Origin of the sequence: Streptococcus parasanguinis, assembly GCF_901875555.1 — a bacterium.
GTDB lineage: Bacteria > Bacillota > Bacilli > Lactobacillales > Streptococcaceae > Streptococcus > Streptococcus parasanguinis_H.
The window spans coordinates 1-57,671 of record NZ_CABFMD010000022.1; the positions used below are offsets into that span (position 1 = coordinate 1).

Below are 57,671 nucleotides of genomic sequence, written 5' to 3' on the forward strand. Positions count from 1 at the left end.
GACCATCTAAAATGGGACGTAAGCCAAAGAAGAAACCTGAAGAGATGACAGAGCTAGAGCGACTTCAGGAAGAATTAGAATATTTGAGAGCGGAGAATGCTGTTCTAAAAAAGTTGAGAGAACTCCGATTGAGGGACGAGAAAGAGCTAAAAGAAAAACAGAAATTGTCCGAGGATTGGTAACAGAGTTTCCTTTAGAGACTCTTCTAAAGATTATTAAGCTAGCTCGTTCAACCTATTATTACCAGCTAAAGCAACTAGATAGAAGCGATAAAAATCATGATATTAAAGCTGAAATTCAAGCTATTTTTACTGAGCATAAAGGAAATTATGGTTACCGCCGAATGACTCTAGAATTGAGGAATCGTGGTTTTGTAGTGAATCATAAGAAGGTCCAACGTCTGATGAAGATCCTTGGTTTCAGTGCCCAAATTCGTCGTAAACGCAAGTATTCTTCATACCAAGGAGAAGTTGGCAAGAAAGCAGATAACCTTATTCAACGCCAGTTTGAAGCATCAAGGCCAATGGAAAAGTGCTATACGGATGTGACAGAGTTTGCCATTCCAAATAGCACACAGAAATTGTATTTATCGCCTGTTTTAGATGGCTTTAACAGTGAAATTATTGCTTATCGTCTTTCTACTTCACCCAACTTAGAACAAGTAAAAACGATGTTAGAGCAGGCCTTCACAGAGAAACACTATGAGAATACGATTCTCCATAGTGACCAAGGCTGGCAATACCAACACGATTCTTATCATCGGTTCCTAGAGAGTAAGGGAATTCAAGCATCCATGTCACGCAAGGGCAACAGCCCAGACAATGGTATGATGGAGTCCTTCTTTGGTATTTTGAAATCCGAAATGTTTTATGGCTATGAGAAAACATTTAAGTCACTTAAGCAATTGGAACAAGCCATTGTAGACTATATTGATTACTACAACAACAAACGAATTAAGGTAAAATTAAAAGGACTTAGTCCTGTGCAATATAGAACTAAATCCTTTGGATAAATTAAATGTCTAACTTTTTGGGGTCAGTACAAACCTTAGTGTTTTTTCATTGTAGCTGTGAATCTGCTTGAATGCCGAATTTTTCAAAGAAAGCAGTTCGTTCTTCTATGATAGCATTAGTCGGATGTTTGATATTCAGTAAGAGCTCAACAAGGTCTGGGGTGACTTCACGTAGCAGTTGCCCTAAGGACCAGATAGCCGTTGCAATATGGATCTGATTTTGTGAAGTTTCGATGATGTTCAGGAGCTTAGGGATGGCCGAGCGGTCATTTGCATTGGCTAACGCAATGATGGCATTGCGCTGGAGGATATTCTTGCCTCGCCAGCTTCCGGCAACATGCCCGAATTTTTCCTTAAATTGACCGTTGGACAGTTCTATAAAGGGAATCAACTCTGGATGAGCCAAATCCGGATCGATTTCTGTTGCCAGGGGATTATCTAGCCCTTTGTTATAAGGACAGCAAATCTGACAAATGTCACATCCGTAGATGACCGTTTTAATTTTCTTGCGAAATTCTAGGTCCATCATGCCCTTGTCTTGAGTTTGGAAGGACAAGCAGCGTTTGGCATTCATAGAGCCGTCTCCGATTAAGCAGGAGGTTGGACATGCATCTAAACAACGTCGACAGTCTCCACAACCATAGTCGACTGGCTGATCCGGTTCGATATCGAGGTTGGTAATCAATTCCCCCAGAAACATGTAAGAACCGTATTCTTTTGAAATGACCAAGCCATTTTTTCCGATAAAGCCAATCCCAGCTCGTTGGGCGACAGCCGTATCAACCAGGGCTCCAGTATCGACCATGCCCTTGTATTCAAAATCTTGTGTCATTTCCTCAATCCCAGCAGCTAAGCGGTTGAGCTTGTCTTGAAGGACATAATGGTAATCTAATCCCCAGCTGTTGGGGGTGAATTTTCCTCTTTTATAGGTTGTTTTTTGAGGTTGTTGCTTGAGTTTGTGGGGGTAGGCGACAGCAATTGAGATGATCGTCTTTGCTGAGGAGAGACTTAATTTAGGTTGGATGCGCTCTTCGATATTTTTATGCTCGAATCCAGAATTCCGTCCCTCCTCAACGGCCAAACGGAGCGATTTTTCCAAATAAGCGAAGTCATCAGCGGTTGTAAATCCAATTTTTGAAATCCCAATAGAATGTGCCAGTTGGATAATGTTTTCTTTTAGTGTCATCTTTTCCATTATACACAAAAATGAAGATTCTGGCGAGAAAGGAAACGATCCGAAAGGGCTTTCAAAAGCTTTCTTTTTTTTGTATAATAGAAACATGAAATGTGAGGAGGATATTATGGTACAACCATTATTTTTACATTCAGTCATGCAGGAAAAAATTTGGGGAGGAACACGTCTAAAAGAGGAATTTGGTTACGACATTCCGAGTGACCATGTCGGTGAATTTTGGGCGATTTCGGCCCATCCGCATGGCGTTTCTAAAGTGGCCAATGGTCCATACGAAGGAATTGGATTGGATCAGCTCTATCAAGAGCACCGAGAATTATTCGGCAATCGTAAAGAGCCTGTCTTTCCTTTATTAACAAAGATTTTGGATGCCAACGACTGGCTTAGTGTACAGGTGCACCCGGATGATACCTATGCCATGGAGCATGAGGGAGAACTTGGAAAAACCGAGTGTTGGTATGTGATTGCGGCTGACGAAGGATCAGAGATTATCTATGGACACAATGCCAAGTCAAAAGAAGAACTCCGTCAGCAAATTGAAGATAAAAACTGGGATGCCTTGCTGACAAAGGTTCCTGTCAAGGCTGGAGATTTCTTCTATGTGCCAAGTGGCACCATGCACGCGATTGGTTCTGGAATCTTGATTCTTGAAACCCAACAGTCGAGTGACACCACCTATCGGGTTTATGATTTTGACCGTAAGGATGATCAAGGAAACTTGCGGGAACTTCACTTGGAAAAATCGATTGATGTGTTAAACATCGGTGAGCCAGCAAATAGCCATCCAGATACAGTTGTTGTTGATAATCTTCGAATGACCACCTTGGTTGCAAGTGATTTCTTCACCGTTTATAAGTGGAAACTTACCGGAAAAGCTGATTTTAAAAAGACAGCTGATTACAGCTTATTGAGCGTCTTAGCCGGAGAAGGAAAATTGACTGTAGATGAAAAGGATTATCCTATTCAAAAAGGAAGTCACTTTATCTTACCGAGCGATGTTGAATCTTGGACTTTGGAAGGGAAAGGTTTAGAATTGATCGTGAGTCATCCGTAAAAAAGAAAGGGTTTGAGTGAATGCTGTGGAGCGACTCAAGCCTTTTTTCATCTGGTATAAAAATTTTTTAAAAAATTCTTGACTCTGACCTAAGGGGAGGGATTATACTATTCTTGTAATACTCTTCGAAAATCTCTTCAAACCACGTCAGCGTCGCCTTACCGTATATATGTTACTGACTTCGTCAGTTCTATCTACAACCTCAAAGCAGTGCTTTGAGCAACCTGCGGCTAGCTTACTAGTTTGCTCTTTGATTTTCATTGAGTACAAGGAGGAAATCATGTACCATATCAAAGAAGCTGCAGAGCTGTCAGGTGTCTCTGTCAAGACCCTGCACCACTATGATAAAATAGGACTTCTAGTCCCTGTGAAATCTGAAAATGGCTATCGGACATACAGTCAAGAAGATTTAGAACGATTACAGGTGATTCTCTACTACAAGTATCTAGGATTTTCTTTAGACCAAATAGCAGAACTCTTAGCCGAAGAAACATCTAACTTGTTGCCCCATTTAACCAAGCAGTTAGCCTATTTAACTCAGGAGAGAGAACGTCTAGATACCTTGATTTCCACCTTGCAAAAAACCATTCAAGAACAAAAAGGAGAAAGAAATATGACGATTGAGGAAAAATTTACGGGATTTAGCTATCAGGACACTCAAAAATACCACCAAGAAGCAATAGAAAAATATGGTCAAGAAGTCATGGACCAGGCTCTCGAACGCCAAAAGGGCCATGAAGATGAGGCTACGGAAGCCTTCAACCAAGTTTTTCAAACTTTGGCTCAAAATCTCAAAGATGGTCTACCTATAACAGCAATAGAAAACCAAGAACAAGCATCCATACTTTTAGACGCGATTCGAACGTACGGATTTGACTGCTCTATAGAGGTTTTTGGTCATATCGGCAAGGGATATGTCTATAATCCGGAATTCAAAGAAAACATCGACAAGTTTGGGACTGGCACAGCCCAGTATACTTCGAACGTCATTGCCTTTTATGTCGAAAATCAAGGAAAATAAAAAAAGTGAGAGTGGGACATAAATCGGTCATTTGTTAGAATTCGATTTGGTTGTCCCACCTCCGCACAGTTGAGTAGGGCTGTAAAAGCTGATGAAATCAGCCTAGTAGAGCCCACTCAACCACTGCGTCTTGCTTGACAATCCAAAAACAAGAAGAGGCTAGGATTTCTGTCCCAGCCTCGTTTTTTGCTTGGAAAACTTTGAAAAGAAGTTGACAGAGCTATGGTAGGCTCAAGAAATGAACAAGATGAAATCTTTATGAAATTTCACAACAATTTCATGCTATAAGTTGACAGCTATAAAAAAAAGGAGTAGAATAACCCCAGTTTTATGAAAAAGAGGCAGGGAATTCCCGGCCTCATGATCTTTTTTTCAAGGAGTTTTTTTATGTTTTCAACATTGAAAAAATGGTTTATTGGCCGTCCGTTGAAATCTGGTGCAGAAGGTGAAGGAGGGCTGTTAGGGAAAATGCAGGCCTTGGCTATGCTCTCTAGTGACGCGCTTTCTTCTATCGCCTATGGTCCAGAGCAAGTTATCCTGGTCTTGATGACGGTATCCGCAGGAGCCATTTGGTGGTCCATTCCAATTGGGATTGTGGTTCTAGTTCTCCTAGCCAGTTTAACAATTTCTTATCGCCAGGTCATTCATGCCTATCCTCAAGGGGGAGGAGCCTACATGGTGACTACGGAGAACTTGTCTCCAAAAGCGGGATTGATCGCTGGTGGCAGTCTCTTAATCGACTACATGCTGACAGTAGCGGTATCTGTTTCTTCCGGTGCAGATGCCATCACGTCAGCGATTCCATCTCTTCATCCTTATAATCTTCACATTTCCATTTTGTTGGTCTTGATCTTGATGCTGATGAACCTTCGGGGGCTACGAGAATCAGCTACATCGTTGATGATTCCGGTCTACCTTTTCATTGTCAGTACCATTGCCTTGATCGGTTATGGTGTGATCCAAATTTTGACGGGGCATTTGGCCTATAATGCAACTGCTCATGTGGGTCAAACTATTTCAGGGGTTAGTGTCATTCTCTTGTTGCGGGCCTTTACGAGTGGATCAGCTTCACTAACAGGGGTTGAAGCCATCTCCAATTCGGTTCCTTTCTTTAAGAAACCCAAGGCAAAGAATGCAGCCTCTACCTTGACCATTATGGCTTTGATTTTGGGGATCATGTTTGCAGGGATTACCTTCCTCAATTACTGGGTGGGTGTCGTTCCAGCAAAAGGGGTAACGACTCTAGCCCAAATGGCCCAAGCGATCTTAGGGAATTCCCCAGTCGGACAAGCCTTCTTTTACGTCTTCCAATTATCAACAGCCTTGATCCTGGCAGTTGCAGCTAATACTGGGTTCTCAGCCTTTCCAATGTTGGCCTTTAACATGGCTAAAAACAAATACATGCCACACATGTATATGGAAAAAGGGGATCGTCTGGGCTATTCCAATGGGATTTTGACCTTAGCGATTGGTGCCATCGTCTTGCTCTTGATCTTTGATGGGCAAACAGAAAGCTTGATTCCGCTTTATACCATTGGGGTATTCATTCCTTTTGCCCTTTCTCAAACAGGAATGGTGATCCACTGGAAACGCCAATATCAAAAAGGATTTCTTAAGTATTCACTTGCCAATATCCTTGGGGCAGCTATTTGTTATGGGATTGTCTTGATCCTCTTGTTGTTCCGTCTGCGCGAGATCTGGCCCTTCTTCCCTATTATTGGTCTCTTACTTTGGATGTTCTTGAGTATCCGTAATCACTATGATAAAGTTGCGGCTCAATTGCGCTTGGGAGGTAAGATCGAAAAGACAAATTATGCGGGAAATACTGTAATTGTTCTTGTCGGGAATGTCACTCAGGTAAGTGTGGGAGCTATGAGTTATGCAAATAGCCTAGGAAACGATGTTGTAGCTATGCACGTTTCTACAGAAGAAACCAAGGCTAAGGATACGGAAGTAGCTGAAGAATTCAAGCAGTACTTCCCAGATATTCGTTTTGAAAATGTTATGACGAGCTATCGGGATATTATCCAGCCAACCGTTGAATTTGTTGCAAAAGTAGCCGAGGAAGCAAAAGCCAAAGGTAATACCGTTACCGTTTTGGTTCCCCAATTCATTCCTAAGAAACATTGGCAAAATATCTTGCATAACCAAATGAGTTTGAAATTGAAGTACGCTCTTCGGTGGCACGAAGAAGTCGTCGTCGCCAGCTATTCTTACCATTTGTCACAATGATCGAATGGTCTTTCAAAGATGTCTTTTTTAGCAGACATTTCTGATTGAAACCAAAGTTATTTTAAAAACTTTCCTTAGGTGAGTATGGACGTCAGCGAACTTCGAAGAAGTTCCATGAACTAGTTTTGGACCTAAGGTTCCAAAACTCCCGAGTGCTAGAAACAATCGTGTTTCTAGCACTTTTCTCACGGCGGAAAGTTTCAGTGTATGTTTGAATCGACTGAATATTGCCCTTCTCATTTTAATTTTTTCAGAACCACTTAGATGTCTGCTTGAGCAGGCATCTTTTTGGATTTTCTCACACGAAAAAAACAACTCGAAAGTCTTGTAAGATACAGCCTTAATCTTGAAAAAATGTTTAAAAAATGCTAGAATAAAAAGAACATTTTAGATTTTGAAAAATTCAAAGTAAGGAAAAAAATGGCAAATTTATTAAAAACAATTATTGAAAATGATCGAGGCGAAATCAAACGCCTTGAAAAAATGGCTGATAAGGTCTTTTCTTATGAGGCCCAAATGGCAGCTTTGACGGATGACGAATTAAAAGCGAAAACAGTTGAGTTTAAGCAACGCTACCAAGATGGCGAGTCTTTGGATGATCTCTTGTACGAGGCTTTTGCAGTTGTTCGTGAAGGAGCAAAACGCGTACTTGGTTTGTTCCCATACAAGGTTCAGGTCATGGGGGGGATCGTCCTTCACCACGGTGACGTTCCAGAGATGCGTACAGGGGAAGGAAAAACCCTGACAGCAACCATGCCTGTATACTTGAATGCCTTGTCTGGCAAAGGGGTGCACGTTGTTACCGTCAATGAATACTTGACAGAGCGGGATGCAACAGAGATGGGAGAACTGTACTCATGGCTTGGCCTTTCAGTAGGGATCAACCTTGCGGCAAAATCTCCAGCTGAGAAAAAAGAAGCTTACCTCTGTGATATCACGTACTCAACCAACTCAGAGATTGGTTTTGACTACCTGCGTGACAACATGGTTGTTCGTGCAGAAAACATGGTGCAACGTCCATTGAACTATGCCTTGGTCGATGAGGTAGACTCGATCTTGATTGACGAAGCGCGTACACCATTGATCGTTTCTGGTCAGACAGCTTCTGATACGAGCCAGCTCTACCACATGGCGGATGCTTATGTGAAGACCTTAAACGAGGATGATTACATTATCGATGTCCCATCTAAAACCATCGGTTTATCTGATTCAGGGATTGATAAGGCAGAAAGCTACTTTAAACTTGAAAACTTGTACGATATTGACAACGTAGCTTTGACTCACTTTATCGACAACGCCCTTCGTGCCAACTACATCATGATTTTGGATATCGACTATGTGGTCAGCGAAGATCAAGAAATCTTGATCGTCGACCAATTTACAGGTCGGACCATGGAAGGTCGTCGTTATTCAGATGGTCTCCACCAAGCGATCGAAGCTAAAGAAGGTGTTCCAGTTCAAGAGGAGACCAAAACCTCTGCATCCATTACTTACCAAAACCTCTTCCGTATGTACAAGAAATTGTCAGGGATGACAGGAACAGGGAAAACCGAAGAAGAAGAATTTCGTGAAATTTATAACATTCGCGTCGTTCCAATTCCAACCAACCGTCCGATTGCCCGTATTGACCATCCAGACCTTCTCTACCCAAGCTTGAAATCAAAATTCAAGGCTGTTGTGGAAGATGTCAAGTCTCGTCATGAAAAAGGTCAACCAGTCCTTGTAGGTACAGTTGCCGTTGAAACCAGTGATTATCTTTCTCAATTGTTGGTTCAAGCAGGTGTTCCTCATGAAGTTTTGAATGCGAAAAACCACTACAAAGAAGCGCAAATTATCATGAACGCTGGTCAACGTGGTGCTGTTACCATCGCGACCAACATGGCCGGACGTGGTACCGATATCAAGCTTGGTGAAGGAGTTCGCGAACTCGGTGGACTGTGTGTGATCGGGACAGAACGTCACGAAAGCCGTCGGATTGATAACCAGCTTCGTGGACGTTCAGGACGTCAAGGGGATCCAGGCGAATCCCAATTCTACTTGTCTCTTGAAGATGAGTTGATGCGTCGTTTCGGTTCTGAACGGATCAAAGCAGTGCTTGATCGCTTCAAGTTGAGCGAAGAAGAATCGGTGATCCGTTCAAACATGTTCACCCGTCAGGTAGAGGGTGCACAAAAACGGGTTGAAGGAAACAACTACGATACCCGTAAACAAGTCCTTCAATACGATGACGTCATGCGGGAACAACGGGAAATTATCTATGCCCAACGTTATGATGTCATTACAGCTAACCGTGACTTGGCTCCTGAGATCAAAGCAATGATCAAACGGACCATCAAACGGATTGTTGAAGGAGCCAGCCACTCAAGCAAGGAAGAACGCGTTGAAGCAATTCTGAACTTTGCCAAATACAATTTGGTTCCGGAAGATACGATTTCTGAAAGCGATATTGAAGGAAAATCTGACAAGGAAGTTATTGATTACTTGTATGCACGTGCAGAAGAAATCTATGCCAGCCAAGTAGCGAAATTGCGTGACGAAGAGTCTGTGCAAGAATTCCAAAAAGTTTTAATCCTTCGCGTGGTGGATAGCAAGTGGACGGACCATATCGATGCCTTGGATCAATTGCGAAATGCGGTTGGACTTCGTGGTTATGCGCAAAATAACCCAGTGGTGGAATACCAATCAGAAAGTTTCCGTATGTTTAACGATATGATCGGATCGATTGAATTTGATGTGACTCGTCTCATGATGAAAGCCCAAATTCACGAACAAGAACGTCCACGTACGGAACACAGTATTTCAACAACTGCGACTCGCAATATTGCAGCGCAACAACAAGATATTCCAGCAGATATTGACTTATCACAAGTGAAACGCAACGATTTGTGCCCTTGTGGTTCTGGTAAGAAATTTAAAAATTGTCACGGACGTAAATTTTAAGTGTCCCTCTTGAGTTGAGAGAGGAAGGGGCTAGGTAGCATAAGGAGGCCGTATGGTATTCGTTACGAAGAGCACTAAAATTGATGAAAAAGAAATTACGTCGCTTTACCGTTTGGAAGGCCCTGCCTTGGAGCGGAAAGAAGCGCGTGATCGTGAGTTAGAAGCGATTATCAAAGGGGAGGACCAACGGATTCTTTTAGTGATTGGTCCTTGCTCATCTGATAATGAAGAAGCGGTTTTGGATTATGCGCATCGCTTGGCAGACTTGCAAGAGCAAGTCAAAGATCAGATTTTTATCGTCATGCGGGTCTATACGGCTAAGCCTCGAACCAATGGGGATGGCTACAAAGGATTGATGCACCAACCAGATACACATGGTGCACCAAGCTTTGTGGATGGTCTGAAAGCTGTCCGTCATCTCCATTACCGTGTGGTGACAGAGACTGGTTTGACAACGGCAGATGAATTGCTTTACCCAAGCATTCTACCTTATGTGGAGGATCTGATTTCCTATCACGCCATTGGAGCGCGCTCGGTTGAAGACCAAGAGCACCGTTTTGTGGCGAGTGGGATTGCGGCTCCGACAGGGATGAAGAATCCAACTTCAGGAAATCTTTCGGTCATGTTCAATGCGATTTATGCAGCACAACATCCAAAAAATTTCTTGTTCAATGCCCAAGCCGTGGAAACATCTGGAAATCCTTTGGCCCATGCGATCCTTCGTGGAGGCTTGGATGCTAGTGGTAAGAATATTCCAAACTACCATTATGAAGATTTGCTAGCGGCAGCCAAACGCTATAGCGAAATGGGCTTGCAACATCCCTTCATCCTGGTGGACACCAACCATGACAATTCTGGCAAACAATTCGAAGAGCAAGTGCGCATTGTGAGAGAAACCATGATGAACCGTGCTTGGAACAAGGAGTTAGCTTCCTTGGTTCGTGGTTTCATGATTGAATCCTATCTTGAAGATGGTCGTCAAAATGAACCGGTAGTTTATGGTCAATCCATCACAGACCCTTGCCTAGGATGGGAAAAGACAGAGGCTTTGGTCAAAGAAATAGCAAGCATGAATAAGTAAAAGGCAGGGGCGGAAGGAGTGATTCTTTAGCCCCTTCTCTTTTATCAGTTAGACGATACTGAAACGATAAATAAGGATAAAACAAGATGATCAAAGGACATGGTATCGATATCGAATCGATCGCTGCGATTGAAAAAGCCTATCAAAAGAATACCCGATTCGCTGAAAAAGTCTTAACTGAGGCTGAGCGAGAGCGCTTTGAGGAATTGTCTGGTAAACGGAAAATGGAATATTTAACGGGCCGATGGTCCGCCAAAGAAGCCTTTTCAAAGGCAATGGGAACAGGGATTGGACCAGTTGGTTTTCAAGATTTAGAAATTTTAAATGATGCCCACGGAGCACCCTATTTTTCCAAGTCTCCTTTTTCTGGAAAGGTATGGATTTCGATCAGTCATAAGGGAGACCTAGTGTCGACCAGCGTCATTTTGGAGGAAGTAGATGAAAGCAAGTAAACATAGACCAACAGTTGCAACAGTCGATTTGAATGCCATTTCCTTTAATGTGCAGCAAGTCAGTCGGCATATTCCAAGCCAAACTTTAACATATGCAGTGGTGAAGGCCAATGCTTATGGCCATGGAGTGGCAGCTGTGACGAAGAAATTGGCGGCTCAAGTGGATGGCTTTTGCGTGTCCAATATGGATGAGGCCCTTGAAATCCGTGAAGAGGGCTTAGACCACCCCATTTTAATTTTAGGAGTGGTCCCAACTGAAACAGTTGATTTAGCTAAAAAGTATGACATCAGATTAACGGTGGCCAGCCTTGCTTGGTTGAAGCACTTATTGGCAGAAGAGCCAGATTTTTCAGGATTAAAAGTCCATATCAAGGTAGATTCAGGAATGGGGCGGATTGGATTCCGAAAAATCGAAGAGATCAAAGAGGCAGAAGGCATCCTCTTAGCAGCTGGAGCTGAAATCGAAGGGATCTTTACCCATTTTGCGACAGCAGATGAAGCAGATGATCGAAAATTTCAAGCGCAATACCATTTTTTCAAAGAAGTATTGGCTACTCTTGAAACCCTTCCTCCGATTGTCCATGCTAGTAATTCAGCCACCTCTTTGTGGCATGCGGATACGATTTTCACAGCTGTACGCCTAGGAGATGTCATGTACGGTTTGAATCCGAGTGGTTCTGTGCTTGCCTTGCCTTATGAAATCAAGCCAGCCTTGAGTTTAGTGAGTGAGTTGGTCCACGTGAAGCAGTTAGAAGCGGGTCAAGATATTGGCTACGGGGCTACCTATACGACGGATGATGCCCAATGGATTGGGACGATTCCCATTGGCTATGCGGATGGCTGGATCCGGGAAATGCAAAATTTCCACGTGCTGATCAAGGGTGAGTACTGTCCCATTGTTGGCCGAGTTTCGATGGACCAGGTGACGGTTCGCCTGCCACATGAATTTCCTTTGGGAACCAAAGTTACCTTGATTGGACGAGATGGCGAGAAGGAAATTACGGCAACTGAGGTTGCGGACTACCGTGGCACCATTAATTACGAAGTGGTTTGTCTCTTGAGTGACCGGATCCCTCGTGACTATACAGGTGAAGAATAAGAAAAAGCAGGTGGAACTTTCCCAGGAGGACCTGCTTTTTTATCAAAGAAAGGAGGAGCAATGAATTTACACCAACCCTTATCCGTACTGCCTGGTATTGGCCCAAAATCAGCGGAAAAATTTAAAAAATTAGGGATTGAAACCTTAGAAGACCTACTCTTGTATTTCCCTTTTCGCTATGAAGATTTCAAAACACGTAATGTTTTAGAGTTGGAAGATGGGGAAAAAGCAGTCATCTCTGGTGTGGTAGCCACACCAGCCAATGTTCAATATTATGGCTACAAGCGAAATCGCTTGCGCTTTTCGATCAAACAAGGGGACCAGGTCATAGCGGTTAATTTTTTCAACCAACCTTACCTAGCAGACAAAATCGAAGTCCAGCAGACCGTGGCGATTTTTGGGAAATGGGATAAGGCCAAAGGCAGTTTGACGGGAATGAAACTTCTGGCTCAGGTGGAAGATGATTTGCAACCGGTCTATCGAGTGATGCAAGGAGTCAGCCAAAATAGCCTGGTAAAGTTAATCAAAATAGCATTTGATCAGGGCTTGGACCAACTCTTAGAAGAAAATTTGCCCCAAGTTTTGCGGGATCGTTATCAGCTGTTGTCTCGCTCGAATGCAGTGCGAGCGATGCATTTTCCTAAGGACTTGGCAGATTATAAACAAGCCCTTCGGCGGGTGAAATTTGAAGAACTCCTCTTTTTCCAGTTGCAGCTCCAAGTGCTAAAAGAAGAAAATCATGATGCCAGTCAAGGAATTTCCTTGGCTTGGAATCCAGAAAAATTAGCAGAACGAAAAAAACAGCTTCCTTTTGAGCTGACACAAGCTCAAGAAAAAAGCTTACATGAAATCTTGACAGATATGGCTTCCCCATACTATATGAATCGTTTGCTACAAGGAGATGTAGGAAGTGGCAAGACAGTCGTGGCCGGTCTTGCCATGTATGCAGCTTTAAGCGCTGGGAAGCAAGCTGCCTTGATGGTTCCGACGGAGATTTTGGCAGAGCAGCACAAGGAAAGCTTGCAAAATCTTTTTCCGGATTTGCCAATTGCTCTTCTAACGGGAGGATTAAAGGCAGCTGAGAAACGAGAAGTCTTAGAAGAGATCGCTTCTGGCAAGGCCCAACTGATTGTGGGAACACATGCCTTGATCCAAGAAGGAGTTCACTACCAAGATCTTGGCTTGGTCATTATTGATGAGCAGCACCGTTTTGGAGTTGCCCAACGTCGCATCCTCCGAGAAAAAGGACAAAACCCAGATGTTCTGATGATGACGGCGACTCCTATCCCCCGGACTTTGGCCATTACAGCCTTCGGGGATATGGATGTGTCGATTATTGACCAGATGCCTGCTGGACGAAAGGAGATCATTACGCGTTGGGTCAAGCATGAACAGTTAGAAGTGGTCCTCGATTGGTTGGTCAAAGAGCTTGGCAAAGGTTCTCAAGCCTACTTTATCTCTCCCTTGATCGAGGAGTCAGAAGCGCTAGATCTAAAAAACGCCCTTGCACTTCAAGAGGAGTTGGAAGCCTTCTTTGGTCAGCGGGCGCGCGTTTCTCTTCTTCATGGGAAGATGAAAAGTGAGGAAAAAGAGACTATCATGCAGGCCTTTAAAGAGCACCAAGTTGATGTTCTAGTATCCACGACCGTCATTGAAGTAGGAGTCAATGTGCCTAATGCTACTGTCATGGTCATCATGGATGCAGATCGGTTTGGCCTTAGTCAACTCCATCAGCTTCGAGGCCGTGTTGGTCGCGGAAATAAGCAATCCTATGCTATTCTAGTGGCCAATCCTAAAACAGATAGTGGCAAACAGCGCATGAAAATCATGACCGAGACGACCAATGGGTTTGTGCTGGCAGAGGAAGATTTGAAAATGCGGGGTTCAGGTGAAATTTTTGGAACCCGTCAATCAGGAATTCCAGAATTTCAGGTAGCCGATTTAGTAGAAGATTATCCCATTCTTGAAGAAGCGCGGAAAGTCGCTAGCCAGATCGTAACGACGCCAAATTGGCGAGAACACCCAGACTGGCATTTGCTCTCGCTTTATCTGGAGAAACAAGAACATTTAGATTAGATCATAAAAAGTGAGTAGAGTGGAAATTCTTTGGTTTCCACTTTACTCACTTTTAAGATGGCATTTTACGCCCTTTGTATCTGATACTACCCTTCGATATATTCTTTGAGTTCTTGTCCTTTGAGGCCGGCATTGAGGGCGATGAGGAGTTTGATACGTGCTTTGGGGGCGTTCAATTCTTTGATAAAGAAGACGCCTGATTGGTGGAGTTGGACACCGCCTCCGTCGTAGGCATAAACGGGTTCAGCGATACCATTGAAACAGCGTGACACTAAAGCGATTGGGAGCCCTGCATCCATGAATTCTTGGAGTTTATGGGCTGTTTCTTTGGGAATATTTCCAGCTCCAAAGGCTTCGATAATAAGGCCGTCCAGTTTAGCTAGATCCAGCATATCCAATAAGTCTGTTTTCATTCCTGCATATGTCGAAATAATGGGAATAAAACCTTCGATCTTGTCGAGATCAAAGCGAACTCGAGGCTCTGCCGTCTTGAAAAATAGAATTTCTTTTTTCATAACTAAGCCGAGTGGCCCGTGTGTCGGTGTCTGAAAGGTGCTGACGTTGGTGGTGTGCGTTTTGGTCACATATTTAGCTGCATGAATTTCATCGTTCATCACCACTAAAACACCTTTGTCCTGTGCCTTGGGATCAGCTGCCACTCGAAGGGCGGTTAAGAAATTATAGATGCCATCGCTTCCAAGTTCATTGGAACTTCGCATAGCACCTGTAATGACCACAGCGATCTCTGGTAACTCCATGGTATCCAAGAAATAAGCCGTTTCTTCCAGCGTATCTGTCCCATGGGTGATGACGATGCCGTCGTAGTTGTGGGCTTCCTCTTTGATTTTTTGATATAGGGCTAACATGTGACGAGGAGTCATTTGAGGGCTAGGAAGGTTGAAAAAGTCCTCTGAGGTGACTGCAATCCCTTCAATTGGTGAAGTGACTTGGGTCATAGGATTGACTTCATTGGTAATCACTGCCCCAGAGTCATCCGCAGCCATCGAAATGGTTCCACCTGTATGGAGTGCTAAAATTTTCTTAAACATGTGAAGCTCCTTGGAATATGTGATATAATTTATTTTAACATAAAAAGAAAGAAACAGTAGAGAGATGGAAATAAAAGCAGTCTTTTTTGATATTGATGGGACCTTGGTTAATGACAGCCGAGCGGTCTTGAAATCAACAGAAAAAGCCATTCAATCCTTAAAAGAAGAAGGAATTTATGTTGGACTTGCGACTGGTCGAGGTCCAGCCTTTGTTCAACCGTTTATGGAGCGCTATGGCTTTGATTTTGCAGTGACTTTTAATGGTCAATATATCTTTACCCAGGACCGTGTGCTGTTTACGAGTCCAATTGATAAAAAAAGCCTGCATCAGTTAATCGACTATGCTCACGAACACCGTAAAGAAATTGCTCTCGGGACCAAGGACGGGGTGTTTGGCTCTCGGATTATGAGCTTTGGGATGAGTCCTATTTCGATTTGGTCTAGCCGCTTTGTTCCGCGAAAAATGGCCCGTACAGTGAGTCGAGGATTTAACAAAGTGGTGAGTAAAGTAGTTCCTCAAGATCAAAAGCATCTCTATACGATAGCTCAAGAACCAATCTATCAAGTATTGATTTTATCAAGTCCTGAAGAGACGGCAAAGATTGAAAAAGAATTTCCTCATCTAAAATTCACACGTTCCAGTCCGTTTGCTGCAGATGTCCTCAACCCAGGGATTTCTAAACTAGAAGGGATTCGCATCGTTGGTCAGGAATATGGCTTTGACATCGATGAGGTCATGGCTTTTGGTGATTCGGACAATGATTTAGAGATGCTTTCAGGTGTTGGCTTGTCCATTGCCATGGGGAATGGGACCACAAGCGTCAAAGCGATTGCCAAGCATACAACGACCAGTAATGACAAGGATGGTATTGAAAAGGCCTTGCAACATTTTGGAATTCTCTCTGGGAAAGAACTCTTTCTTTCTAAAGACGATCATTTCAATAAGGTCAAGACCTTCCATGGCGTGATGGATGGGGCAACTCAGGAAAAACCAGTTGTCTGGCAACCTCAGGATGCCCTCTATCGGACCATGTTTAAGCAAGAAGAGCTGGTGGAATTTATCCGAGCAGCTAGTAGCAGTGAGGAAGAGTTTGACCGCTCGGTGGTGGCCCTTCATGAAGCGATTGAAACGGCTGCTGCCAAGGTTCGTAGCAAGCATCCAGCTGAAATTTCTATGACAGGGCAAGTGGATGCCTTGATCGACACGCTGTACCTGACTTATGGTAGCTTTGTTCTAATGGGAGTTGACCCAGAAGAGGTCTTTGAGATTGTTCACCGTGCCAACATGGGTAAGATTTTCCCAGATGGCAAGGCCCACTTTGATCCGGTAACTCACAAGATTTTAAAACCAGATGATTGGGAAGAAAAATATGCCCCAGAACCTGCTATTGAAAAGGAACTGGAGCGCCAACTAAAGGCCTACGAAAAACACGCCAAACAAAAAGAAACACCAACAGACAATTAAAAAACTCTAACAGATACCATTAAAGTCTTATTCCTAAGAGTTTTTGCTATATGCTATACAATTTCTAAAAAGGAAATTTCTTATTGTCTACATAAAGCAAGCTAGGTGATGAAGAAAAAATTAAACGAAGATATTCTATTAGGCTCATTCAAAAGTATACTGAAACTTTCCGTCGTGAGAAAAGTGCCTGAAACAATAAAGATTCAGGCACTTAGAATTATTGAGACCTTAGGCTCAATAATTAGTCATGGAACTTCGAAGAAGTTCGCTGACGTCCGTACTCACCTAAGGAAAGTTTCTAAGAAAAGTTTATCTTTAAAAAAGAGGCTGGGACAAAAGTCCTAGCCTCTCAATTGTCTTTGGATTGTCGAGCAAGACGCAGTGGTTGAGTGGGCTCTACTACGCTGATTTCATCAGCTTTTACAGCCCTACTCAACTGTGCGGAGGTGGGACGACGAAATCGAATTCTAAAGAATGACCGATTTCTGTCCCACTCTCTTTTTAGTTACATGGTTTTGTCTTTGTCACGTACCACTAGTAAGTCGACCTTGGCGTGGCGAAGGATATATTCTGAGGAGGATCCGACCATAAGGCGTTCAAAGGCATTGAGTCCAGTAGCTCCAACCATAATCAGGTCAATTCCTTCTTTACTTGGGATATCATTTGCCAGGAGCACTTTTGGATTTCCCATCTCTACCACAGTGACTACATTTTTAACCCCAACATTTTGGGCGCGTTCTTTGTACCCTTGAAGGAGCTCTGTGGCTTCTTTTTGCAAGGCTTCGTAGACTTCGGCATCAAAGGTTGATACGCTTTGTAGTGCACGTGTGTCAATCACATGAGCAATGGTCAATTTGGAGCCATTGCGAAGAGAAACATTGACACCCTTTTCAAAGGCCAACTCGGCTTCATGCGAACCGTCAATTGCGACCATAATGTTTTCGTATGTTTGAGACATGTCTCTACCTCCTTATAGCTTGAAAACATGAATAGAATAGAAGGTAATCCTATTCCTAATACACTTATATTTTATCCCTTTTAGGACATAATGTAAAGGTAAAGTCGTGCTTTTCTAGTATATTTTTGCTGAATTTTTAAAGTCCTCGGTTTGTACTCTATTTGAACAAGTGGTATAATAGAGATAATTTCGTGAATCGAGGCAGAATATGAAGGAATATAATAAATCAAGCAAACTCGAACATGTCGCTTATGATATTCGTGGTCCAGTTTTAGAAGAAGCCATGCGTATGCGGGCGAATGGGGAAAAAATCCTCCGTTTGAATACAGGAAATCCTGCCGAATTTGGCTTTACAGCACCCGATGAAGTCATCCATGATTTGATCATGAATGCGCGTGATAGTGAAGGCTATTCGGATTCAAAAGGGATTTTTTCAGCCCGCAAGGCCATCATGCAGTACTGCCAGTTGAAAAAAATTCCAAATGTGGATATTGATGATATTTACCTCGGGAATGGAGTGAGTGAGCTGATCGTCATGTCCATGCAAGGATTGCTGGACAATGGCGATGAGGTCTTAGTTCCCATGCCGGATTACCCTCTTTGGACAGCAGCTGTCAGTCTAGCTGGTGGGAATGCGGTGCATTATCTTTGTGATGAAGAAGCAAACTGGTATCCAGATATTGAAGACATCAAATCCAAGATCACCTCAAATACCAAAGCCATCGTTGTCATCAACCCGAATAACCCAACGGGTGCCCTCTATCCAGATGAGATCTTGCTTGAGATTGTAGAGATTGCTCGCCAAAATAATTTGATCATCTTTGCGGATGAAATCTACGATCGCTTGGTTATGGATGGGGAAAAACACACAGCTATTGCAAGTCTGGCCCCTGATCTCTTTTGTGTCAGCATGAATGGCTTGTCAAAATCTCACCGGATTGCTGGTTTCCGTGTTGGGTGGATGGTTCTATCTGGTCCAAAGAAACACGTGAAGGGCTACATTGAAGGACTCAATATGTTGTCCAATATGCGTTTGTGCTCGAATGTTCTATCCCAACAGGTCGTGCAAACCTCTCTTGGTGGCTACCAATCGGTGGATGAACTCTTGCTTCCAGGTGGACGGATCTATGAGCAACGTAACTTTATCTACAAGGCCATCAATGATATTCCAGGTCTCTCAGCGGTTAAGCCAAAAGCTGGTCTCTATATCTTCCCTAAAATTGACCGGGACATGTACCGCGTTGATGATGATGAGCAATTTGTCTTGAATTTCTTGAAACAAGAGAAGATCCTCTTGGTTCATGGACGTGGATTTAACTGGAAAGATCCAGATCACTTCCGGATTGTTTACCTTCCACGGGTGGACGAATTGGCTCAAATTCAAGAAAAAATGACCCGTTTCTTGAAACAATACAAACGCTAAGAAGAAATAAAGGTGGAAAACCGAAGGAATTGTCTTCAAATTCCGTTTGGTTTCCCTCTTTTTTAGTAGTCTCTTTAAATTGTGCACAATTGTAGAAAAAATAAATAATTTTCAGATAATTTGATTGAAATTCCCTCACTTATATGATATACTTTAGTCGACTATATGCGAGGTTTATTATGGCTAAATTATTAGAAAAGACACGTAAAATCACATCTATCCTGAAACGGACAGATGAACAGTTACAGGCTGAGATGCCTTACAATGATATTGCCCAGCAATTGGCAGATATTATCCATTGTAATGCTTGTATCATTAATAGCAAAGGGACCCTTCTTGGTTATTTCATGCGTTACAAGACCAATAACGACCGGGTGGAAGCTTTCTTCCAAAACAAAAAACTACCAGAAGATTATGCCAAGGCGGCTAGTTTGGTCTACGATACAGAAGCTAATTTAGATGTGGACCATGATTTGAGTATCTTTCCGGTCGAAACCAAGTCTGAATTTCCTGATGGCTTGACCACCATTGCGCCGATTCATGTTTCTGGGATTCGGTTGGGTTCCTTGATCATTTGGCGCAATGATAAGCCGTTTGCGGATGATGATTTGATCCTGGTTGAGATTGCGAGCACTGTGGTGGGCATTCAAATGTTGAACTACCAACGCGAGGAAGATGAGAAGAATATTCGTCGTCGGACAGCTGTCAATATGGCTGTCAATACCTTGTCCTACTCAGAATTACGGGCGGTCTCTGCTATTTTGAATGAGTTGAATGGCAACGAAGGCCAATTGACTGCTTCTATCATCGCGGATCGGATTGGTATTACCCGCTCTGTAATTGTGAATGCACTTCGGAAATTGGAGTCAGCCGGTATTATTGAAAGCCGTTCTCTTGGAATGAAGGGAACCTATCTAAAGGTGTTGATTCCAGATATCTTTGAGGAAATTAAGAAAAGAGATTACTAATGACTAAAGCCTTGATTTCAATTGACTATACTGTCGATTTTGTGGCAGATGATGGTAAGCTTACGGCAGGTGCTCCTGCACAAGCCATTTCTGAGACCATTGCTCAGGTGACTCAGTTGGCCTTTGACCAAGGAGCCTATGTCTTTTTTGCCATTGATGCGCATGATGTAGACGATCCTTTCCATCCTGAAAGCAAGCTCTTCCCACCTCATAATATCATTGGGACGAGTGGTCGTGATTTGTACGGCCCTTTAGCAGATTTTTATCGGGAACACAAAGCGGATCCACGTGTCTTTTGGATGGATAAACGTCATTATTCTGCTTTTTCAGGAACAGATCTAGATATCCGCCTGCGGGAACGTCATGTGGATACCGTTATTTTGACGGGTGTCTTGACCGATATCTGTGTCCTCCATACAGCGGTTGATGCCTACAATCTGGGTTATCAGATCGAAGTTGTGGAACCTGCAGTGGCGTCGCTCACTCCTGAAAATCACCAGTTTGCCTTGAACCACTTCAAGCATGTCTTAGGGGCAAGCTTGGTAGACGGCACACTAGCTGTATTAGATACAAAATAAGAAAACAATCTAAGAGAGGTCATAGACGTTTGTCTGGACCTCTTTTTTAGGGCTTAGAGATTGTCTTCCTCTCTTGAAAATGGTATTCTAATGGTAGCAATAAGGGGGAGTTATGAATAAAAAAGCTGTCGTATTTTCAGCGGATCTATCTTATATGGAAAAGTTGGAAATCGCTATGAAGTCACTGTGTGCCCATCAGGACCAGTTGAAAATGTATGTCTTAAATGAAGATTTACCAACAGAGTGGTTTACTATCATGAATCAGCGCTTGCGCCAGTTGGATTCAGAGGTGATCAATTGTCGGATATCTCCTGAGCAATTCAAGTCCTTCTCACTTCCAAGTGACCATATTCACTATGCAACCTATTTCCGTTACGCTATTCCAGAGTTTGTGGAGGAAGAACGGATCCTCTATCTGGATTGTGACATGATCTTTACACAGGATTTATCGCCTTTATTTGAGGTCGATCTAAAAGGTTATGGTCTGGGTGCGGTGGTAGATAAGCCAACGACGACGGATGGATTTAATGCTGGACTTTTGGTAATTGATAAGGCTTGGTGGCAAGAACATCAAGTGACAGAGGCACTTTTTGACCTCACTCGCGAGCACCATCAGCATGTATACGGAGACCAAGGAATTTTGAATTTGTATTTCAAAGATGCGTGGTATCCATTGCCTTGGACTTATAATTTACAAGTAGGTTCTGATAAGGATCAATATATCTATGGAGATCTAGACTGGTACGATGCCTTTCAAGGGATTCCAGCAGTCATTCACTACACCTCTCATAATAAACCATGGACCTCCAAACGCTTCAATCGTTTTCGTGAACAATGGTGGTTTTACTATGCCCTCTCTTGGGAGGAAATCTTGCTTCGAAAACCGATTTTGAAGCAAACCTATCAAGATCTAGTGGGAGAATTTCCTTATCATGCTGCCATTTATACCCATACAGCAGATATCCACGAGTTGGAGACGTTGTTAAAAGAGTTGCCAGATGTAGCGATTCATGTCCTTGCCCATAGTCATTTTGGCTTTAACTTGGTGCAATTGGAACGCTACCCCAATCTCTTTCTTTATCCCTCTTTTGATCCCTTAACCAGTCGAAAAGTCCTAGAAAAATTGGATTTTTATCTGGATATCAATCCCTATGATGAGGTCGATCAGATCACGCAAACGATCAGTCAACAAGGCCTTCCCATTTTTTCTTTTGAAGGAACCGATCATGTGGAAAATAGTGATAATCAGGTGTTTAGGGATGATCAGGTACAGGATATGGTGGCAGCCATTCGCAATTATTTAAAGAGAAATGAGAAGAAGCATGGAAACAAATGAAGTAGTGAGTATCATCATTCCTATCTATAATGTAGAAGCTTATTTGAGACAATGTTTGGAAACAGTTATCCATCAGACTTACCCGAATTTAGAGATCATATTAGTGAATGATGGTTCTCCAGACCAGTCAGAAGAGATCTGTAAAGAATTTTTTAGGAAGGATGCGCGCATCCGCTATGTCCGCCAAGAAAATGGGGGCTTATCTGCTGCTCGAAATACAGGGATTGAGCTGGCGACTGGTGATTATATCACCTTTATTGATCCAGATGACTGGGTGACGGAGGACTATGTAGAAGTGCTCTATCGCCAACTTCAAAAGTATGATGCGGATGTTTCAGTAGCCAACTATAACCTCTATGATGATAGTAGTAGCAAATACTTAATCAAGGTAACGGACGAAGATTATTCAGAGACTCTTTACGAGGGGCGCGAGATCATGGATCAGGATGCCATCCAGGAGACCAGAGATATGGCCTGGGCTTGTGCAATGATGAAGCTTTATAAGCGTAGCTTATTTGAAGGACTCCGTTTTCCAGTCGGAAAAAATGTCGAAGACAACTTCCTGATGTACAAGTTATTCTTAAAAGCCCATCGGGTAGTTCATACAGAGAAATGTATTTATTGGTATCGCGTGGGTCGTGCAGATACTCTGTCCCAGGTTTGGACAGAAAAGCGAGTCGTCGATGAGATGGAAGCTAAGTATGAGAAATTGGCTCTTCTAGGCATGTTGGGTTATGATTTAACCTGGCATCGCTATATCTACAAAACGCGCTTGAAACGGGCCCTTGAAAAATTAGAGGAAGCAGGCCTGCAGGGGTCAGAAACCTATGAGCGCGTGGTGATGAACCTCAGTTTTATTGAAACTATGGACTAACCCCTTATTGATGAGAAAGGATCACCATGTTCATTATTGCATCAGAGCAGACTAGAGAACTGGATCGCTTGCAAAAATACTTGGGCAAACTTGGCCAGCCCTACAGAGTATTTATGACCAATCTGGAAACAGATTTAGCTGAACAGACAGAGAGTCTTGCAACCTTTTTTACCCAAAAAGAACCAGCATCAACAGTTGGGAAACCTTTATTTTTCAATGATCTAGAAGTTCCAGATTTATGGGAATGTTGGACCTTGGGGATCACGACCTATCTTTTTGATGGTGAGGAACGTCGTGCCAATGTGGTTTTGCGAGGAGATATCTTGTCGCGAACGGTTGACAGAGTAGAGTGGTTTGGTCAGGGAGAAGAGATCGTATCCATTGACGTGTACAACCGCTATGGTTGGAAAAGCAAACAGAGTCTCCTTACGGAAGCTGGTCAACCAAATTTAGACATTTATTTGAACCGTCAGCAAGAAGAAGTCCTGCTTCATTATATTTCGCAAGGGATCTTTTTGCTTCAAACTCCTAAGGGACGAGATCGCTTGTATGCCAATAAGGAAGAGCTGCAAAGGGCTGTCCTAGAACAACTCTTGCCGGAAGATGAAGCCATTCTTTTGCTGGACAAGTCATTACTAGATGCTGTGAAAAAGATACCAAAGGAAAGACTAGCCTACTGTGCACGTGATGCTCATGATCTCGATGAGGTCAAAGAGCGTGTTAGCCAGATTTTGTTGGTAGAAGATGGCTTTTTGGGTGAGAATAAAGACGGGATCACAGTCTTAACAGGGCTGGTAGATGTGGAGCAGGAAAGTTTTCAACCAGAAGCTCTGGTCATGACGGCCTCTCAAGAGGTCGAAGGCTTATCTAGCCTGGTCCATCAATTCCCACAAGTCACCTTTCATATTGCTGCTTTGACGGCTATGGGTCCAAAATTAACAGATTTAGCGGCTCGACCAAATGTACGCCTCTATCCAGGGATTTCGCTGGACAAATATGAGGACTTGTTATCCAGATGTTCTATTTATCTGGATTGCAACCAGGGAGAAGAAGTATGGAGCAGTAGTCTTCATGCTCTTGAAAATGGGCAAGTCTTATTTGGTTTGAAGAGTACGGTGCATCAGGAAGCCTATAAAGAATTGAGCACGATCTCAGATACAGTCGAAGAAATGAAACAGCAATTAGAAATAGTGCTCCATCATCCTGAGACCTTCACAGAGTTGGTAAAAGAGCAGGTACGAATCTTGAAATTGCCTGAAAAAGATGCTCTAAAAGAGATCTTTAAGCGATTAGAGGGAGGAACAGCATGACCATTTATACCTTTAATCTATTAGTGGGATTTGAACCCAATGGGGTCGATGTTGCACAAGCCTCTCGGGCAAGGATGCTTCGGAGTCTAGGAGTGGCAGCGAGGTTTGTCTTTACCACTTGGCCCACTCCAGAAAAATTGGCCTACTACCTCTCTTTGGGGCATCGGGACGAGGAGTTGCTTTTTGCTCATGTAGCTTTTACGGATCAACAGACTACGGTCCCTCAAAAGACCGTGGGGGCCTTGCAAATGGAGTTTCAACTGACTCGTCTAGATGTTGTTGAAAAAACAAAAGAAGCCATTCACTACCAATTTGCGGATAGAAACGCACTGATCTTTCATCTGGATCCCTATCATCCAAACTGTGTCCGCTATGTAGACTATCTTTTATCTGGAAATATGATCAAGCGAGAGTATTATGGGGCTTGTAAAATTGTGACAGAGTATTTTCAGTATGGTAGTGTTGTCAGACGGACCTATCACAATCAAGATGGGAGTATTGCTTTTGAAGAATTGAGGTTGGGTGGAAGCTGGCTCTATAAACTGGGGCCTGAGATTTTGACCAACCATACAGAAGTGATGAGACGTTTTCTGTTGCAGCTATCGCTAAAAGAAGAAGATCTGATGCTGATTGATCGGGCTTCGCGTATGGATTTCGCCCGCCCTTTGTTGGAGAAAGATCATCCTTTCAAGCTCGTCATGGTCTTTCATTCGGAGCACGAATTTGAAAATGGACAGCTCAACTATGAGTATTATTATGTGTTCAAGTATGCCAAACGCTTCGATTACTTCATCACAGCGACGGATCTTCAAAAAGAAGTCTTGGAGCAGACACTGGCCAAACAAGGATGTCAAGGAATTCCAATCTATAGCATTCCAGTAGGGCATCTAGAAAAATTGACGGAGTCACAAGGGGATAGACCTTCCTTTAGTGTGCTCACCGCTTCCCGTTTGGATCCAAGAAAACGCATCGATTTGGCTATTCAAGTAGTGGCTCAAGCTCATGAACAACTCCCAACCCTTCAGTTTGATATTTATGGGAAGGGAGGAGAAGCGGACAACTTGCACCACCTGATTCAGGAGCTTGCAGCACAAGATTATATTCACCTACGCGGTCATGCAGATCTTCAGCAGATCTACCCTCGCTACCAGGCTTATCTCACCACTTCTCAGTGGGAAACCTTTGGCTTGACCCTGATGGAGGCGGCTGGAGCAGGGTTAGCCTTGCTCGGCTTTGATGCCCGTTATGGCAATCCAACTTTTATAAAGGAGGGTGAAAATGGCTTTTTGGTACCTTATGGCGAGACAGTGCCAGAAGAACAATTGGTGAAAGAGTTGGCAGACAAGCTGGTCCAGCTCTTTGAAAGCAACCTCACTCCATATCATCAGGCTTCTTATGACTTGGCTTCTTGCTATCTTACATCTAAGGTTCAGGAAGTCTGGAAAGAGACTCTAATAGAGATGGGCCAATTGGACAGAAAAGAAATGTAAAACGAAGAATCTGTAGCGACAAAAAAGTCCTACAGATTTTTTCTATCTCAAGCAAATTAGGCTAAATTATGGTAAAATAGAAGGTATTGAAAAATCATCATTTCACGAAAGGAAGCAAGATGAAAATTACGCAAGAAGAGGTAACCCACGTTGCCAATCTTTCAAAATTAAAATTCTCTCCAGAAGAGACAGCTGAGTTTGCGACAACCTTGTCTAAGATTGTTGACATGGTGGAATTGTTGGAAGAAGTGGATACAACGGGTGTTGCTCCAACAACGACCATGGCTGACCGCAAGACTGTATTGCGTCCGGATGTAGCTGAAAAAGGCACTGACCGTGACCGTTTGTTTAAAAATGTACCTGAAAAAGATAATTACTACATCAAGGTACCAGCTATCCTAGAAGATGGAGGAGATGCCTAATGTCATTCAACCATAAAACCATTGAAGAGTTGCACGACCTCCTTGTCTCTAAGGAAATTTCAGCAACCGAATTGACCCAAGCAACGCTTGATGATATCAAGGCGCGTGAAGAAGCCGTCAATGCCTTTGTGACGGTGGCAGAAGAAGCTGCCCTTGCACAAGCCAAGGCCATTGATGAAAAAGGAATCGATGCCGATAACCTCATGTCAGGGATTCCACTCGCTGTCAAAGATAACATCTCAACAGATGGCATCCTGACAACTGCGGCATCAAAAATGCTCTATAACTATGAGCCTATCTTTGATGCGACAGCGGTTGCCAATGCCAAAGCCAAAGATATGATTGTCATCGGGAAGACCAACATGGATGAATTTGCTATGGGTGGATCTGGTGAAACGTCTTACTATGGACCAGCCAAAAATGCTTGGGACCACAGCAAGGTTCCTGGTGGATCATCCAGTGGTTCAGCAGTTTCTGTCGCTTCAGGGCAAGTCCGCTTGTCTCTTGGTTCAGATACAGGTGGTTCTATCCGCCAACCAGCAGCCTTTAACGGGATTGTTGGTCTTAAGCCAACCTATGGAACAGTTTCTCGTTTCGGTCTTATTGCTTTTGGTAGCTCACTCGACCAAATTGGACCGTTCGCACCAACCGTTAAGGAAAATGCCCTCTTACTTAATGTCATTGCCAGCGAAGATGCCAAAGATTCAACTTCTGCACCAGTGCGCGTAGCAGACTTTACTTCTAAGATTGGTCAAGACATTAAAGGCATGAAGATTGCCCTTCCGAAGGAATACCTCGGCGAAGGGATTGACCCAGAAGTTAAAGAAACCATTCTTAATGCGGCCAAACATTTTGAAAAATTGGGAGCAACTGTCGAAGAAGTCAGCCTCCCTCATTCTAAATACGGGGTTGCTGTATACTACATCATTGCTTCATCTGAAGCCTCTTCAAACTTGCAACGTTTCGACGGGATTCGCTATGGTTTCCGTGCGGAAGATGCCAAGAACTTGGATGACATCTATGTGAACACTCGTAGTCAAGGATTTGGTGATGAAGTCAAACGCCGGATCATGCTGGGAACCTTCAGTTTGTCTTCTGGTTATTACGATGCTTACTACAAGAAAGCCGGCCAAGTCCGTACCCTTATTATCCAAGACTTCGAAAAAGTCTTTGCAGATTACGACCTCATCCTTGGTCCAACAGCTCCAAGCGTGGCCTTTGATTTGGATTCACTCAACCACGATCCTGTTGCCATGTACTTGGCGGACTTGTTGACCATCCCAGTCAACTTGGCAGGTCTTCCGGGGATTTCGATTCCTGCAGGTTTTGCGCAAGGTCTTCCAGTTGGTTTGCAGTTGATTGGTCCTAAGTATTCCGAAGAAACGATCTATCAAGCTGCAGCTGCCTTTGAAGCAACGACAGATTACCATAAGCAACAACCCCTTATTTTCGGAGGTGACAATTAATGAACTTTGAAACAGTCATCGGACTTGAAGTCCACGTTGAATTGAATACAAATTCAAAAATTTTCTCACCAACCTCTGCTCACTTTGGGAACGAGCAAAATGCCAATACCAATGTGATTGACTGGTCCTTCCCAGGAGTCCTTCCTGTCTTGAACAAGGGTGTTGTGGATGCTGGTATTAAAGCTGCTTTGGCCTTGAATATGGATATCCATCAGCACATGCACTTTGACCGTAAGAACTACTTCTACCCTGATAATCCAAAGGCCTACCAAATTTCGCAATTTGATGAGCCTATCGGTTACAATGGGTGGATTGAAGTGCAACTAGAAGACGGCTCAACTAAGAAAATCGGGATTGAACGGGCCCACTTGGAAGAAGATGCTGGTAAGAACACCCACGGAACAGACGGTTTCTCTTATGTAGACCTCAACCGTCAAGGGGTGCCATTGATTGAGATCGTATCTGAAGCAGATATGCGCTCTCCTGAAGAAGCTTACGCCTATTTGACAGCTTTGAAAGAAGTCATCCAATACACAGGCATTTCTGATGTCAAGATGGAAGAAGGATCGATGCGGGTCGATGCCAACATTTCCCTTCGCCCATACGGTCAAGAGGAGTTTGGAACTAAGACGGAGTTGAAAAACTTGAACTCTTTCTCAAACGTGCGCAAAGGTCTTGAATACGAAGTGGAGCGCCAAGCGAAAATATTGCGCTCAGGTGGTGTCATTCGTCAAGAAACACGCCGTTACGATGAAGCCCACAAGAGCACGATCCTTATGCGGGTCAAAGAAGGAGCGGCAGATTACCGTTACTTCCCAGAACCAGACCTTCCCTTGTTTGAAATCTCAGATGAGTGGATCGAGGAAATGCGCACGGAGTTGCCAGAGTTTCCAAAAGACCGTCGTGCTCGCTACGTGGAAGAGATTGGGTTGTCTGACTATGATGCCAACCAATTGACAGCGACGAAAGTCACTTCTGACTTCTTTGAAGCAGCAGTAGCCCTTGGCGGAGATGCCAAACAAGTGTCTAACTGGCTCCAAGGGGAAGTCGCACAATTCTTGAACGCAGAAGGCAAAACGCTGGAAGAAATCCAGTTGACACCAGAAAACTTGGTCGAAATGATTGCCATCATCGAAGATGGCACCATCTCTTCTAAGATTGCCAAGAAAGTCTTCGTTCATTTGGCGAAAAACGGTGGCGGTGCGCGTGAATACGTCGAAAAAGCCGGATTGGTACAGATTTCAGACCCTGAAATCTTGATTCCAATCATCCACCAAGTCTTCGCAGATAATGAAGCAGCCGTAGCCGACTTCAAGTCAGGAAAACGGAATGCGGACAAGGCCTTCACAGGCTTCCTCATGAAAGCAACTAAAGGCCAAGCCAACCCACAAGTAGCCCTCAAGTTACTTGCCCAAGAATTGGCGAAGTTGAAAGAAGAGTAATAGAGAAAAAACCAGCCGAGAGGTTGGTTTTTACTATCCATAAAATTGTGTTAGAATAGGAAAGACGATTACATGTCAACAGGTATTAGGAGGAATTACATGAATAAATTTTTAAGAGTTTTATTTATCCTGGTCATTATCGCTATGTCTGGAGCGATTATCTTCCAACTATTCTTTCCATCCTATATGGGAAGTCATTCGGGATATGGTATTTCTGTCGGTTGGCAGCGGGAGATTGGGATTTGGAATATGGCAGTTCTTGTGATCCTGATTGCTGTCAATCTTAAATACGATTGGTTTTATCTTCGGACGGTGCTATTGGCCTTAATTATTGGTGGGCTCGGGATTGGGACCAATCATCTCTTCAATTATTTTCACTATCATCTGCCTGTCAATGGGATTGGTGCGCTTGAAAATTATCTCCTCGTCCTTGGTTGGATTGTGGGTTGGAGAATAGAGACTTCACGAATCAAGAAGAAATAAGACCAGCTGGAGGGCTGGCTTTTTAGTTCAATTTTTCCTTGACAAAGTTTGTGAAAAGGCTTACAATGGGTGTGTTGAGTTTCCTGAAAAGGAAAATGCAAATCATGGAAATATAAAGGAGATATTCACATGGCTACTATGAAAGCAGCTCGCTGGCATGCAGCAAAAGACGTTCGTATCGAAGAAGTGGAAGTACCTGAAGTACAACCACATCAGGTAAAGGTGGCAGTTAAGTTCACAGGGATTTGTGGGACAGACTTGCATGAATATTTGGACGGCCCAATCTTCATTCCAACAGAAGAGCATGTGTATTCTGGCCAAAAAGCACCAGTTACTTTGGGCCATGAATTCTCTGGTGAAATTGTAGAAGTCGGAAGTGATGTGACTCGCGTCAAAGTTGGCGATCGTGTGACCATCGAACCAATTCTTGCAGAGCACAATTTGATTGGTGATTATAACCTTGATCCAAACTTGAACTTTGTCGGCCTTGCTGCAGATGGTGGTTTTGCCAAATATTGTGTCCTTGACGGTGACCTTGTCCATGTGATTCCAGATAGCTTGAGCTATGAACAAGCTGCGCTTACAGAACCTGCAGCTGTTGCTGTTTATGCCGTTCGTCAATCTGCATTGAAAACTGGGGATACAGCCGTTATCTTTGGCTTGGGTCCAATCGGTCTTTTGATTGTTGAAGCCCTTCGTGCAGCAGGAGCATCAAAAATCTATGCGGTTGAATTATCTCCTGAACGCCAAGCGAAAGCGGAAGAATTGGGAGCAATCGTTGTTCGCCCAGAAGAAGGAGAAACAATCGTCGAAGCCATCCATCGTTTAACAGGTGGTGGAGCAGATGTTTCTTATGAAGTTACTGGAGTTCCAGTTGTTTTAGGTCAAGCCTTGGCAGCTGTTCATAAAGCTGGGGAATGTATGGTCGTATCTATCTGGGAACGTGAAGCTAGCATCAATCCAAATGAATTCGCTATCCAAGAAAAATCTCTCAAAGGAATTATTGCCTACCGCCATATCTTCCCTAAAGTGTTGGAATTGATGGAACAAGGTTATTTCTCTGCTGAGAAATTGGTTACTAAGAAAATTAAATTGGAAAATATCGTTGAAGAAGGATTTGTTGAATTAACACAAGATAAATCCCAAATCAAGATCTTGGTTCAACCTGAATAAGCGAATAAATTTATATAAAATAAAGCAAGGCTGAAACGTTTCGTTTCGGCCTTTTGTGATACAATAAAAGTAAGGAACAGATTTGGGAGGGGACGATGACAAAGACGATGAAAGGGACGCTCATGACCTTGATTGCGGGAATTGCTTGGGGACTATCCGGAGTTAGCGGGCAATATTTAATGGTTCATGGATTTTCGGCTATTGAGTTAACAAATCTCCGTTTGCTTTTTTCTGGAATTGTCCTTATTCTTCTTTCCTACGTTGCAGATAAGGAGAAGTTTTTGGCCTTTGTCAAAGATAAATCTTCCTACCTCCCCCTCCTTATTTTTGCCTTTTTAGGATTATTATTGACTCAGCTGACCTATTTAGAGGCGATTGCTGAAACTAATGCTGGGACTGCTACGGTGTTACAGTATCTCTGTCCAGTGGGAATTTTAGCCTATACCTGTATCATGGATAGGGTGGCCCCTACACTAGCAGAAGTGGTTTCGATGCTTCTAGCGATTGGTGGCACATTCTTAATAGCAACCCATGGTCAACTCAATCAATTGGCCATCAATCCCAAAGGTTTGGCTTGGGGAGTGGTGTCAGCCTTTGCATATGCCCTATACATCATTCTACCTTTGAACTTAATTCAAAAATGGGGAAGCATGCTGGTGATTGGAGTTGGGATGGCTATTCCAGGAATCCTAATGCTCCCTTTTAGTGGTCTTCTCTCTTCTTCTGAAAACTACAGACTCGATACCTGGATGGCCCTTTTTGGCTTGGTGGTTATTGGGACGGTTTTTGCCTATACAGCCTTTCTGAAAGGAACCTCTTTGGTAGGAGCCGTTAAAGGAAGCTTGCTGGCGTCCTTTGAGCCTGTTTCGGCAGTTTTCTTTGCCTTTGTCATTATGAAGGAGCATTTTTTTATGGTTGATGTGATTGGAATGGCCATGATCCTCCTTGCGGTCCTCTTGATTTCCCTTAAGGATCTCATGATTCAAAAAGAAAAAGGAATCTTGTAAAACTAAGAACAATTATTTTTCAGTTAAAAGGTTGAGACGAAGGTCTTGACCTTTTTGTGATCCTCACCTTCTGAGGGGGAGTTATCACTATATAGCGTATACATAGCTAGAAAAACATGTTAGAATAGAAAAAACTTATTTTAAGGAGATGAGAATGAAAAATATTTTTAAATGGACCCTATTTGCTGTGGCGACTTTGACTTTAGCGGCTTGTGGGACTGGTGCCCAAAAGACCAATTCGCAGCAAGTAAAGACGGAAAAAGCAGCGAAAAATTCAGCATCTGACGGTCAAGTCGAGGTGAGTTTAAAAGGAGGACAATACATTAAACCACCTGTTCTCAATGACTCAGAAGACGGCACTTATTTAGCCCTTCAATTGGAATTTAAGAATGCTGCCAAAGAATCTATTAATGTGTCAGATTCAGATATCACCATTTACGATGCGGATAATAACAAGGTCAAATTGCAGTCAGGAATTTATGACCAAACGGGAGCCTTCCAATTGCTCAAGAGCGATCAGTTGGCCCAGGGTAAAAAATTAACCGGCTATATCGTCTTTCCAGTCGAAAAAGGCAAAAAATACGAAGTGCAATATGAACGAAAAACGTATAGCTCTGATAAAAAATCCAAGCCTCTAAAATTTGCGGTGGATTCTTCTCAGTATGAGGACAAGGTGGAAGCTTCTACTCTTCTAGCTGATGAATACATCAATCAAGTTTACTTCAGTGGCCAACGAAAGGTCAAAAAGGATGATGCTTTTGTTTTGGGAACTGATTTGAAAAAGGAAGCCAGTGATTTCCGTGCGAAATTTGCGGCTGATTTTACCCGTCAATTGCATGATTACCAATTTCCAGAAGAAGAAGTGACCCAGTTTATTGATGCTTATGAAAAGGAAAATGCAAAGCGTGCTAAATTAACCTATAAGGTCAAACAATATCTCCCGGACAAGGTGGTCATTAGCTTGAATCCTGAGACAGTCAGCATGGAAAAGACGATTTTAAAACACATGCAGACCTTCTATCAGGAGCATCGAAAAGACTACCCAGGGATCATCGAAGCAAACCAGGCTCAAAACAAAGCCTATAGAGAGGAAATGATGGCCTCGCTGAAAGATCGTCCGCTCATTACACCTGATCGCTATGACTTCCAATTGACCTTTGTAAAGAAAGATGGCAAATGGGAAGTAGAAAAAGCTTATAATAGTGATAGCTTTATGGAAAAATTCGAGGGAAATCTTTCTTAATGCGGAAGTTGGCACTCCTAGGACATGAATCTAGGAGTGCTTTTTATGTATAGTTTTAAACTATATCAAAACCCAAGAAACAAGAATTAGACGGAAACACCTATTAGTGATAAAATAATTTTAAGTTTGAAAGGAGATGAAGGCTTGTGTCTTTTTCTTATGAAGAGTTAGCAGAGATTCGCCACTATATCCACCAACACCCAGAATTGTCAGGTCAAGAATACCAGACAACCGCCTTTCTAAAGGAGCGTTTAGAAGAGTTGGGGATTCGTATTTTAGAGAGTGGATTAAAAACTGGTCTGATTGCAGAAATTGGGTCCGGCCAACCGGTGGTGGCACTCCGAGCAGATATCGATGCCCTTCCAATTTTGGAACAAACGAATCTGCCCTACCAAAGTCAACATCCAGGAGTCATGCATGCCTGTGGCCATGATTTTCATCAAACCAGTCTTCTGGGAGCAGCAGCTCTTCTCAAGGAAAAAGAAGACCAGCTTGAAGGGACTGTACGCTTGATCTTTCAACCAGCAGAAGAAATCTCAGAAGGTGCTTCTGACGTTTTAGCAACAGGACTGTTGGAGGATGTTCAAGGAATTATTGGTTTTCATAATATTCCCCAGCTAAAAGCAGGTCAACTTGCCTTAAATGCTGGAGCTATGATGGCAGGGGTCGAGAAATTCAAGGTTTCTGTGACAGGAGTTAGTAGTCATGCTGCAAGACCAGATTTGGGAGTTGACACTGTAACGGCCGTCACTACCATGGTTCAGAACTTACAGTTATTAATTTCACGGACCGTTTCTCCCTTTGAAACAGCTGTTTTGTCCATTACGCATCTAGATGTGGGTTCAACCTGGAATGTACTCCCAAAATCAGGCTATTTTGAAGGAACCATTCGTTCTTTTAATCCGAGTGTGCAAAGAGACTTGAAGGCACATTTTATTTCCATCATTCGACACATTGCAGAGAGTCTGGAAGTAGATGTAGCTTTTGAGTGGGGGGTGACCCCACCCGTTACCTTTAATGATGAGGAATTGATGCAGGTAGTTTGGGAAGCTTCACAAGGTTTGGCTGAAGTGATCCCAGCGAACCCTTCTACAGCTGGAGAAGACTTCGCCTTTTACCAAGAGCGAATTCCTGGAGTCTTTGCCTTTATCGGTTCCAATGGAGAGCCGGATGCACCAGACCTCCATCATGATCACATGACTATTGATGATGCAGCCTTTGAGGTATCGGTTCCTTATTATGTTGAAAATGCGCAAGCTTTATTGCGGTATTTTAAAGCCAAAGAAGTGTGATAAAGAAAAACTATCACCTTCATAAAAAATATATATTAGGCAAGTGAATGCTTTTCTGATAAAATAAAAAAATACTTTTAAAATGGCGTTTTATGTGCCTGAAACCCAAAAGGAGATCCTATGAATCTAAAAAAAGTGATTAAGTATTCTGCTTTAGGATTAGTTGCAGTCCTTGCAACCAGTGCTTTAGTAGCATGTTCATCTGGTAAATCAGCCAGTGGTAAGAAAACCATCGAAGTTGGGACGGTTGGAACAACCAAGCCCTTCTCTTACGAAGAAAAAGACGGCAAGCTAACCGGTTATGAAATCGAAGTGTTGCGTGAAATCTTCAAAGGTTCAGACAAATATGAAGTAAACTTTAACAAAACAGAGTGGTCTTCAGTCTTTGCTGGCTTAGACAGCGACCGCTTCCAAATCGGTGCCAACAACATCAGCTACTCAAAAGAGCGGGAAGAAAAATACCTCTATCCAAATCCATATGCTCGCAATCCATTAGTATTGGTCGTGCCAAAAGATTCTTCTATTAAATCTTTGGATGATATTGGTGGTAAGAAAACAGAAGTTGTTCAAGGAACATCTACTGCTAAACAGTTAGAAGACTACAACAAAAAACATGCGGACAATCCGACAGAATTGAAGTATACGGATGGAACCATTCAAACCATCATGGCTAATCTAGCGGATGGTCGTACCGATTACAAGATCTTCGAACGGATCTCAGTGGATACCATCATTCGTGATCAAGGCTATGACAACTTGAAGGTTATCGAGCTTCCAAGCGACCAACAACCTTATGTGTATCCAATCATTGCAAAAGAAGATAAAGACCTTCAAAAATTTGTCAACAAACGCATCAAGGAACTCTATGACAATGGAACCCTTGAAAAATTGTCTAAGAAATACTTCGGTGGTTCTTACCTACCAGAAGCAAAAGATATTAAAGAATAATATTTAATTAAAGGAGATTTCAAAATGAAATTGAAAAAAATTCTTGGTTTAACAGCTCTTGCCGCTATCGCAACCTTCGCCCTTGCCGCTTGCGGCTCTTCAAAATCATCTAGCAAAGATGGTGAAACAACCGTTAAAGTGGGTGTCATGACTTTGAGCGACACCGAAAAAGCTCGTTGGGACCAAGTTCAAAAGAACTTGGATGATGCTAAAACAGGTATCAAATTGGAATTCACTCAATTTACAGACTACTCACAACCAAACGTGGCTGTAAAAGATGGTAGTGTCGATATCAATGCCTTCCAACACTACAACTTCCTTGATAACTGGAACTCTAAAAACGACAATGCCCTTGTCTCTGTAGGAGATACCTACATCGCACCAATCCGTCTCTACTCTGGTACAGAAAACGGTAAAAACAAATACACTTCAATTAAAGAAATTCCTAAAGGTGGAACCATCGCTGTACCAAATGACCCAACAAATGAAAGCCGTGCCTTGTACGTCTTGCAATCAGCTGGTTTGATTAAATTGGATACTAAAGATGGAAAATTGGCAAACGTGTCAAACATCAAAGAAAATCCAAAAGACTTGAAGATCTCCGAATTGGATGCTTCACAAACACCATCTGCTCTTCCATCAGTAGATGCCGCAGTGATCAACAATACCTTCGTTCGTGAAGCTGGTGTTGACTTCAAGAAAGCCATCTATATTGAAAAGAAAGATAACAACTCAAAACAATGGTACAATTTGATCGCAGCGAAGAAAGATTGGGAAAAATCTGATAAAGCAAAAGCAATCAAGGAAATCGTCAAAGCTTATCACAAAGACAATGTGAAAAAAGTAATTGAAGAGTCTTCAGAAGGTATGGACCAACCAGTCTTCTAAGAAAGAGACTCAAATGTATGAAATGAGGTGGAGAAGCAATTCTCTGCCTCTTATCGCGTATTAGGAGGAAGTCATGCCTGTTGCAACAGAAGCGGAACAAATCCGTAAATTTGAAAATGACGAAGTCGCCCAGCATTATTTTGAGGTTTTGCGGACCCTGATTTCAAAAAAATCTATCTTTGCCCAACAGATTGGGCTCAAGGAAGTGGCCAATTATTTAGGCGAAATCTTCACGGCTGCAGGTGCAAAAGTAGAAGTAGACGATAGCTATACTGCTCCCTTTGTCATTGCCAAGTTCTTCTCCCCAAATCCAGATGCCAAGACCATTATTTTTTATAACCACTATGATACGGTGCCGGCTGATGACGACCAACCCTGGAGTGGGGATCCCTTTACCTTATCGGTTCATTATGGTACCATGTATGGTCGAGGAGTCGATGATGACAAAGGCCACATCACAGCCCGTCTCACAGCCCTTCGAAAATACATTCGTGAAAAGGGAAACTTACCAGTCAATATCACCTTTATCATCGAAGGAGCGGAAGAATCTGCATCAACCGACTTGGATAAATACTTGGCCAAGCACAAGAAACACTTGCGTGGGGCAGACCTCCTAGTATGGGAACAAGGTACTCAAAACAACCAAGGGCAGTTGGAAATTTCTGGTGGTAGCAAGGGAATCGTCACCTTTGATATGGCGGTGAAGAGTGCAGAGGTGGACATCCATTCCAGCTATGGCGGTGTCGTAGACTCGGCTTCTTGGTACTTGTTAAATGCCATTGCAAGCCTCAGAGATGCCCAAGGTCGCATCTTGGTGGAAGGCATTTACGATCAAATACAAGAACCCAATGAACGCGAGCTGGCCTTGATCGAGCAATATGCCAATAAGGGTCCAGCAGACGTGGCTGAAACCTATGGCTTGACCCTTCCGGTCCTACAGGAAGATCGCAAGGAATTCTTACGCCGCTTTTATTTTGAACCAGCTCTGAATATCGAAGGGATCAGCTCTGGCTATCAAGGCCAAGGTGTCAAGACCATTCTTCCAGCAGAAGCGCGTGCTAAGATGGAGATGCGCTTGGTTCCAGGTCTGGATCCCAAAGATGTTCTAGAGAAGATCAAGCAACAATTGAAGAAAAATGGCTACGATCAGGTAGAATTGATCTACACACTTGGGGAAATGAGCTACAGAAGTGATATGAGTGCCCCGTCCATATTAACGGTCATCCGCCTCGCCAAAGAATTCTATCCGGAAGGGATTTCCGTCCTTCCGACAACAGCAGGGACAGGGCCTATGCACACTGTCTTTGAAGCATTGGAAGTACCAATGGCGGCCTTTGGAATCGGCAATGCCAATAGTCATGATCATGGGGGCGATGAAAATGTGAAAATCGCCGATTATTACACCCATATTGAATTGATAAAGGAGTTAATAGCAAGTTATGAGTAAAGCAATGATTCAGCTGGATCACATTGATGTGACCTTCCAGCAAAAGAAACGTCAGATCCAAGCCGTCAAAGATGTGACCATTCATATTAATGAAGGCGATATCTATGGGATTGTAGGGTATTCCGGAGCCGGGAAATCAACCTTGGTTCGGGTGATCAATCTCTTGCAAGTGCCTAGCGCCGGAACCATTACTGTGGATGGAGATGTGATTTATCAAGATCAGGTGACCCTAAAACCAGCTGCCCTAAGAGAGAAACGTCGGGATATCGGGATGATCTTCCAACACTTTAACCTGATGGCTCAAATGACGGTCGCAGAAAATGTGGCCTTTGCTCTTAAACATTCTAAATTAAACAAAGAACAAAAGAATGAGAAAGTGGCTAAATTGTTGGAACTAGTAGGTCTAGAAGACCGTTCTGAAAATTACCCAGCCCAACTGTCTGGTGGACAAAAGCAACGGGTAGCGATTGCGCGTGCCCTGGCAAATGATCCAAAAATCTTGATCTCTGATGAATCAACTTCCGCCTTGGATCCAAAGACGACCAAGCAAATTCTGGCTCTGCTCCAAGAGTTGAATAAAAAACTCGGCTTAACCATTGTCTTGATCACTCACGAGATGCAAATTGTCAAGGATATTGCCAATCGAGTCGCCGTCATGCAAAATGGTGAATTGATCGAAGAGGGCTCTGTTTTAGATATCTTCTCCAATCCGAAAAACACCTTGACCCAAGACTTCATCACAGTTGCAACAGGGATCGATGAAGCCATGGTCAAAATCAACCAACAAGCTATTGTCAAGAACTTACCTGAGGACTCGATTTTAGCGCATCTCAAGTATGCTGGATCTGTGACAGATACCGCCATCATCAATGATATATACAAACAATACCAAGTATCTGCCAATATCTTATTTGGAAATATCGAGATTCTCGACAACACTCCAGTTGGGGAATTGGTGGTCATCTTATCAGGTGAAAATCAAAATCTAGAAACTGCTAAAGCAGAATTAGAAAATGCAGGCGTTGCAGTGACTATTGTGAAAGATGGGAGAAAAGCATGATTGAATTGATTCAAACCTATTTACCAAATGTTTATAAACTAGGCTGGTCTAGCCAATATGGATGGGGAACCGCCATCTACCTGACCCTGTATATGACCGTTATTTCCTTCATTATTGGTGGATTTTTAGGCTTGGTGACCGGACTATTATTGGTCTTGACGCGACCTGGGGGTGTCATCGAAAATAAAATCGTCTTCCAAATTCTGGATAAGATTACTTCCTTGTTCCGTGCCATTCCCTTCATTATCTTGTTGGCCTTTATTAACCCAGTGACCTACTTGCTCTTGAAAAATACCATTGGCCCTACAGCAGCCCTTGTTCCACTTTCCTTAGCGGTCTTTCCATTCTTTGCCCGCCAAGTCCAAGTTGTCTTGTCCGAATTGGATGGAGGCGTGATTGAAGCTGCCCAAGCCAGTGGGGCAACCTTCTGGGATATTGTCGGTGTCTACCTTCGTGAAGGGCTTCCAGATTTGATCCGTGTGACCACCGTGACCATCATTTCCTTAATCGGAGAAACTGCCATGGCGGGTGCCGTTGGTGCAGGAGGATTGGGAACCTTGGCCATCAACTATGGGAAAAATATGTTCAACAACGATGTCATCTTTGTTGCAACTCTGTTGATTCTTATCCTCATCGTTCTGGTTCAATTTTTCGGCGACTTTCTTTCAAAGAAAATCAGCCACCGTTAGGATCAGTGTCCTATGAATAGACTAAATGTGAATCAGATGAAAGAAGTTGGAGCCTTCATTCTCCTCTATTTCCTAGCGATTGGACTGGGTGTTATCCTGAGCAATCTAGTCGATCACCAAGGAAATATGTTTTACGCTCCAGCCTTCTCAGCCCTCATTGGCGGTCCCATTTACCGCTATTACCTGGAAAGAATCAAAGCCATTGGCGCTGTCTTTCTAGTTGGTTGCGTGATCGGATCATTTTTCCTCTTTTCACGTCATGGTGCAGGAGCCTTTGTTCCAGCCTTGATAGCAGGGAGTTTTGCGGAGATGGTCGCATCAAGTGGTCGTTTTCGCTCGAATTTGCGAAATGCCTTCTCTTTTCTTATTTTCGCCTTTGCGACGACAGGGCCCATCCTGATGATGTGGTTTTATCCGACAAATTACCGCATGTCTTTATTGGATCGTGGAAAATCGATAGACTACGTCAATCGGGTGATGGTATCACCTGATCTAGCAACCATCACTTGGTTTGTCTTCACGGTCATACTGGGTGCGGGTATAGGATGGGGGCTATCTACTATCTTACTTCCATTATTGGACAAAAAAGGAGAAAAAGATGCACAATAATTTACTCGTTCTTCAGTCAGACTTTGGTTTGGTGGATGGAGCAGTATCGGCTATGATAGGGGTTGCTTTAGAAGAATCACCAACCCTTAAAATTCACCACTTAACTCATGATATTACCCCCTACAATATCTTTGAAGGGAGTTACCGTCTCTTTCAGACAGTAGATTACTGGCCTGAGGGGACAACCTTTGTTTCGGTCGTTGATCCGGGTGTCGGCTCCAAACGAAAGAGTGTGGTAGCCAAAACGGCCAAGAATCAATATATTGTGACTCCCGATAATGGGACCCTTTCTTTCATCAAGAAACATGTAGGGATTGTTGCCATTCGTGAGATTTCAGAGGTGAAAAACCGCCGGGCCAATACAGAGTTTTCTTATACCTTCCATGGGCGCGATGTCTATGCCTATACAGGAGCTAAGTTGGCAAGTGGTCATATCAGTTTTGAAGAAGTTGGACCAGAACTCAGTGTTGAACATATAGTGGAAATACCAGTGGTGGAGACTGTTATTGGGGACAATCTTGTCAAAGGAGCAGTTGATATCCTAGATGTGCGCTTTGGTTCACTTTGGACTTCGATTACTCGGGAAGAGTTCAATCATTTAGCACCCGAATTTGGGGAGCGTTTTGAAGTGACCATCTATAACAATGACATGCTGGTTTACCAAAACCAAGTGACCTATGGCAAGTCATTCGCCGATGTGCGGATTGGACAGCCAATCCTTTATATCAATTCCCTCTACCGTGTTGGTCTTGCCATCAACCAGGGATCCTTTGCCAAGGCCTATAATGTAGGAGTTGGGGCTTCTTGGCATATCGAAATTAGAAAAATGGAAAATTAATAGGAGATAAAATATGAAACAAAAATCATCATTTTCAATTAAAGATGTTGTAGCTATTGGGGTTGGAGCAGCCCTCTTTGTCGTGATTGCTATGTTGCCAATCCCTGCACCCGCACCGAATACAAGCATTCAGTTGCAATATGCCCTTCAGGCCCTCTTTAGTGTAGTTTTTGGCCCAATTGTTGGATTCTTAATGGGTTTGATTGGTCATGCCATTAAGGACGCAATGGCAGGTGGTCTATGGTGGACTTGGATCATTTCAAGTGGTTTGTTTGGTCTCTTTGTCGGTCTCTTCCGCAAGCAAATCGGTGAACTTAAAGGAGAAGTGACCAAGAAAGAATTGATTCTTTTTAATGTCGTTCAAATCGTATCCAATCTTGTGATTTGGGGCTTGATTGCTCCAGTTGGTGATATCTTAATTTACAAAGAAAGTGCCAATAAAGTCTTCCTACAAGGTCTTGTGGCAGGTTCCTTTAATGCTCTGACAGTGGCCATTGCAGGATCCATTCTTTTGATTGCCTATGCTCGTACCCAAACAAAAGATGGAAGTTTATCTAAAGATTAATCGTAAATAAGAATAAAAAGCCTGGGAAACCAGGCTTTTTTTGGTTATCAAAAATATTTTTTACAAAATGTAAGATATATATTGCAAAATAGAAAATATAGTGTATAATAGAGCTATAAAAACAAGAAAGGAAAAACCTGTGGCAAAAAATCTTAAATTAAAAATGGCTCGGATTGAGCATGATATGACCCAGGGGGATCTTGCATATGCTATCGGGGTGACACGCCAGACCATTGGTTTAATCGAGGCAGGAAAATACAACCCGACCCTTAGCCTTTGTCTGGCCATTTGTAAGACCTTGGATAAGACGCTAGATCAACTGTTCTGGGAGTAACAGTTTTAATAATAGAAAGAGGAAGAATATGAAACAAAAGAAAGAACCAATTGTAAAAGATGAACGGACCATGCTGCTTGATGGAAAAATTGCGGGGGAACTTGTTCTTGGAATGACATTATTTATTGCCCTATCTGCCTTTGTGAAAGCTAGTATTCTGGACTTAGCCCTAGTAGCCTATATTCCAGAGCTCATTTTGTTGATTGTCATGGGAGTTTATGCTTTTGTGAGAAGGATAAGCTTTGGGATCGACATTCGAGATATGTTAGAAAAAGATAGCTGGTTGAGCCGCATTGGGTCAGGTCTAGTCTTTGCTGTGCTGATGATAGCCATGGATGTGATTGGAAAGCGAGAGGCAACGAGCTTTATCTTGAGTTCCAAGTATCTGGTTAAAATTTTATTAGAAATCGTCGTCTTTGCCCTTTTGACTTATCTGTTAGAGAAACCACTTGCTCTTATCAATCGGAAAAAACAAAAGAAGATTGAGTCAGAGTTAGAGGATGAAGAATAAGGAGAAAGTAATGAGATTACAATTGCTGAACAAACAAATCATAGATGAACGAGAAGAAGGGCTGGCCAATAAGGCTGGTGCGGAGACGGCTGGTTTTCTGTTCCTTGCCTTAACTGTTTTTAGTGTGGGATCCATTTTTACGTCTAAGGTGGGGTTAAGTCCAATCATGGTGGTAGCCTTACTCATCATCTCAGGATTGTATTATTCGGTTCGTTGTCAACGATTGGGTGTTAGATTTATCAATTATAGCTATCTAAATGTGATGGGAATTGTAGCAGTAACTCTTGTTCTTTCCTTGTTCATCTGGGCTCAAAATTTTCAATTAAACCAGGTTGTCTATCACTCAAATCCCTTCCATTCAAAGTTCTTGCTGGTGCTTCCGATCACATTTCTCCTGAATCTTCCAATTGTATGGGGAGTCAATACCCTTGTAATGCTTCTTGCAAAAGTTGAGAAAAAACGCTATGAAGCCTATCTAGATCAGTTGGAAAAAGAAGAGTAGGAAGAAAAAACGAATAAGTTCCCTTTCATTGTTAAATCTGGTATAAGTTAGATTTTTCTCTCTCATAGATTTTGAAATCTGTTTTTTTCTAAAAAATGAGCTATAATATAAAAAATTGAATATAAGCAAAATGAGGTTTTGGATGAAAAATTTAGGCTTAGTTTTTAAAACAATGAGAAAATCAAGAAAGCTGTCATTAGCCGAGGCTACAGGGGGACTTTTTTCCATTTCAATGCTATCTAGATTTGAGAATGGCCAAGCAGAAATGTCTGCCGAAAAATTGAGAGAATGCTTAGAAAATATCTACTTGCAAATGGGGGAATTTGAATTTATGGTTTCTGAATTTCAACCCTCTGAGATTGAAGAGTTGCATTGGAAGTTGACAAAATATCGCTCCCCCCTTCAAAAGCAAGTGTTAGAGATGCTACTAGCCGAACAGAAACAGAAATTTTTAACTAGTTCAAAAAAACAGTTTTACAGGTTAAATACAATATGGATTAAAGCAGTATTAGCAGCATCAATTGATGAGTATGAAGTTCCAAAGGAAGATGTTGATTTCTTAACAAATTATTTATTTTCTACTGAAATTTGGGCACGCTATGAATTACTCCTATTCTCAGAAACAGCTCATTTATTTGACAGTCAATTATACCTTTCCTATTGTCAAGAAATGCTAAAACGATCTTCGTTCTTTCGGCATAATAATCTAAATGATAATTTGATTCATACGATGTTAGTAAATGGACTTTTTCATGCAACTAAGGAACACAATTTTTTAGAAAGTACAATATTTGAGTATTTACTTTCAGAACATTTTGCAGACACACGAGATGCATTTATGAGAATAATGGAGAAGATAGCTAGGGGTTATCATCAATTAGAAGAAGGTAATAATAGAGGTAAACAAGAAATTGAACAAGGAATTTTAATATTTGAACAATTGGGATATCTTGAACAAGTTAATTACTTTAAAGAAGTTTTTAAAGACAAGCTATAAGTTTTGCTTATATTCAAAAAAGATGCGAAAGCATCTTTTTTTGATAGTCTAATAATAAAGGGATTAGAAAGGAGATTGCTGATGACTGCATTTGTTGAAACATTACACAAATTGCCGATTCATTTACTTATCAATGCATCGTTTTACCTTTATTGTGAAAAAGTTGACCTAGAGGACTTTTATCCCGTTTGGAGACGATATCTGGAGGTGATCGAATGAATCTTGTGAAAGAAAATCGATTTATTAGATATTCGATGGTCGCAAATTTTTTTAACCAATTCGGTTCCTCCTTATATAATATTGTTTTCATTATCTATGTTGCAACGACCTTTCATTCTAAGTTATATATTAGTGTTGCAAATATGATTATCATGGTGCCCATATTTTTTCAACTTTGGATTGCACAAAAAGCAGATGAGACAGAATTGAAATCCAAATGGATCATTCGTATCGGATGGATTCAAGGTTGTTTCTTCTTCGTAATAGCGTTTCTAACTGGAAAGGTATCACTTTTTGCTTTTTCGATAATTTGTTTTTTAAATATCATATCGGATTGTTTATCTTGTTATCAAAGTAGTCTCTATACTCCAATTTTTAGTCATCAAGTCCATAAAGAGCAATTGCTTGAGGCTTACTCCTTGAATAATATTATAGGTTATATTTGTGTAATTGGAGGTCAAACTACTGGAGTTTGGATATTAAATGCGACGCATCAACAATTTAAAGTAATAGCCATTTTAAATGCGATCAGTTTTATCCTATCCTCTCTTATTTTTTGGTCCATAAAAGATGACTTAAGACACGGACAGGCCTTGAAATCTTCTGAAACTACATTTTTTATGAAAATAAAAGCAAGTTACCAATTGGCGATTCAAACATTTAATGAGAATGAAAAAGTATCCTTTAGATGGATGTTTGTTTGTATTGTTCTCATGAATGTATTGAGTACAGCAATATCCCCGATTTTATTAATTTACTATTTAGATCATTCACTTTTTAGATTTTCTTATGGAGAGAGTATCTTACTATTACAGATTGTTGGTCTAGTATTTGGAATTCTAGGAAATCTTCATCCAGAGGGATACTTTGCTCAAAAATCCTTAGTTTCAATCTTAAAAATGAGTACGGTAGTTCTTGTAGTTACAGGTTTCATTGGAATATTAAATTTACCCTCTATTTTTATTATTCTATTAAGTGGAGGTGATGCCTTCTTAACAGGAAAATTTAATCCAAAATTAAGTGCTTTTTGGGCCAAAAGTATTCCAGAAAATCAATTAGCTCAGGTACGAACGCTTATTTCCACCGTAGTAATGGCGGCAATTCCTTTAGGTACAGTAGTCTTTTCAGCGTTAGCATCCTACTCAGTGAAGCTGAGTTGGTTTGTATTTTTTGGAATATCAATGGGAGTAATGATTTCAATTGTGTCGTATAAAGGCAAAGAAGTTGATTAGGATTCGGTACTTAGCTTTTTTCAGTCAAATTAATTGCATCCCGTATGGAGGCAGAGTATACTAGAATAGTTGAATGAAAAATTCTGATAATTTAATCTTAGAAAAGAGAATCTTATGGCAAAACCTATTCGCGTATTACTCTATTACCTCTATACCCCCATTGAAAATGCTGAACAATTTGCAGCCGACCACTTGGCCTTCTGTAAATCAATCGGTCTGAAAGGCCGTATCCTAGTGGCTGACGAAGGAATCAATGGAACGGTTTCTGGTGACTATGAAACCACTCAAAAATACATGGACTACGTTCACAGCCTTCCAGGGATGGAGGACCTTTGGTTTAAGATTGATGAGGAAGAAGAACAAGCCTTCAAGAAGATGTTCGTCCGCTATAAGAAAGAGATTGTCCACCTTGGTTTGGAAGATGATAACTTTGACAACGACATCAATCCACTTGAAACAACAGGTGCTTACTTGTCGCCAAAAGAATTTAAAGAAGCCCTTTTAGACGAAGATACCGTTGTCCTTGATACTCGTAACGACTACGAGTACGACCTTGGACACTTCCGTGGCGCTATTCGCCCAGATATTCGCAATTTCCGCGAATTGCCACAATGGGTCCGTGATAACAAGGAAAAATTCATGGACAAACGTGTCGTAGTTTACTGTACGGGTGGTGTCCGTTGTGAGAAATTCTCAGGCTGGATGGTCCGTGAAGGCTACAAAGATGTCGGTCAATTGCACGGAGGAATCGCAACTTACGGGAAAGACCCAGAAGTTCAAGGAGAACTGTGGGATGGAAAAATGTACGTCTTTGACGAGCGAATTGCGGTTGATATCAACCATGTTGATCCAAGTGTTGTTGGAAAAGACTGGTTCGATGGGACGCCTTGTGAACGCTATGTCAACTGCGGTAACCCATTCTGTAACCGTCGGATCTTGACCTCAGAAGAGAACGAAGACAAGTACCTCCGTGGTTGCTCACACGAGTGCCGGGTTCACCCACGTAATCGCTATGTAGAAGAACACAACTTGTCACAGGCAGAGGTTGCTGAGCGTTTGGCCCTTATCGGTGAGACGCTTGATGGAACACCTGCATAATAGGAACAAACAGTCTGAAAGCTCAGGCTGTTTTTATATGGAAATTGATTGAAAGTTATGCTATACTTTGAGTAAGCGATTTCACAAAGGAGAAAACAAATGAGTATCGTGTTTTCAATCAAAAATAAAAAGAGCTTATTTGGCTATCAGAAAGTACTCGCAGCACAGGAAGTTCTTAAATTAGTGGAGGGGTTAACAACTTACAACTATGATCCTACCACCCTTCATCGTCCCTTAAATGATTTTGAAAGCTTGAACTGTATCGTGTACAAAAAAAGTGGTCTCCCTCTGCAGTTACGCTATTTTGATGAGGAAGAGTCTTATCAAATTCAGGTGCCCTCTTTTGCGATAGAAGAAGATTGGCAGTTGGCCCTGCGATGGATCAGTCGCTTAGGAGAAGTACTGGGAACCGAAATTGTATCGAGTGAGGGTGAAAACTATACTCCAGATTCTATCTTCCATTTTGATTATGAAGTCGTCATCCTAGAAACGCTGGGGAATTTGACCAAGGAAAAAGATCTAAAAGAGTTTGAAGTACAAGGCTTCGCTCATCCGGTCTATTTGGATCGGGATACAGTGCAGGAAGTCTTGAACCATGTCCATCCCCTAGAAGCCTACTCTGCCTTTATTAAGAAGATTCAATATAGTGCAGCTTATTTCAGTCAAGTCCGTTTTTACCAACAGGAGGAGACAGGAGCCTTCCTAGCCAGCTATAGCTTGACAGAAGATACGGATACGGTCTTGCCACGGGTGACACATGTTCCTGCAGAATATGTAGAAATCGTGGGCTTAGCAGGTGTCATTGATTGGCGGGTGCTATTGGTTGCGATCGATGGAGATCCGGATAAGCCAGAAAATTACCATCCAATTGGTTCTCTTGCTCTGAAGGACTTACTGGAGGCCTTAGAGCCAGATGAATACCAGCTGCTTGATGCTAGTCAAATTGAAATTAAAAAATTGTCCAAAGAACGCTTGCTAGAATTAGCGCAATTGGAAAACAAGTAAAAAATATCGAAGTGAACTGTCCTTCTGACGTTTGATCCGAAAAATCTAACGTCTGGGAGCAGTTCTTTTTTATGTTTCTTCTTTTGAGCAAAAACCATCGAGCAGGCTAATTGTGGTATAATAGAGAACTAGAAGTAGAATGAATGAGGTGCACGAGATGTTGTTAGAAGAATTTGACGCCAACCGACAGGCGATTATTAATCCACAAGACTTACACAAACCAATTGAAGGATTTCCCAAAGTAGTCATCTCTTGCTTTTCCAGAGTAACTTTTGCGCGCCTCCTTGAAAATTATGAACATGAGGTCATCACAAGAACCTCCATGGCCAACTTTGAAGTTCTGGTTTATGGGATCACTATTGGAGACCAACAGATTGCTGTCTTTAATGCGCCAGTTGGGGCTGCTTCCTGTGTGGGAATTATAGAGGATTTGATTCAATTTGGGATGGAAAAACTCGTTCTCTTTGGGACTTGTGGGGTTTTGGACCAAGATATTGAGGCAACCTCCATCATCATTCCAACATCTGCCCTTCGAGACGAGGGGACTAGTTACCACTATCTTCCGGCTAGTGATGAAGTGGAAGTAAATAAGGAAAGCCTTCCTCTCTTCCAAGCCTTTCTGGATCGTCACAAGGTTTCCTATCAGTCAGGAAAAGTGTGGACGACAGATGCTCCCTACCGAGAAACCATCGACAAGATGAAGCGTCGAAAGGAAGCAGGAGCTATTTGTGTGGATATGGAATGTTCGGCCGTGGCAGCCTTAGCAGCCTTTAGGGGCTTTGAACTCTGCCACTTCTTCTACGCGGCAGACCACCTCTCTGAAGAAAAATGGGATATCCGAACCTTATCTAGTCATGAGGATTTAGATAGCAAGGATCGAATTGCGGAGTTAGCCCTCCAATTTGCACTCTTATGGGAGAAGGCAAACTAAATGAAAGAAGCAATGATTGAACTGAAGGATTTTTCCTTCCAATACAAGGCACAGTCTGAACCAACCTTGAAAAATCTCAACTTAACCATTTATAAGGGGGAAAAGGTCCTAATTGTTGGACCATCTGGTTCTGGAAAGTCAACCATTGGCCAGTGCTTAAATGGGATTATTCCCAATATTTATAAAGGAACCAGTAGTGGGCAATTCCTCATTCAGGGAAAAGAGGCCTTTGATCTCAGTATTTATGAGAAATCTCACTTGGTCAGTACGGTTTTGCAGGATACAGATGGTCAATTTATTGGTCTCAGTGTCGCAGAAGACTTAGCTTTTGCCCTTGAAAACGATATGGTGGAGCTGGGAACGATGAAAGAGCGTGTGCAGAGTTGGGCAGAACGATTAGATTTGAACAAGCTCTTGGATCATCGACCTCAAGATTTATCCGGTGGTCAAAAGCAGCGGGTGAGCTTAGCAGGCGTTCTGATTGACGAGAGTCCGATTCTACTCTTTGATGAACCACTGGCTAATCTAGATCCCAAGTCGGGCCAGGATATTATCGATCTGATCGATCAGATTCATGAAGAACAGGGGACGACCACCATTATTATCGAACACCGTTTAGAGGATGTACTCTACCGTCCTGTCGATCGGGTCATCTTGATCAATCAAGGCCAAGTTCTCTTTAATGGTCAACCAGATGAGTTGTTGAGAACGACACTGTTGGGTGAAAATGGGATTCGAGAACCTCTCTATTTAACAACTCTTCGTCAACTCGGTCAGGATTTAGATCAATTGGAGCATCTGGATCGTCTGGAAGATATTGAGCTTACCGGTGTGAATCATTCCATTCCAGAAGCAACCTTTGCTAAAACTGGTGAAGCAGAAGAACTATTGGAGTTGGAGCAGATTTCCTTTGCTTATCAAGAAAATCATCCGATCTTGAAAAATATTTCCCTCAGTATACCTAAGGGCCAGCGCTTAGCCATTGTCGGGAAGAATGGGGCAGGGAAATCAACTCTTGCTAAAGCCATCTGTGGCTTCATTACGACTGAAGGACAATACACCTTTAGAGGAGAAGACATCAAGCAGGAGAGTGTCAAGGAACGGGCAGAGCGAGTCGGCTATGTCTTGCAAAACCCCAATCAAATGATTTCAACCAACATGATTTTTGACGAGGTGGCTTTAGGCTTGCGCTTGCGGGGTGTCGCTGAAGAAGACATCAAAGAACGTGTCTATCAAGCGCTGAAGACTTGTGGCCTCTATGAGTTTCGTAAATGGCCGATTTCTGCTCTGTCATATGGACAAAAGAAACGGGTGACCATCGCTTCTATACTGGTTTTAGGACCAGAAATTTTGGTCTTGGACGAGCCAACGGCAGGTCAGGACCAGCGCAATTACACTGAAATCATGGAATTTCTAGATACCTTGCAACAAAAAGGCCATACCATTGTCATGATTACCCATGATATGCAGCTCATGCTGGACTATTCCGATCGTGCAGTAGTGGTGACAGATGGTCAGATCATTGCCGACCTATCTCCTGCGGAATTGTTCACCCGTCCAGATATTTTACGACAGGCTAATTTGAAAGAGACATCCATTTTTGCCTTGGGCAATCGCTTAGGTGTTGATCCATTGGCCCTCACGCAATTTTACATGGAACAGAAAGGAGCAGGTCATGAATCATCGATTAGTCGGCTACCATGAGGGGAGCAGTTTTCTTCATCGCCTTTCAGGGGCGAGTAAGTTGCTCTTTCTTCTTTTAGTCTCTCTTGCAGCCATGCTGAGTTATGATACCAGGCTCCTTTTGGGAATTGGTCTGGGTGCCTTGGCCTTGTTCTCTACTGCCCATATTCGCTTTCGGGATATTTCTTTTGTACTTGGATTTGCTATTGTTTTTGCTTTTCTAAATGTGCTCATGGTCTATCTCTTTGCTCCTCAGTATGGGGTAGAGATTTATGGAGCGAAAACAATCCTCATCAAGGGCTGGGGAGCATACAGCATCACCTCTCAGCAGCTCTTTTATCTCTTTAATCTAGCTCTGAAGTATATTTGTACCATTCCTTTGGCTCTTATTTTCTTGATGACGACCCATCCCAGCCAATTTGCTTCGAGTCTCAACCAGATTGGCGTATCCTACAAGATTGCCTATTCTGTCAGCTTGACGCTGCGTTACATTCCTGACGTACAGGAAGAATATCAAACGATTAAATTGTCTCAGGAAGCCAGAGGAGTGGAGTTGTCCAAAAAGGCCAAACTGATCCAGCGAATTAAAGGCAATTTGCAAATCATCTCTCCCTTAATTTTTAGCTCACTCGAGCGGATTGACAGCATTTCTACAGCCATGGAATTACGTCGCTTTGGAAAAAATAAAAAGCGCACTTGGTATTCTTACCAAGCCATGAAAGGGAAAGATTATGGGATGATTCTATCAGCCATAGCTGTACTGGTTTTAAGTATTATCCTGATTGTTCTTAATCAGGGACGTTTTTACAATCCATGGAGGTCATGACATGTCAGAAACAATTTTAGTCACAGGTGCTTCGGCTGGTTTCGGTCAAGCGATCTGCCGTCGTTTAGTTGCAGATGGACACCGCGTCATTGGAGCAGCCAGACGTATCCAGAAATTACAGAAGTTACAAGAGGAGCTTGGAGAGTCCTTTTACCCCCTTCAAATGGATGTGACAGATCTTTCTCAGGTAGATCATGCCCTTGCTAGTTTACCAGCAGATTGGTCTCAGATTGACGTTTTGATCAACAATGCTGGACTTGCGTTAGGTCTTGCTCCAGCCCAGGAAGCAGAGATGGCAGACTGGTTGACCATGATTCAGACCAATATCGTTGGCTTAGTCTATTTGACACGGCAAATCTTACCTCAGATGGTGGAGCGAAATGATGGCTATATCATCAATATGGGCTCTACAGCAGGGACAGTTCCTTATCCAGGTGCCAATATCTACGGAGCTTCCAAGGCTTTTGTCAAACAATTCTCCCTCAATCTTCGGGCAGATTTGGCGGGGAAGAAGATTCGTGTCAGCAATATTGAACCCGGTCTTTGTGAAGGGACAGAATTCTCTTTCGTCCGTTTTAAAGGAGATGAAAAACGGGTGGAATCCCTCTATCAGGATGCACATGCCATTCAGCCTGAAGACATTGCAAATACAGTTTCTTGGTTGCTCCAACAACCCAAGCATGTCAATGTGAATCGCATCGAGATCATGCCGGTTTCTCAAACATTTGGCCCTCAGCCCGTTTATCGCGATTAATGCTCATTTCAACCAATACCTGCCGTGTTGGTTGATTTTTTAGTTTTATCTAAATTTTTGGTATAATAGATGGCAAAGTAAGGAGAATGAGATGTCAAGCGCTTTAGTCATTGGTTCCACTGTTTGTGATGTCATGGTCTATTTAGACCGACTACCTAGTCGAGAAGGCGATGCCCATATTGATCATCAGCAATGGTCTGTCGGAGGGTGTGCCTTTAATGTTGTCAATATCTTGCATTTTTTGTCCCAAGACTATGAGTTTATCTCACCCGTTGGTTCGGGTATTTACGGAGATTTTGTAAAGAGTCACTTAAAAGAATTGGGCATTACTTCCTCGATCTCATTAGCTGGTCCAAATGGTTGTTGCTACTGCTTTGTAGAGTCAGATGGCGAACGGACCTTCTTATCGGATCACGGTGTGGAGTATAGCTTCCAAGCAGAATGGCTCAAAGATATCGCAACCGAACGGTTTGATTATATATATTTGTGTGGCCTAGAAGTAGAAGAACCAACCGGTCTTGCCTTGGTAGAGTCGGTTTCTCAATGCCAGGGACAGGTCATTTTCGCCCCTGGGCCAAGAGGACTCCTGATTCCGACAGAGCGACTGGGAGCGATCTATGATCTTCATCCAATCCTGCACGTCAATGAAGCAGAAGCCCTTGCCTTTTCTGGATGTGATGATATTCGGAAGGCTGCTGAGAAATTGCACCAACGAACGGGTCAATTGGTCATTGTGACCTTAGGTGAAAAAGGAGCGATTGCCTATGATGGCACCTGGTACCAAGCCGCGGGTCAACCTGCACAAGTCGTGGATACAGTTGGTGCTGGCGATAGCCATGTAGGAGGCTTTCTGGCAGCGCGCTTAAGAGGGTTAGAAATCGAAGAAGCCCTCAGCTTTGCCAATAAAGTCTCCAGCCAAATTGTCGCAACCAAGGGCGTTCACCTCACTCAGGAACAATACCAAGCACTAAGAAAAGAACTCGCACAAAACTAAAAAGAGAGTGGGACAGAAATCGGTCATTCGTTAGAATTCGATTTGGTCGTCCCACCTCCACACAGTTGAGTAGGGTTGTAAAAGCTGATGAAATCAGCGTAGTAGAGCCCACTCATGCTCAAACTCCAAAGACAATTGAGAGGCTAGGACTTTTGTCCCAGCCTCTTATTTGACTTTATCCGCTTGGCCCTTTGTATCTTAATTTACAAAGGGCGTTTATTGGGCATTCCTGCTTTTCTTGGGTATTTGTTGGGGGTTTCTTTTTTCTTTTCTACGATAGTGATATAGCGCGGATCCCCATTTGGCAATGCATACTGTAGATTGTCTTCAACCTTGCTAAAGAGCAGGTTAAGAGCATTTTTTGCTTCCTCTAACTCTTCTGGAGCGTTACTGGCCTTGAGAGCGAGGAGGCGACCACCGACTTTTAGATAAGGAATGGTCAGCTCAGATAGGACCTGCATCCGGGCAACAGCACGTGCAGTCACGACGTCAAATTGAGCACGAAAGGCCTTGTCTTGTGCAAAGTCCTCAGCCCGTCCATGGTAGAAATGAACACCATTCAAGCCTAACTCTTCAGCCAGCAGGTGGAGAAAGTTGATTCGCTTATTGAGGGAGTCGATAATAGTCACATCCAGCTCAGGAAAAAGGATTTTCATGGGAAGGCTGGGAAAGCCTGCACCAGCCCCAATATCCAAGAGACGAATCGGCCGATTTTCAATCAAACCTTGCAAAATCGGTGCGATAGAATCATAAAAATGCTTGAGGTAAACCTCGTCCTTTTCAGTGATGGCAGTCAGGTTGATCTTTTCATTCCATTCAACGAGGAGCTCAAAATAGCGTTCGTATTGTTTTTTTTGATGTTTGGTTAACGGGTAGCCGAGATCGGCTAAACGTTCATAAAATTCTTCTGTTTTCATGGTATTATTTTACCACAAAAGAAGGGAAATTTGATATACTGGTAGAAAGAAATGAAAGGAATTCAATAAAATGACTTGGATTATTCTTGGGATCGTAGTGGTCCTTGTGTTATTGGTAATTGGAGTTTACAACGGTTTGGTTAGAAGCCGGATGCAAACTCGCGAGGCTTGGAGCCAAATTGACGTGCAATTGAAACGTCGGAATGACTTGCTTCCAAACTTGATCGAAACCGTCAAAGGCTATGCAAAATACGAAGGCGACACACTTGCAAAAGTGACGCAACTTCGTCAACAAGTCGCTCAAGCAGCATCTCCTGCTGAAGCGATGGCAGCCAGTGATGCTCTTTCCCGTCAAGTGGCAGGAATCTTTGCGGTAGCTGAAAACTACCCAGACTTGAAAGCCAACACCAACTTCATGCAATTGCAGGAAGAATTGACCAATACAGAAAATAAAATTTCTTATGCGCGTCAATTGTACAACAGTGTTGCAAGCAACTACAATGTGAAATTGGAAACTTTCCCAACAAATGTAATTGCTGGAATGTTTGGCTTTAAACAAGCCGAATTCCTTCAAGTGCCTGAAGAAGAAAAGGCAGTACCAAAGGTGGACTTTAGCGGATTAGGAGACTAATATGCTGTTTGACCAAATTGCAAGCAATAAAAGGAGAACCTGGATTCTCCTTATTGCTTTTTTCATACTCTTGGCTCTCATCGGAGCAGCTGTCGGCTATCTTTGGTTGGGCTCTTCTCTTGGTGGGATTATCCTCGCCTTGATCATTGGTGGAATTTATGCCTTTAGCATGATCTTTCAATCGACTGAGATCGTCATGCGGATGAACGGGGCGCGTGAGGTAACGGAAGAGCAAGCTCCTCAGCTCTACCACATTGTCCAAGACATGGCCATGGTAGCTCAGATCCCTATGCCTCGGGTCTATATTGTAGAGGATCCGTCTATGAACGCTTTTGCGACGGGTTCCAACCCTCAAAATGCTGCCGTTGCAGCCACGACAGGGCTTCTAGCGGTCATGAACCGTGAGGAACTCGAAGCGGTCATTGGACATGAAGTCAGTCATATCCGTAATTACGATATTCGTATCTCCACGATTGCAGTTGCCTTGGCCAGCGCTATCACGATGCTCTCTAGTATCGGTGGCCGGATGATGTGGTGGGGCGGTGGCCGTAGACGGGATGATGATCGAGAAGGTGGTAGTGGTTTGGAAATTATTATCCTGATCCTTTCCATACTAGCGATTATCTTGGCTCCTTTAGCAGCAACCTTGGTGCAGTTAGCCATTTCTCGTCAGCGAGAATTCTTGGCAGATGCCTCAAGTGTCGAATTGACACGGAATCCTCAAGGAATGATCAATGCTTTGTTAAAGCTAGACAATAGCGAACCAATGCAACGACATGTCGATGATGCGAGCAGTGCTCTTTTTATCAACGATCCAAAAAAAGAATCCGGTTTGCAAAAACTTTTTTATACCCACCCGCCAATTGCAGAGCGCGTGGCACGTTTAAGAAAAATGTAAAGGAAATCAACCATTAGCAATGTTAAGAGTATGGGGAAACAGTTTTTCTTTACAAATCTAATCAATTCTATAAAAATGAAAGAAATTTATTCGTTAGAATGATTTAGTCATCTATGGAAACTTTCCGCCGTGAGAAAAGTACCTAAAACACAATTGTTTCAGGTACTCGGAATTATTGAGACATTAGGCTCAATAATTAGTCTTGGAACTTCGACGAAGTTCGCTGACGTCCGTACTCACCTAAGGAAAGTTTTTAAGATGATTTTGTCTTCAATTTGAATCCACCAAACGGTGGATTTTTTATTTGCTAGACAAAAGGACGGTGCCGAAACCGAGAATGGCAAACATTCCCCAGGCAATAGGAAGGCTCCAGATAGCGAGACCAGAGAAGAGGGCTGTTCCAAGTGGCATAGCAAAGCTGACCATCAGTCCCAAAAAGCTAGAGGTAGAGGCTAATTTTTCAGCTGGCAATTTGCTCATTAAAAGACTGGAAACTTTTGGATTGATTTTTGCAACAAGATAACCGAGGAAAGTGACAAGTAGAAGGCAAAGGATATCCCAGCGAACCAACATATTTGTGAGCCCAAGCATGGTTAGGCCACCTGCAATCCACAGTAGGATATGATGGAGCGATTGCTTGGAAAAATAGTCATGGGGTGTCAGGCTAGCCCAGACCATACTCAGGATAGTGACAACTTCAAGGACGAGGAGGGACTGGCTATAACTGAAGTGAAAGAAGGGATGATGGAGAAATTGAAGATTGTAAATCCCAGAAATGGATCCGCCCAAAGCATTGATGAAAACTAAGGATAGGAGAATTCTTCCAAAGTTGTGAACCTCTTCATCTGCAAAAATAGTGGTAACATTGCGATACATGTCTCGACATTCTTGAAGGAAAGAAACTTTCTGACGAGCATCCACTTGAATCGGTTCGTGGGTCAGTTGACTGCGTCGGATGAAAAGACAAGTGGAAGACAGAAGAAATGCCAGGGCATTGATCGAAGCCACAAGTGCAAAATTTTGGTGACTGATAGCTAAAAGCCAGACTCCCAACGCTTGACCTGAAATAGAACAAACCATACTAAGCAGTTGATTGAAGGAATAGGCTTCCATCAGATCCTCACTAGGGATGTTCTTCTGCATAATGGGAAGTTGCAGCCCTCCACGGTAATCACTTAAACTATCTGACACAATATTCAAGAAGCAAACGATCGAAAAGGCCAAGTAACCCGGAATCTTGTTCATCAGTGCAATGATGACGAAAAGGATAGCTTGCAGAAAGCCCATTCGGATCAGCCAGTCAGCTTTTTTAGCGGTGTGATCGGCCTTCATTCCAATGAAAATGGTGAAAAGACTTGGGATAAAAACAATGAGATTGGCGATCCCAACTGCCAGACTAGGGTGAGGCATGCTAGCCGCAAAGACCACAAAGACTAGGTTGTAAATCGCAGCACCAAGGGTATTCAAAAAACGTGAAAGACTCAGTAAAGCAAAGATGTGATTGCGAAATAAGAGTTTCATAAGCTTTTCTCCTTCTGTTTAGCAGAAACAATAACTTCTCTTAAACGGTGCACCACCTGCTTGAGAAGAAACAGTTTCTCTTCTTCCGTCAGTTCTAATTTTTCCTCTTTAACATAAAAACTAGTCTGTTTAAGGAAATAATGAAGGAGACGATTCTTTAGTCTGGTTATCATGCGGGGACCTCTTTCTTTTTTTGATGATCCTATTGTAACCCCTAAAAGCAAGAAAATTTATATGTTGCATATTTTCAACGAAAAGAGAGTGGGACAGAAATCGGTCATTCGTTAGAATTCGATTTCGTCGTCCCACCTCCGCACAGTTGAGTAGGGCTGTAAAAGCTGATGAAATCAGCGTAGTAGAGCCCACTCAACCACTGCGTCTTGCCCAATAATCCAAAAAACAAGAAGAGGCTATGACTTTTGTCCCAGCCTCTTCAGATTGAAAACAAAGTTATCTTAAAAACTTTCCTAGGGTGAGTACGGACGTCAGCGAACTTCTTAGAAGTTCCATGACTTAGTTTTGAACCCAAAGTTTCAAAACTCCCGAGTACTTGAAACATCAATGTTTCAAGTACTTTTCTCACAGCGGAAAGTTTCAGTGTTTTCTTGATTCATTTTAAAAATTGAAATTCATTGTTTTTCCTTTGCAGAATTCATTAAGTGATTCTACTTAAAAAATAGTTTGCTACATCCTAAACACTCATAGAATAAATCTGTGAGTTTTCAGGATTCCTTGATCAATTCTTGCATACCCTGTTTGTAGTAGTTGGCACTAACCTTGCAATCAAGGATGGATAGAACCTGAATGGCCTCCTCCATCTTTTCTAGACCAGTTTCTTTTTCTCCCTTTCGATAAAGAAGTTCCCCTTTGGCATAGAGATAAACCGTCCGAAGGTAGGCTTCGTTTTCAGAGTAAAAGTGGTCCTTGATCAGCTGATCAAAATAGGTTGCATCTTCAAATTCTTTTGAACTAATGGCCAGAAAAAAGCCATTGAGAAAAATAGAGTTGAGGGCAGGCAGAGAAGAGTCTAGGAGAAGCTTGAAGTCCTCCCGTTGGACCAATTCCTCTGTGTATTGTCGATAGAGCTGACTAGAGAAAAGAGGAGAAGTCAGTGAAAATAGGCTTAACTCAAAATTTCCCCAGACCATGACAGAGAAGAGGTAGTCATAGAGGAAATCTAGTTCCTCTTGGCTAGCGGCCAACTCTACCTCAGGATAGTTGCCAAGCATTTGGGCCTTGAGAATAATGCTGGCTAAGAAGTCTTCTTTTTTGTGATCTTTCTGATAGGCTAGCTGATAGCGTTGGTACAAGGCTTGATCATGTTCCAAGCTCATGTTTTCATAGTGCTCTTTCAACAAGTTGGGGATAAAAGAGTGTTGGTCGATCCCTGCTAGATGAGAGAACTCACTTAGGCTGGTTTTGATCTGTTGAAGGGC

The 57,671-nt window shown here is 42.6% G+C and carries 52 protein-coding genes and 3 pseudogenes (1 of these 55 running past the window's edge); 48 read left to right on the forward strand and 7 right to left on the reverse strand.

Translation table 11 applies throughout. The features are described 5' to 3' along the window. Positions 1-1,012 (forward strand): annotated as a pseudogene (locus tag JX304_RS04980) (IS3 family transposase); the annotation flags it as partial. 46 nt (positions 1,013-1,058) lie between these two features. On the opposite strand, the gene queG reads toward JX304_RS04980, so the two are convergent. Further along, positions 1,059-2,198, reverse strand: coding sequence for a tRNA epoxyqueuosine(34) reductase QueG (gene queG, locus JX304_RS04985; RefSeq protein WP_205011513.1), 1,140 nt, complete (start codon positions 2,196-2,198; stop codon positions 1,059-1,061). A gap of 115 nt (positions 2,199-2,313) precedes the next feature. Here queG and manA point away from each other — a divergent pair, with 115 nt between their 5' ends. The 8 genes from manA to recG all read left to right on the forward strand — a co-directional run bounded on the left by manA (position 2,314) and on the right by recG (position 14,159). Continuing rightward, entirely contained in the window at positions 2,314-3,258 is a 945-nt protein-coding gene (gene manA / locus JX304_RS04990) for a mannose-6-phosphate isomerase, class I (RefSeq protein ID WP_205011514.1), read from the forward strand. Positions 3,259-3,538: 280 nt separating this feature from the next. Then, positions 3,539-4,279: a MerR family transcriptional regulator gene (locus JX304_RS04995; RefSeq protein ID WP_205011515.1), complete on the forward strand. Its 741-nt coding sequence runs from the start codon at positions 3,539-3,541 to the stop codon at positions 4,277-4,279. Positions 4,280-4,666: 387 nt separating this feature from the next. Next, positions 4,667-6,511: an APC family permease gene (locus JX304_RS05000; protein WP_205011516.1), complete on the forward strand. Its 1,845-nt coding sequence runs from the start codon at positions 4,667-4,669 to the stop codon at positions 6,509-6,511. A 420-nt stretch (positions 6,512-6,931) separates the two neighbouring features. Then, positions 6,932-9,451: a preprotein translocase subunit SecA gene (gene secA, locus JX304_RS05005; protein ID WP_205011517.1), complete on the forward strand. Its 2,520-nt coding sequence runs from the start codon at positions 6,932-6,934 to the stop codon at positions 9,449-9,451. A 52-nt stretch (positions 9,452-9,503) separates the two neighbouring features. Further along, a complete protein-coding gene (locus tag JX304_RS05010; RefSeq protein WP_205011518.1) occupies positions 9,504-10,532 on the forward strand; it encodes a 3-deoxy-7-phosphoheptulonate synthase in 1,029 nt (342 codons plus the stop codon). An 86-nt stretch (positions 10,533-10,618) separates the two neighbouring features. After that, the gene (gene acpS / locus JX304_RS05015) at positions 10,619-10,984 is read left to right on the forward strand and encodes a holo-ACP synthase (protein WP_205011519.1); all 366 of its coding nucleotides are present in this window, start codon (positions 10,619-10,621) and stop codon (positions 10,982-10,984) included. Beyond that, complete coding sequence (gene alr / locus JX304_RS05020) at positions 10,971-12,083, forward strand: alanine racemase (RefSeq protein WP_205011520.1); 1,113 nt, start codon at positions 10,971-10,973, stop codon at positions 12,081-12,083. Before acpS ends, alr begins: the two co-directional genes overlap by 14 nt. A gap of 60 nt (positions 12,084-12,143) precedes the next feature. After that, positions 12,144-14,159, forward strand: a complete 2,016-nt coding sequence (gene recG / locus JX304_RS05025; protein ID WP_205011521.1) for an ATP-dependent DNA helicase RecG — start codon at positions 12,144-12,146, stop codon at positions 14,157-14,159. 86 nt (positions 14,160-14,245) lie between these two features. Here the strand turns inward: recG and JX304_RS05030 are convergent, their stop codons facing one another. Beyond that, on the reverse strand, positions 14,246-15,208 hold the full coding sequence (locus tag JX304_RS05030) for an asparaginase (RefSeq protein ID WP_205011522.1): 963 nt from the start codon (positions 15,206-15,208) through the stop codon (positions 14,246-14,248). Positions 15,209-15,272: 64 nt separating this feature from the next. Here JX304_RS05030 and JX304_RS05035 point away from each other — a divergent pair, with 64 nt between their 5' ends. Continuing rightward, positions 15,273-16,673, forward strand: a complete 1,401-nt coding sequence (locus tag JX304_RS05035; RefSeq protein ID WP_205011523.1) for a Cof-type HAD-IIB family hydrolase — start codon at positions 15,273-15,275, stop codon at positions 16,671-16,673. Between the two features lie 505 nt (positions 16,674-17,178). Here the strand turns inward: JX304_RS05035 and JX304_RS05040 are convergent. Continuing rightward, complete coding sequence (locus JX304_RS05040; RefSeq protein WP_205011524.1) at positions 17,179-17,631, reverse strand: universal stress protein; 453 nt, start codon at positions 17,629-17,631, stop codon at positions 17,179-17,181. A 208-nt stretch (positions 17,632-17,839) separates the two neighbouring features. On the opposite strand from JX304_RS05040, the gene JX304_RS05045 reads away from it, so the two are divergent. The 36 genes and pseudogenes from JX304_RS05045 to JX304_RS05215 all read left to right on the forward strand — a co-directional run bounded on the left by JX304_RS05045 (position 17,840) and on the right by JX304_RS05215 (position 52,268). After that, complete coding sequence (locus JX304_RS05045) at positions 17,840-19,054, forward strand: pyridoxal phosphate-dependent aminotransferase (protein ID WP_205011525.1); 1,215 nt, start codon at positions 17,840-17,842, stop codon at positions 19,052-19,054. A gap of 179 nt (positions 19,055-19,233) precedes the next feature. Further along, positions 19,234-20,022 carry a GTP-sensing pleiotropic transcriptional regulator CodY gene (gene codY / locus JX304_RS05050; protein ID WP_205011526.1) on the forward strand — a complete coding sequence of 263 codons (789 nt, stop codon included), beginning with the start codon at positions 19,234-19,236 and terminating at the stop codon, positions 20,020-20,022. Beyond that, entirely contained in the window at positions 20,022-20,600 is a 579-nt protein-coding gene (locus JX304_RS05055; protein ID WP_205011527.1) for a cysteine hydrolase family protein, read from the forward strand. Before codY ends, JX304_RS05055 begins: the two co-directional genes overlap by 1 nt. 112 nt (positions 20,601-20,712) lie before the next feature. Next, entirely contained in the window at positions 20,713-21,936 is a 1,224-nt protein-coding gene (locus JX304_RS05060) for a glycosyltransferase (RefSeq protein ID WP_205011528.1), read from the forward strand. Then, entirely contained in the window at positions 21,923-22,810 is an 888-nt protein-coding gene (locus JX304_RS05065; RefSeq protein WP_205011529.1) for a glycosyltransferase family 2 protein, read from the forward strand. The genes JX304_RS05060 and JX304_RS05065 overlap by 14 nt, the downstream gene beginning before the upstream one ends. Positions 22,811-22,836: 26 nt before the next feature. Beyond that, positions 22,837-24,120, forward strand: a complete 1,284-nt coding sequence (locus tag JX304_RS05070; RefSeq protein WP_205011530.1) for an accessory Sec system glycosyltransferase GtfB — start codon at positions 22,837-22,839, stop codon at positions 24,118-24,120. Continuing rightward, positions 24,117-25,610, forward strand: a complete 1,494-nt coding sequence (locus tag JX304_RS05075; protein WP_205011531.1) for a glycosyltransferase — start codon at positions 24,117-24,119, stop codon at positions 25,608-25,610. The genes JX304_RS05070 and JX304_RS05075 overlap by 4 nt, the downstream gene beginning before the upstream one ends. A gap of 119 nt (positions 25,611-25,729) precedes the next feature. Beyond that, positions 25,730-26,032 carry an Asp-tRNA(Asn)/Glu-tRNA(Gln) amidotransferase subunit GatC gene (gene gatC / locus JX304_RS05080; protein ID WP_002884769.1) on the forward strand — a complete coding sequence of 101 codons (303 nt, stop codon included), beginning with the start codon at positions 25,730-25,732 and terminating at the stop codon, positions 26,030-26,032. Continuing rightward, positions 26,032-27,498: an Asp-tRNA(Asn)/Glu-tRNA(Gln) amidotransferase subunit GatA gene (gatA, locus tag JX304_RS05085; RefSeq protein WP_205011532.1), complete on the forward strand. Its 1,467-nt coding sequence runs from the start codon at positions 26,032-26,034 to the stop codon at positions 27,496-27,498. Before gatC ends, gatA begins: the two co-directional genes overlap by 1 nt. Further along, complete coding sequence (gatB, locus tag JX304_RS05090; protein ID WP_205011533.1) at positions 27,498-28,940, forward strand: Asp-tRNA(Asn)/Glu-tRNA(Gln) amidotransferase subunit GatB; 1,443 nt, start codon at positions 27,498-27,500, stop codon at positions 28,938-28,940. Before gatA ends, gatB begins: the two co-directional genes overlap by 1 nt. Positions 28,941-29,039: 99 nt before the next feature. Next, positions 29,040-29,423, forward strand: coding sequence for a hypothetical protein (locus JX304_RS05095; protein WP_205011534.1), 384 nt, complete (start codon positions 29,040-29,042; stop codon positions 29,421-29,423). A gap of 129 nt (positions 29,424-29,552) precedes the next feature. Then, on the forward strand, positions 29,553-30,596 hold the full coding sequence (locus JX304_RS05100; RefSeq protein WP_021153756.1) for a 2,3-butanediol dehydrogenase: 1,044 nt from the start codon (positions 29,553-29,555) through the stop codon (positions 30,594-30,596). 95 nt (positions 30,597-30,691) lie between these two features. Then, positions 30,692-31,603, forward strand: coding sequence for a DMT family transporter (locus tag JX304_RS05105; protein ID WP_205011535.1), 912 nt, complete (start codon positions 30,692-30,694; stop codon positions 31,601-31,603). 154 nt (positions 31,604-31,757) lie between these two features. Next, positions 31,758-32,846 (forward strand): DUF4352 domain-containing protein, encoded by a 1,089-nt coding sequence (locus JX304_RS05110; RefSeq protein WP_239649409.1) that lies wholly within the window; start codon positions 31,758-31,760, stop codon positions 32,844-32,846. 146 nt (positions 32,847-32,992) lie between these two features. Then, positions 32,993-34,138, forward strand: coding sequence for an amidohydrolase (locus tag JX304_RS05115; RefSeq protein ID WP_205011537.1), 1,146 nt, complete (start codon positions 32,993-32,995; stop codon positions 34,136-34,138). Between the two features lie 120 nt (positions 34,139-34,258). Then, complete coding sequence (locus JX304_RS05120; RefSeq protein WP_200772495.1) at positions 34,259-35,086, forward strand: amino acid ABC transporter substrate-binding protein; 828 nt, start codon at positions 34,259-34,261, stop codon at positions 35,084-35,086. Positions 35,087-35,110: 24 nt separating this feature from the next. After that, on the forward strand, positions 35,111-35,974 hold the full coding sequence (locus tag JX304_RS05125) for a MetQ/NlpA family ABC transporter substrate-binding protein (RefSeq protein ID WP_205011538.1): 864 nt from the start codon (positions 35,111-35,113) through the stop codon (positions 35,972-35,974). A gap of 73 nt (positions 35,975-36,047) precedes the next feature. Further along, the gene (locus JX304_RS05130) at positions 36,048-37,421 is read left to right on the forward strand and encodes a M20/M25/M40 family metallo-hydrolase (RefSeq protein WP_205011539.1); all 1,374 of its coding nucleotides are present in this window, start codon (positions 36,048-36,050) and stop codon (positions 37,419-37,421) included. Then, positions 37,414-38,481 carry a methionine ABC transporter ATP-binding protein gene (locus JX304_RS05135; RefSeq protein WP_205011540.1) on the forward strand — a complete coding sequence of 356 codons (1,068 nt, stop codon included), beginning with the start codon at positions 37,414-37,416 and terminating at the stop codon, positions 38,479-38,481. The genes JX304_RS05130 and JX304_RS05135 overlap by 8 nt, the downstream gene beginning before the upstream one ends. After that, complete coding sequence (locus tag JX304_RS05140) at positions 38,478-39,170, forward strand: methionine ABC transporter permease (protein ID WP_200772499.1); 693 nt, start codon at positions 38,478-38,480, stop codon at positions 39,168-39,170. Before JX304_RS05135 ends, JX304_RS05140 begins: the two co-directional genes overlap by 4 nt. 12 nt (positions 39,171-39,182) lie before the next feature. Next, positions 39,183-39,779 carry an MptD family putative ECF transporter S component gene (locus JX304_RS05145; protein WP_205011541.1) on the forward strand — a complete coding sequence of 199 codons (597 nt, stop codon included), beginning with the start codon at positions 39,183-39,185 and terminating at the stop codon, positions 39,777-39,779. Further along, positions 39,769-40,617, forward strand: coding sequence for an SAM hydrolase/SAM-dependent halogenase family protein (locus JX304_RS05150; protein WP_205011542.1), 849 nt, complete (start codon positions 39,769-39,771; stop codon positions 40,615-40,617). The genes JX304_RS05145 and JX304_RS05150 overlap by 11 nt, the downstream gene beginning before the upstream one ends. A 13-nt stretch (positions 40,618-40,630) precedes the next feature. Continuing rightward, the gene (locus JX304_RS05155; protein ID WP_205011543.1) at positions 40,631-41,182 is read left to right on the forward strand and encodes an ECF-type riboflavin transporter substrate-binding protein; all 552 of its coding nucleotides are present in this window, start codon (positions 40,631-40,633) and stop codon (positions 41,180-41,182) included. 139 nt (positions 41,183-41,321) lie between these two features. Beyond that, positions 41,322-41,516, forward strand: a complete 195-nt coding sequence (locus JX304_RS05160; protein ID WP_205011544.1) for a helix-turn-helix transcriptional regulator — start codon at positions 41,322-41,324, stop codon at positions 41,514-41,516. A 28-nt stretch (positions 41,517-41,544) separates the two neighbouring features. Further along, positions 41,545-42,027: a DUF6773 family protein gene (locus JX304_RS05165; protein WP_205011545.1), complete on the forward strand. Its 483-nt coding sequence runs from the start codon at positions 41,545-41,547 to the stop codon at positions 42,025-42,027. 10 nt (positions 42,028-42,037) lie between these two features. Then, entirely contained in the window at positions 42,038-42,529 is a 492-nt protein-coding gene (locus JX304_RS05170) for a DUF6773 family protein (protein ID WP_205011546.1), read from the forward strand. Between the two features lie 142 nt (positions 42,530-42,671). Continuing rightward, on the forward strand, positions 42,672-43,526 hold the full coding sequence (locus tag JX304_RS05175; protein ID WP_205011547.1) for a helix-turn-helix domain-containing protein: 855 nt from the start codon (positions 42,672-42,674) through the stop codon (positions 43,524-43,526). A gap of 215 nt (positions 43,527-43,741) precedes the next feature. Next, the gene (locus JX304_RS05180) at positions 43,742-44,977 is read left to right on the forward strand and encodes a permease (RefSeq protein WP_205011548.1); all 1,236 of its coding nucleotides are present in this window, start codon (positions 43,742-43,744) and stop codon (positions 44,975-44,977) included. A gap of 114 nt (positions 44,978-45,091) precedes the next feature. Next, positions 45,092-46,075 (forward strand): rhodanese-related sulfurtransferase, encoded by a 984-nt coding sequence (locus tag JX304_RS05185; RefSeq protein WP_205011549.1) that lies wholly within the window; start codon positions 45,092-45,094, stop codon positions 46,073-46,075. Between the two features lie 99 nt (positions 46,076-46,174). Next, positions 46,175-47,080 (forward strand): DUF4299 family protein, encoded by a 906-nt coding sequence (locus tag JX304_RS05190; RefSeq protein WP_205011550.1) that lies wholly within the window; start codon positions 46,175-46,177, stop codon positions 47,078-47,080. A gap of 157 nt (positions 47,081-47,237) precedes the next feature. Then, positions 47,238-48,011: a nucleoside phosphorylase gene (locus JX304_RS05195; protein ID WP_205011551.1), complete on the forward strand. Its 774-nt coding sequence runs from the start codon at positions 47,238-47,240 to the stop codon at positions 48,009-48,011. Further along, positions 48,012-48,863 (forward strand): annotated as a pseudogene (locus tag JX304_RS10950) (DUF3744 domain-containing protein); the annotation flags it as partial. It lies immediately after the preceding gene. Between the two features lie 33 nt (positions 48,864-48,896). After that, positions 48,897-49,715, forward strand: a pseudogene (locus JX304_RS10955) (energy-coupling factor ABC transporter ATP-binding protein); the annotation flags it as partial. Continuing rightward, positions 49,687-50,520, forward strand: a complete 834-nt coding sequence (locus tag JX304_RS05205) for an energy-coupling factor transporter transmembrane component T family protein (protein ID WP_205011553.1) — start codon at positions 49,687-49,689, stop codon at positions 50,518-50,520. The pseudogene JX304_RS10955 and the gene JX304_RS05205, both read left to right, overlap by 29 nt. A gap of 1 nt (position 50,521) precedes the next feature. Further along, a complete protein-coding gene (locus JX304_RS05210) occupies positions 50,522-51,274 on the forward strand; it encodes an SDR family oxidoreductase (RefSeq protein ID WP_205011554.1) in 753 nt (250 codons plus the stop codon). Between the two features lie 91 nt (positions 51,275-51,365). Beyond that, complete coding sequence (locus JX304_RS05215) at positions 51,366-52,268, forward strand: carbohydrate kinase family protein (RefSeq protein WP_205011555.1); 903 nt, start codon at positions 51,366-51,368, stop codon at positions 52,266-52,268. Between the two features lie 203 nt (positions 52,269-52,471). On the opposite strand, the gene rsmG is transcribed toward JX304_RS05215, so the two are convergent. Next, the gene (gene rsmG / locus JX304_RS05220) at positions 52,472-53,185 is read right to left on the reverse strand and encodes a 16S rRNA (guanine(527)-N(7))-methyltransferase RsmG (protein ID WP_205011556.1); all 714 of its coding nucleotides are present in this window, start codon (positions 53,183-53,185) and stop codon (positions 52,472-52,474) included. Positions 53,186-53,255: 70 nt separating this feature from the next. Between rsmG and JX304_RS05225 the strand changes: the two genes are divergently transcribed. After that, a complete protein-coding gene (locus JX304_RS05225; protein ID WP_205011557.1) occupies positions 53,256-53,816 on the forward strand; it encodes a LemA family protein in 561 nt (186 codons plus the stop codon). A gap of 1 nt (position 53,817) precedes the next feature. Further along, positions 53,818-54,714, forward strand: coding sequence for a zinc metalloprotease HtpX (gene htpX, locus JX304_RS05230; RefSeq protein WP_205011558.1), 897 nt, complete (start codon positions 53,818-53,820; stop codon positions 54,712-54,714). A gap of 300 nt (positions 54,715-55,014) precedes the next feature. On the opposite strand, the gene JX304_RS05235 is transcribed toward htpX, so the two are convergent. From JX304_RS05235 to JX304_RS05245, 3 genes are all read right to left on the reverse strand, one after another. Then, positions 55,015-56,235 carry an MFS transporter gene (locus JX304_RS05235; RefSeq protein ID WP_205011559.1) on the reverse strand — a complete coding sequence of 407 codons (1,221 nt, stop codon included), beginning with the start codon at positions 56,233-56,235 and terminating at the stop codon, positions 55,015-55,017. Next, a complete protein-coding gene (locus JX304_RS05240) occupies positions 56,232-56,408 on the reverse strand; it encodes a hypothetical protein (RefSeq protein ID WP_200772517.1) in 177 nt (58 codons plus the stop codon). Before JX304_RS05240 ends, JX304_RS05235 begins: the two co-directional genes overlap by 4 nt. A gap of 549 nt (positions 56,409-56,957) precedes the next feature. Then, positions 56,958-57,671 carry the 3' portion of a helix-turn-helix domain-containing protein gene (locus JX304_RS05245; protein ID WP_205011560.1) on the reverse strand. 147 nt of this gene lie beyond the right edge of the window, so the window shows 714 of its 861 coding nt (coding positions 148-861); its start codon lies off the right edge, out of view; it ends in the stop codon at positions 56,958-56,960.

What these genes read in the sequence shown, in the direction of transcription:
- queG (WP_205011513.1), bottom strand. Translation starts at nt 2,198, where the DNA reads ATGACACTAAAAGAAAACATTATCCAACTGGCACATTCTATTGGGATT.
- manA (WP_205011514.1), top strand. Translation starts at nt 2,314, where the DNA reads ATGGTACAACCATTATTTTTACATTCAGTCATGCAGGAAAAAATTTGG.
- JX304_RS04995 (WP_205011515.1), top strand. Translation starts at nt 3,539, where the DNA reads ATGTACCATATCAAAGAAGCTGCAGAGCTGTCAGGTGTCTCTGTCAAG.
- JX304_RS05000 (WP_205011516.1), top strand. Translation starts at nt 4,667, where the DNA reads ATGTTTTCAACATTGAAAAAATGGTTTATTGGCCGTCCGTTGAAATCT.
- secA (WP_205011517.1), top strand. Translation starts at nt 6,932, where the DNA reads ATGGCAAATTTATTAAAAACAATTATTGAAAATGATCGAGGCGAAATC.
- JX304_RS05010 (WP_205011518.1), top strand. Translation starts at nt 9,504, where the DNA reads ATGGTATTCGTTACGAAGAGCACTAAAATTGATGAAAAAGAAATTACG.
- acpS (WP_205011519.1), top strand. Translation starts at nt 10,619, where the DNA reads ATGATCAAAGGACATGGTATCGATATCGAATCGATCGCTGCGATTGAA.
- alr (WP_205011520.1), top strand. Translation starts at nt 10,971, where the DNA reads ATGAAAGCAAGTAAACATAGACCAACAGTTGCAACAGTCGATTTGAAT.
- recG (WP_205011521.1), top strand. Translation starts at nt 12,144, where the DNA reads ATGAATTTACACCAACCCTTATCCGTACTGCCTGGTATTGGCCCAAAA.
- JX304_RS05030 (WP_205011522.1), bottom strand. Translation starts at nt 15,208, where the DNA reads ATGTTTAAGAAAATTTTAGCACTCCATACAGGTGGAACCATTTCGATG.
- JX304_RS05035 (WP_205011523.1), top strand. Translation starts at nt 15,273, where the DNA reads ATGGAAATAAAAGCAGTCTTTTTTGATATTGATGGGACCTTGGTTAAT.
- JX304_RS05040 (WP_205011524.1), bottom strand. Translation starts at nt 17,631, where the DNA reads ATGTCTCAAACATACGAAAACATTATGGTCGCAATTGACGGTTCGCAT.
- JX304_RS05045 (WP_205011525.1), top strand. Translation starts at nt 17,840, where the DNA reads ATGAAGGAATATAATAAATCAAGCAAACTCGAACATGTCGCTTATGAT.
- codY (WP_205011526.1), top strand. Translation starts at nt 19,234, where the DNA reads ATGGCTAAATTATTAGAAAAGACACGTAAAATCACATCTATCCTGAAA.
- JX304_RS05055 (WP_205011527.1), top strand. Translation starts at nt 20,022, where the DNA reads ATGACTAAAGCCTTGATTTCAATTGACTATACTGTCGATTTTGTGGCA.
- JX304_RS05060 (WP_205011528.1), top strand. Translation starts at nt 20,713, where the DNA reads ATGAATAAAAAAGCTGTCGTATTTTCAGCGGATCTATCTTATATGGAA.
- JX304_RS05065 (WP_205011529.1), top strand. Translation starts at nt 21,923, where the DNA reads ATGGAAACAAATGAAGTAGTGAGTATCATCATTCCTATCTATAATGTA.
- JX304_RS05070 (WP_205011530.1), top strand. Translation starts at nt 22,837, where the DNA reads ATGTTCATTATTGCATCAGAGCAGACTAGAGAACTGGATCGCTTGCAA.
- JX304_RS05075 (WP_205011531.1), top strand. Translation starts at nt 24,117, where the DNA reads ATGACCATTTATACCTTTAATCTATTAGTGGGATTTGAACCCAATGGG.
- gatC (WP_002884769.1), top strand. Translation starts at nt 25,730, where the DNA reads ATGAAAATTACGCAAGAAGAGGTAACCCACGTTGCCAATCTTTCAAAA.
- gatA (WP_205011532.1), top strand. Translation starts at nt 26,032, where the DNA reads ATGTCATTCAACCATAAAACCATTGAAGAGTTGCACGACCTCCTTGTC.
- gatB (WP_205011533.1), top strand. Translation starts at nt 27,498, where the DNA reads ATGAACTTTGAAACAGTCATCGGACTTGAAGTCCACGTTGAATTGAAT.
- JX304_RS05095 (WP_205011534.1), top strand. Translation starts at nt 29,040, where the DNA reads ATGAATAAATTTTTAAGAGTTTTATTTATCCTGGTCATTATCGCTATG.
- JX304_RS05100 (WP_021153756.1), top strand. Translation starts at nt 29,553, where the DNA reads ATGGCTACTATGAAAGCAGCTCGCTGGCATGCAGCAAAAGACGTTCGT.
- JX304_RS05105 (WP_205011535.1), top strand. Translation starts at nt 30,692, where the DNA reads ATGACAAAGACGATGAAAGGGACGCTCATGACCTTGATTGCGGGAATT.
- JX304_RS05110 (WP_239649409.1), top strand. Translation starts at nt 31,758, where the DNA reads ATGAAAAATATTTTTAAATGGACCCTATTTGCTGTGGCGACTTTGACT.
- JX304_RS05120 (WP_200772495.1), top strand. Translation starts at nt 34,259, where the DNA reads ATGAATCTAAAAAAAGTGATTAAGTATTCTGCTTTAGGATTAGTTGCA.
- JX304_RS05125 (WP_205011538.1), top strand. Translation starts at nt 35,111, where the DNA reads ATGAAATTGAAAAAAATTCTTGGTTTAACAGCTCTTGCCGCTATCGCA.
- JX304_RS05130 (WP_205011539.1), top strand. Translation starts at nt 36,048, where the DNA reads ATGCCTGTTGCAACAGAAGCGGAACAAATCCGTAAATTTGAAAATGAC.
- JX304_RS05135 (WP_205011540.1), top strand. Translation starts at nt 37,414, where the DNA reads ATGAGTAAAGCAATGATTCAGCTGGATCACATTGATGTGACCTTCCAG.
- JX304_RS05140 (WP_200772499.1), top strand. Translation starts at nt 38,478, where the DNA reads ATGATTGAATTGATTCAAACCTATTTACCAAATGTTTATAAACTAGGC.
- JX304_RS05145 (WP_205011541.1), top strand. Translation starts at nt 39,183, where the DNA reads ATGAATAGACTAAATGTGAATCAGATGAAAGAAGTTGGAGCCTTCATT.
- JX304_RS05150 (WP_205011542.1), top strand. Translation starts at nt 39,769, where the DNA reads ATGCACAATAATTTACTCGTTCTTCAGTCAGACTTTGGTTTGGTGGAT.
- JX304_RS05155 (WP_205011543.1), top strand. Translation starts at nt 40,631, where the DNA reads ATGAAACAAAAATCATCATTTTCAATTAAAGATGTTGTAGCTATTGGG.
- JX304_RS05165 (WP_205011545.1), top strand. Translation starts at nt 41,545, where the DNA reads ATGAAACAAAAGAAAGAACCAATTGTAAAAGATGAACGGACCATGCTG.
- JX304_RS05170 (WP_205011546.1), top strand. Translation starts at nt 42,038, where the DNA reads ATGAGATTACAATTGCTGAACAAACAAATCATAGATGAACGAGAAGAA.
- JX304_RS05175 (WP_205011547.1), top strand. Translation starts at nt 42,672, where the DNA reads ATGAAAAATTTAGGCTTAGTTTTTAAAACAATGAGAAAATCAAGAAAG.
- JX304_RS05180 (WP_205011548.1), top strand. Translation starts at nt 43,742, where the DNA reads ATGAATCTTGTGAAAGAAAATCGATTTATTAGATATTCGATGGTCGCA.
- JX304_RS05185 (WP_205011549.1), top strand. Translation starts at nt 45,092, where the DNA reads ATGGCAAAACCTATTCGCGTATTACTCTATTACCTCTATACCCCCATT.
- JX304_RS05190 (WP_205011550.1), top strand. Translation starts at nt 46,175, where the DNA reads ATGAGTATCGTGTTTTCAATCAAAAATAAAAAGAGCTTATTTGGCTAT.
- JX304_RS05195 (WP_205011551.1), top strand. Translation starts at nt 47,238, where the DNA reads ATGTTGTTAGAAGAATTTGACGCCAACCGACAGGCGATTATTAATCCA.
- JX304_RS05205 (WP_205011553.1), top strand. Translation starts at nt 49,687, where the DNA reads ATGAATCATCGATTAGTCGGCTACCATGAGGGGAGCAGTTTTCTTCAT.
- JX304_RS05210 (WP_205011554.1), top strand. Translation starts at nt 50,522, where the DNA reads ATGTCAGAAACAATTTTAGTCACAGGTGCTTCGGCTGGTTTCGGTCAA.
- JX304_RS05215 (WP_205011555.1), top strand. Translation starts at nt 51,366, where the DNA reads ATGTCAAGCGCTTTAGTCATTGGTTCCACTGTTTGTGATGTCATGGTC.
- rsmG (WP_205011556.1), bottom strand. Translation starts at nt 53,185, where the DNA reads ATGAAAACAGAAGAATTTTATGAACGTTTAGCCGATCTCGGCTACCCG.
- JX304_RS05225 (WP_205011557.1), top strand. Translation starts at nt 53,256, where the DNA reads ATGACTTGGATTATTCTTGGGATCGTAGTGGTCCTTGTGTTATTGGTA.
- htpX (WP_205011558.1), top strand. Translation starts at nt 53,818, where the DNA reads ATGCTGTTTGACCAAATTGCAAGCAATAAAAGGAGAACCTGGATTCTC.
- JX304_RS05235 (WP_205011559.1), bottom strand. Translation starts at nt 56,235, where the DNA reads ATGAAACTCTTATTTCGCAATCACATCTTTGCTTTACTGAGTCTTTCA.
- JX304_RS05240 (WP_200772517.1), bottom strand. Translation starts at nt 56,408, where the DNA reads ATGATAACCAGACTAAAGAATCGTCTCCTTCATTATTTCCTTAAACAG.